Raw genomic sequence first — 46,091 nt, 5'->3', positions numbered from 1 at the left:
CGAGCCGCCCGCCGACCGACATCGAGCGCGCCAAGCTCTATGCCTGGATGAACGCCCGCACCGGGCTGGTGGCCTGGTGATTGCCTCCCTCCACTGATCGAACGAATCGAGGCCGTGTGAAGGGGCGTTGAACCCCGGCTTCAAGGAGCGATCAATAAAAATCGTCTGCTGCAAAAACGGCTGTCATTTACTGCAAGAACCGTTGTCCCGCTACAGCGGAGACGCGCCTTTTGGTGCCTGACTCGACCCCGATGTGTGACAGCCTGTGTGACAGTTTGTGTTACACCCGCCAGACTCTGCCGCGCAGGGTCAATCAGATACTCTCTAAGCCGTTGATTTCGTTCATCTTCGGAAGATTTATGGCTGGGGCGGTAGGATTCGAACCTACGGTACACGGTACCAAAAACCGATGCCTTACCACTTGGCCACGCCCCAACTGTGGGGGGCTGTCTAACCAAGCGCGCGGGGGGCTGCAAGTCGAAAATCCGTCGTCTTGCCGAACAATTGTGCTGCGGTTATGGCCGGCGCATGGATCAGGCGGATGTGGTCATTCTGGGGGCCGGGGCGGCTGGGCTGTTCTGTGCCGGCGAGGCGGTCGGGCGCGGATTGCGCACCGTGGTGATCGAGCATGCGGCGCGGCCGGGCGAGAAGATTCGCATCTCGGGCGGGGGGCGTTGCAACTTCACCAATCTGGCCACGGCGCGGGATCGGTTCCTGTCGCAAAATGCGCGCTTCTGCGCTTCGGCGCTGGCCGGGTTCAGCGCGCAGGAATTTGTCGCCATGGTCGATGCCGCGGGGATCGCCTGGCATGAAAAGACGCTGGGGCAGCTCTTCTGCGACGGCAAGGCCACGCAGATCATCGACATGCTGTTGCATCGGATGCGCGGCGCCGAGCTGCGGCTTCAAACGGCCGTCACCGGGGTCGAGCGGCGGGACGACGGGTTTCTGGTCGCCACCTCGGCGGGGGCCATCGCGGCGCGGCAAGTGGTGGTGGCGACCGGCGGCAAGTCGATTCCCAAGATGGGCGCGACCGGCATCGGCTATGATATCGCCCGGGGCTTCGGGCTGCGGCTGGTCGAGACCCGGCCCGGCCTCGTGCCGCTGACCTTTGCCGAGCAGGATCTGGACCTGTGCCGTCCGCTGGCCGGGGTCTCGGTCGAGGCCGAGATCGCCCATGGCGGCGGGCGCTTCCGCGATGCGCTGCTGTTCACCCATCGCGGGCTGTCGGGGCCGGTCATCCTGCAGATCTCCAGCTTCTGGCAGCCGGGCGAGGCGATCGCCGTCGACCTCGCGCCGGGAATGGACGCGGCGCGGCAGCTGAAAGAGGCGCGCGGGCAGGTCGGGCGGGTGGCGGTGGCGACGGCGCTGTCGCGTCTGCTGCCAGAGCGGCTGTCGCAGGCCATCGCGACCGAGGCGGGGCTGGCCGAGGCGCGGCTGGCCGATCAGCCGAATGCGGTGCTGGACCGGCTGGGGGCGCGGGTCAATCGCTGGGTGCTGCGGCCGGTCGGGTCCGAGGGCTATCGCACCGCCGAGGTGACGCTGGGGGGCGTCGATACGCGCGATCTGGACGCCAAGACCCTGCAGGCGCGCAACGTGCCGGGGCTGTTCTTCATCGGCGAATGCGTCGATGTGACCGGCTGGCTGGGCGGCTATAATTTCCAATGGGCCTGGGCCTCGGCGCGGGCCGCCGGCAAGGCGCTGGGGCAGCTGGCCTGACCTGACCGTTCAGCTGGCAGGCTCGGTCGCAGGGCGTTCCGGTCCGCGGCGCAGCAGATCGCGGCGGTCGCCAGTATTGTTGCGGCTGACCATCTCCTCGAAGGCCTGATCGGGGCGCAGATCGGTTTGCACCGGGATATCCTCGGGCGAGATTTCGGGCTGCGGTTCGGGTGCTGCGGATTTGGCCGGCGGCTCGACCGCGACGCGATAGATCGGTTCGGGCACCGCGAAGCCCGCCGCATCCAGCGTCTGGCGCAGCACCCGGAAGGCCTCGCCGCGGGCCAGCTCGAAATCGGTGCCATCCTGCGACACCCAGGCCGCGACCTTCAGGTCTATGCAAAGCTCGCTCGGGGCCTCGAACCAGGCGATGGGGTCGGGCTGTTTCAGCACGAAATCCAGCCCCGAGACCGTGGCCAGCGCCAGTTCGCGGGCGCGGTGGAAGTCGGCGGTGGGGTCGATGGACAGATCGACGGTAAAGCGGCGCTCGGGGTTGCGGGTGAAATTGGTGACGACCGCCTTATAGACGATCTGGTTCGGGATGCGAATATGGTTGCCGTCCAGCGTCAACAGCGTGGTGCCGCGGCTGGTCATCCGCACCACCCGGCCGCGCTGGTTCTGCACCTCGATCAGGTCATTGTGGCGAAAGGGCTGGCGGATCGACAGCAGCACAGAGGCCACGAAATTCTCGATCGTGTCGCGCATGGCAAAGCTGAGCGACAGGCCGAGGATACCGGCGGCACCCAGCAATGTGCCCAGAAGCGCCGTCGCCTCCATCAGCCCCAGCGCCACGACCAGCGCCACGACCCAGCTGGTCAGCCGGATGAACTGGCCGGCGAAATCCGAGATGAAGGGATTCGGTGCGATATGGCGCAGGAAGGCCCTGCGCCGCGACAGCCAGCCGCCCAGCCACACGATGACGGCACCGACAGCCAGCCCCAGCCCGATGAAGGGCAGCGCCGCCACCACCTGGTTGACGCGGGCCAGGAACCTGTCGCGGACCGAGACCAGCCTGATGCCGATATTGGTGGTCATGCTGACCTGGTTCTCGATGGCGACCACGCCATCGACGCGCGAGATGAGCCGGCTCAGCCGCTCGCGCGAAGCAGGGTCGGTCACCTCGCCGGTCAGGGTGACGATGCCCGAGGAGACCGTGACCTGGATATGGTCGAAATCGGGCACGCCGGCGAGGATGCTTTCGATCCGGTCGCGGATCGGGGCGTCGGTGGTGGTGTTGTTGCCCACGGCGATGGTGCCGCTGGGTTGGCCGGGATTGGGGATGATCTCGGCATCCTGCGCCGCCGCCCGCCCGGTGAAGGCAAGCGTGGAGGCGAGGCACAGCGCCAGCACCAGGGCCAGAGCCCTCGGCCAGTCGCTGGCCCGCCGCCTGCTCATATCCGGATCGGGTCCGCCTTGGCGAGGATGTCGAAGCGCATCAGCGTGCGCACCAGCGCCGGCATCTGGTCCAGACGGATCATGTTCGGCCCGTCCGAGGGGGCGTTGTCGGGGTCCTGGTGGGTCTCGATGAAGACCCCGGCAATCCCCAGCGATACCGCCGCCCGCGCCATGACCGGGGCGAATTCGCGCTGCCCGCCCGAGCTGCCGCCTTGGCCGCCGGGCTGCTGCACCGAATGGGTGGCGTCCATGATCACCGGATAGCCGGTCTTCTCGAGGATCGGCAGCGAGCGCATGTCGGCGACCAGCGTGTTATAGCCGAAACTCGAGCCGCGTTCCGTCAGCAGGATCTTGTCATTGCCGGTCGAGGCGACCTTGTCGGCAACGTTCGGCATGTCCCAAGGGGCGAGGAACTGGCCCTTCTTCACGTTGACCACCGCCCCGGATTCGCCCGCCGCCAGAAGCAAATCGGTTTGGCGGCTGAGAAAGGCCGGGATCTGGATCACGTCGACGGCCTGTCCCGCCGCGCGGGCCTGTTCGGCATCATGGACATCGGTCAGGACGGGGCAGCCGATGCGCTCGCGCACCGTGGCCAGCATGGCCAGCCCCTCGTCCATGCCGATGCCGCGCTTGCCTTTCAGCGAGGTGCGGTTCGCCTTGTCATAACTGGCCTTGAAGACGAAGCCGGCACCGGCTTCCTCGCAGGCCCTGGCCATCGCCTCGGCGATCATCAGGGCGTGGTCCAGCGTTTCCAGCTGGCAGGGGCCGGCGATCACGGTCAGGGGCAGGTCATTGCCGACCTGCAGATTGCCAACGGGGACGGTTTTCATCATGTCGATACCTGCTCGCGTAGGACGGAGGCTGTCAGAGACAGCATGAGATAGATACCCGAGAAGATCAGGAAGGCGACCAGCGTGTTCTGGAAGGCCTTCGGATAGCTCGGCTCGTCGGGTGGAATGGGGGCCACCGACATGGAGAGATAGCGAACCTGCTTGTTGGCTTCAATGCGCGCGGTCTCCAACTGGGCGGCAGAGGCCGCCAGAAGCTCTTGCCGCGTGGCCAGATCGCCCTCGGCGATGCGCAGGCCGCCCGTGATCGAGGCCAGCGACGAACGCGTCTCGTTACCCTCGGTCAACTGCAGCCGCGTATCGGCGATCATCTGCTGCAGCCGGACGATCTCGCCCTTGGTCGATTCGACCCGGCTCTGCTGCGGCCGGGCATTGGCCTCGAGCTGGCCCAGTTCCAGCTGCTTCTCGTTCAGCTGCATCTCGAGCTGGCTGATCTGCTGCATCACCACGCTGCCCTCGGCCACCGGATCGAGCACGCCCAGGTCCTGCTGCAGCTGCTGCACGCGGGTCTGCGCCTCCAGCACCTTGCTCTCGGCATCGGCATAAGAGGCCAGCGCACCCTCCATCTGGTCGTCGCGCAGGCGGGCGGTCATCTGGTCGACCTGACCCTCGGCATATTTGATCAGCGCCAGCGAGAAATCCTGGCTCAGCTGCGGGTCAGGGGCGATAACCTCCATGTTGATCATCCCCTCGGTCGGATCATAGCCGATCTTCACAGAATTCTGGTAAACCTTGTACGCGGCTTCGTTCGTCGCATCGGGGGCCAGTCGCTGGATCGGGTCGATGGCCGGGTCCTGGAAGGCGCGTTTGAAGCCCAGATCCTGGTCCAGCCGCAGCATGGCATCGCGCGAGGTCAGATAGCTTTGCACCGCGACGGAATCGGGGTTGGTCGCCAGTTGGGTGCCCGAGAACAGCCCGCCCAGATCGCCCGAGCTGGCGCTGTTGGCCTGCTGGATCTGGAACTGCGACTTGGTGGCATAAAGCGGCGTGGCGACGCTGAAGTAATACCACGCGGCGATCAGCGTCGGCAGGAAGACGAAGAAGCTGAGCCGCAAGAAGACCATCGCCATGCGGCGGCGGCGGCGGCGGGCGATGTCACGCTGGATGCGATAGATCTCGGCCGCGCGCTTTTCCTCGGTCAGTTCCTCGCGCGAGGGCAGGGGCTTCTTGGGCGCCGTCGCCGGGGGCGTCTCGGGCATCTCGGCCGGCAGGGTCGGGCGCTGCGGCACCACGCTGGGGACATTGGCGGGCGGCGCAGCCTGCGCCCGCGCGCCCTCGGCCGAGAGGATGCGACCGACGGCGCTGCGATGCGAGGGGTCGATGCCGCGTTCGCGCAGGCGCAGCACCGCCTCGTGATCCGAGGCCACCTCGATCTGGTGCAGACCGGCGATGCGTCGGGCGATGCGCAATTGCCGTTCGGTCAGGTTCTCGGCGCGAATGGCGGCCAGCTTTTCCTCCAGCGCCTCGGCGGATTCCCTGTCCTCTGCCGGTGTCGCTCCGGCTGTCGCCTCGGCGGGTTCAGCCGCCCTCCCCCCCAGCGGTTCGGCACCCGGAAAACGCCGGTCGCCAAAGCCGTCATCGGTCGGGCCGGTCTGCATCATCGCCTCGGCCGCGGCCCGGTCGGCATTGCTGTCGTTGTCAGGCTGCGACGGATCCGCCCCCGCCTCGGCATTGCGCCTTACCGTCACGCGGATGCCGGAGGGCGAAAAGGGTGCGGCAGGTGCCTGTGTCGGCTGTTCCTGCTGCCCCTGCGCCTCGGCGCCGGCCGGTCTGGCCGCGCTGCTGTCGGTCGTGGGACCGACGCGATCGATATGGAAGCGGTTGGCCTTAGGCGGTGTAGTCATAATACTGCTTGGCCTCGTCAAGTGTCTCGAACATGTACAGTTTTCCGTCGCGCATGATGGCGGCCGAGCGGCAGAATTTCTCGATCGTGCTGGGCTGGTGCGAGACGACGATGACCGTCGCCTTGCGCAGGCGGTCATAGAGGACCGAACCCGCCTTTCGGTTGAACTCGGCATCCGTCGACTGCGGCATCCCCTCGTCGATCAGGTAGACGTCGAAATCCAGCGCCAGCAGCAGCGAGAAGGTAAATCGCTGCCGCATCCCGGTCGAATAGGTGCCTATGGGCCGGTCGAAATACTCGCCGATATCGGTCAGCCAGCGGCAGAACGCCTCGACATAATCCGGGTCCAGCCCATAGATCCGGGCGATATAGCGGGCGTTTTCATTGGCCGAGTGGCGGTTGACCACCCCGCCCATGAAGCCGAGCGGGAAGGAAATCCGGCACTCGGCACGGATATCGCCCTCGTCGGGTTTTTCCAGCCCGCACATCATGTTGACCAGCGTGGTCTTGCCGGTGCCATTGGGGGCGAGGATGCCAAGGGAATTGCCACGCTCGACCCGGAACGAGGCGCGGTCAAGGATCACCTTGCGCTGCTTGCCGGTCCAGAAGGACTTGGAAACATTGTCGAATTCCAGCATTCGCGGCGGTGTCCGTCATTCCTTGCTTGCCCGTTGCGGGGCCATTGCACCAATTGCCCGGCGGCTGCCAGCTGACCATAGGTCGCGGCCCCCATCCTGTCCAGTTTTGACCTGCCAGCTGCTGAGAAAACGTTACTGCCCGGGCGTTTTCTTGTGGAGAATGCAACCTATCTTGGGGCAATGATCGAAACCTCTGCCCCCGTCCTGTCCGCGCGCATCGCCGCCTGTCGCCTCTGCGCCGCAAGATTCGCGCTGACCGCCACCGCGCATCGCCCGCGCCCGGTGGTCTGGTTCCGGCCGGGCGCACGGCTGTTGATCGTGGGCCAAGCGCCGGGGCTGAGGGTGCATGAAAGCGGCAAGCCCTTCACCGATCCCTCGGGCGACCGGCTGCGTGACTGGATGGGGCTGGACGAAGAAGCCTTCTATGACCGCGACCGGGTGGCGATCGTGCCGATGGCCTTCTGCTTTCCGGGCTATGACGCGAAGGGCGCCGACCTGCCGCCGCCGCCGCTCTGCGCCGAGACATGGCGGGCCGAGGTGATGGCGCACCTGCAGCCGCGGCTGACCCTGCTGGTCGGCGGTTCTGCGCAGCGCTGGCATCTCGGAACGCGGGAAGTCACCGCCACGGTGGCGCGCTGGCGGGACTTCGGGCCGGGGGTCATCCCGCTGCCGCATCCCAGTTGGCGCAACTCGGGCTGGCTGAAGCGCAATCCGTGGTTTGCCAGCGATCTGCTGCCCGATCTGCGAAGCCGGGTCGCCGACTGTCTGGCAGATCAGACCGAGGCCGCTATCCGCCCGGCCAGATCCTGCAGATAGTCCCGATAGCCGGTCCGGGCCGAGGGCTGATCCGGGTCCGAGGTCATGGCGATGGCCAGCGGCGCGGCGCGGCCCTGGCGCGGGAAGACATAGATCATCTGCCCGCCATAGCCCCAGCCATAGCGCAGATCGCGCCCGCCCGCCCGCGACAGGAACCAGCCATAGCCATAGCCCTGACCGCTGAAGATCGAGGCTGTGCGCCGCTGCCAGCTTTGCGCGATCCAGTCCGCCGGAACGACCTGACGGCCCAGAACCTGCCCGCCATCCGCGTACATCGCGCCGAACTGCATCAGCGAGCGGGTGCTCATCGCCATCTGGTTGCCGCCGAGGTAGATCCCCTGCGGGTCGCGCTCCCATCCGGTGATGGCAAAGCCGGGCAGGGGGGCAAGCCAGTCCTGCGCCAGAGCCAGCGTGCTTTGGCCGGTGGCGCGGGTCAGAATGGCCGACACCAAATGCGTCGAGGCGGTGGAATATTGCATCCCGCTGCCGGGGTTCTGGGTGAAGGGCGCGGCCAATGCGGCGCGCACCCAGTTGCGGCTGCTGACCCAGCGGCCGTAATTCGGGCCCGATTGTCGCTCGAGCCCCGCCTGCATCGACAGAAGATTGCCAAGCGTCACCCGAGCCAGCCGGGGATCGGGATCCTGGGGCAAATCGTTTTGCAACAGCGGCGCGATGGGCTGGTCCGGCCCCTGAAGCGCGCCCTTGGCGATGGCGATGCCGGCCAGCGCCGAGACGATGGACTTCGAGGCGGACTTGATGTTGGTCGCGCGGTCGGGCGTCCAGCCGTGATAGCCGCGGGCGGCGATCTCGGTCCCGTTCCGCCAGATGGCGATGGCGCGAAAGCGGTCCTGCGCCTCGATCTCGTCGAGGATCGGCGTCAGCCGATCCTGCGCCAGCGCGGGCGCGGCGAGAAGGGGCGAGAGGGCGGCGGTGGCGATCAGGGTTCTGCGGTGCATATGTCCGTTTTACCCATGCGGCGGCGAGGGCGGAAATCACGCCTGCGTGCGGCTTGCCCTTTGCCCGGTCGCGGTCTAGGCGGGGGCGGACCCTTGCATCCGGACCCCTGCCATGACCGCGTTGGACGATCTTGCCGCCATTCCGTTTCACGATGCCGATGCGCCTGCCCGCGCGCGGATGCTGTCGCGTCTGGCCGACACGCAGCTGATCGTGGCGCTGGCGGCTGATCCCATCGGCGATGATGTCGAGCTGAAGCTGTTCCCGCTGGAAGGCGGTCAGGTGGCCTTGGCCTGCGATACCGAGGATCGGCTGGCGGATTTCTTTGGCACAGCCATGCCCTATGCCGGGATGCCGGGGCGGGTTCTGGCCCGGCTGCTGTCGCAGGCTGGGGCGGGGCTGCTGGTCAATCCGGGCCAGCCCTCGGAAATGCTGCTGGACCAGTCGATGCTGTCCTGGTTGCAGACCGCGCTGGCATCCGCGCCGGTCGAGGGTAGCGCGGCGCTGAAGTTGCGCGCCCCTGCTGCGGAAACGGTGGCCCAACTGGCAGAACCGCTGGCCGAGCGTCTGGCCGACCTGCGCGGGATGATCGCCGGCGCGGCGCTGGTGGGCGCGGGTGGCACGGGCGACAGCCCCGAAAGCCACGTCCTGCTGATCGCCGGCGCGCCGCCGGAGGAACAACCGGCCATCGCCAAGGCGCTTGCGGAAACCCTCGCCTTCCTGCCGCCGCAGCCGGGCGGGGTGGATGTCAGCTTTGCCGAGACCGCGCCCCCGGCATTCGCGCTGCGCTTCGATCTGAGCATCGAGCAGGCAGAAGCCGCGCCCGCGCGCCCGAAAGGCCCGCCGATCCTGCGCTGATCGGTTGCCTCTGATCCTGCAACCTGCGAGAACGGCAGTATGAATCCGCGTCTCAAGGCCCTGTCCGTTCATCTGCTGACCGCCACCGGCGTGCTCTTTTCGATGCTCGCCATGCTGGCGGCGGTCGAGGGCGACTGGTCGGAAATGTTCCTGTGGCTGCTGGTTGCCTTCGTGGTCGATGGCGTCGATGGTCCGCTGGCGCGGCGGTTCGACGTGAAAACCAACTGGCCGGCCTATGACGGGGTGCTGATGGACCTCATCATCGACTACCTGACCTATGTGTTCATTCCTGCCTTCGCGCTGTTCACCTCGGGGTTGCTCTCGGGCTGGACCGGCTGGTTCCTCAGCTTTGTCATCGTTTACGGCAGCGTCGTCTATTTCGCCGATACGCGCATGAAAACGAAGGACAATTCCTTCGCCGGCTTCCCCGCCTGCTGGAACATGGTGGTGCTGGTTCTTTTCGCCATCAAGCCGCATTGGACGGTGATTGCCTTCATCGTCATCACCCTTGCGGCGGCGATGTTCACCAATATCAAGTTCATCCACCCGGTCCGCACCGAACGCTGGCGGGCGATTTCGCTGCCCATGGCGATTGCCTGGATGCTGTTCGCGCTCTGGGCCATTGCGGTCGATTTCCACCCGGCCAGCTGGGCGGTCTGGGGGCTGGTCATCACCTCGGTCTGGCTTCTGGTCGCGGGCGCGGTGCAGCAGCTGTTCCCCGAAAGGGCTTGAACCCCGGTCCTACCCGGCCAATGATCCCTGCCAAACGGATCAAGGGGGCCGCCATGTTTCACAGAATGACATCCTCGGTTGCGGCGCTGGCGCTGATGGCCGGCACCGCATGGGCCGCGCCCGACGCGATCACCCTTGGCATGGTGCTGGAGCCGCCAAACCTTGACCCGACCGCCGGGGCTGCGGCTGCGACCGACGAGGTGGTCTATGCCAATGTCTTCGAGGGGCTGACCCGTTTCGGCAGCGACGGTGCGATCCTGCCCGCGCTGGCGGCAAGCTGGGATGTCGAGGAGGAGGGCAAGGTCTATGTCTTCCACCTGCATCCGGGGGTGAAGTTCCACGACGGCGCCGATTTCACTGCCGAGGATGTGGTCTTCTCTCTGGACCGGGCGCGGGCAGCCGACTCGACCAATGCCCAGAAGGTGCTGTTCGAGGGCATCGAGACCGTCGAGGCGGTGGACCCGCAGACGGTGCGGGTGACGCTGACCGCGCCTGACGGCAATTTCCCCTTCAAGATGGCCTGGGGGGATGCGGTCATGGTCGACGAGGCCAGCGCCGCTGATCTGGCGACGAAACCCGTGGGCACCGGCCCCTTCCAGTTCGGCAACTGGGTGCAGGGCGACCGGATCGTGCTGAATGCCTTTGACGGCTATTGGGGCGAGAAGCCGGCGCTGAAGACCGCGACCTTCCGCATCATCAGTGACCCGACCGCCGCCTTTGCCGCGATGATGGCCGGCGATGTCGATGCCTTCCCGAACTATCCCGCGCCCGAGACGCTGGCCCAGCTTCAGGCCGATCCGCGCTTCAAGGTGCTGGTCGGCACCACCGAGGGCGAAACCATCCTGGCGATGAACAACACCAAGCCACCGCTGGACAATGTGAAGGTCCGCGAGGCCATCGCCCATGCGATCAATCGCGAGGATATCGTGCAGGGCGCGATGTTCGGCTATGGCACGCCCATCGGCAGCCATTTCGCCCCGCATCATCCCGACTATGTCGATGAGACCGGCAAGTCGGCCTATGACCCCGAGGCATCAAAGGCGCTTCTCGCCGAGGCCGGGGTCAGCGACCTGACCCTGCGGCTGGCCCTGCCGCCTCCGCCATATGCCCGGCGCGGCGGCGAGATCATCGCGGCCGAGTTGCGCGAGGTCGGCATCCAGACCGAGATCACCAATATGGAATGGGCACAATGGCTGGAAACGGTGTTCAAGGGCGGTGATTTCGACCTGACCGTCATCAGCCATACCGAGCCGATGGACATCGATATCTATGCCCGTCCGGATTACTATTTCCACTATGCCAAGCCCGAGTTCGTGGCGCTGATGGATCAGCTGAAGGCCACGACCGATCCGGCAGCGCGCAGCGACCTGCTGATACAGGCGCAGGGCATGATTGCCGATGACTACGTCAACGCCTTCCTGTTCCAGCTGGCCAAGACCGGCGTTGCCAATGCCAAGATCGAGGGGCTGTGGGAGAACGCGCCCACCCAGGCCAATGACCTGACCAAGGTGCATTGGGTCGACTAGGGCGCACAGGGCGGGGTGTCAGGCTCCGCCGCTCATCGCCAGCGCCGGACGGCGGCGCGGGGCGGTCAGCACGGCGAGGCAGCCGATGATCAGCGCGATGCCGGTCCAGCCGATCGGCGTCAGACGCTCGCCGACGATCAGGATTGCAAGGATCGCCGCCACCACCGGCTCGGTCAGCGTGAGCGTGGTGGCGGTGCTGGCCGGGATGCGTGCGAGGCCAAGGCCGAAGGCGAGATAGCCCAGAAACATCGGCACCACGGCCATGTAGATCCCGACCGAGGCATTCTGCCACGACTGCAGGAACGGCCCTCCGGTGGCGATCAGCACCGGCAGTAGCAGCAGCCCGCCGATGCCGAAGGTCGCCCCCATCGCCACGTCCGAACGGATGCCGCCCAGCATCACCCGGCGCGCGGTCCAGGAATAAAGCGCATAGGTCAGCCCGCCGATCAGTCCCAAGAGGATACCCAGCAGCGCCTGATCGCCGCCCACAGCGCCGCTGCCATGGCTTCCACCCTTGTCCAGACACAGCAAAGCCATGCCCGAGAGGCCGATCAGCGCCGCCGTGACCCAGCGGGCCGTGAGGCGGGTGCGGTCAAAGACAAACTCGATCAGCGCCGTCAGGATCGGGGCCGAGCCGATGGTCACGACCGTGCCGATGGTGACGCCGGCCATCCGCATCGAGGCATAGAAGGCCAGCGGATAGATCGCCACCGCCAGCCCGCCCAGAAGCAGCATCGCCTTGTGATCCCCTAGCGCCGGCAGGCTGGCGCGGATGCTGCGCCCGGCATAGAGCGCCTGCATCAGCCCGCCGAGGCCCATGGCCGCTGCGCCGATGGCGGCGGCGCTGACCTCGGGCGCGAAGGTCGCCGCCGTGCCGGTCGTACCCCAGATGACCGAGGCAAACAGCACCGCACCGACGCCAAGCGCGTAGTCGCTGCCAAAGCGGCTCACAGCGTTACCAGCAGGTCGGCGGCCATCGCGCGTGCCTCGAGCAATTGGTCGCTGGACCCTTCCAGCCCCGCCCGCGCCATCGCGCCTTCCAGAAGGAACGAGAGCTGTCGCGCCAGCCGCCCGGCCCGCGCCGGGTCATCCGGCAGCAGTTCAGAGAGGGGCGCCAGCAGCAGCGCCTCGACCTCTTCTTTGTGGCGGCGCACCACCTGCCGACCGGGATCATCGGCGGTCAGTTCCGCCGCCGCGTTCAACAGCCCGCAGCCACGAAAGCCGCGCTCATAGGCGAATTCGGCGTGATCGCGGTAGGCGTCGAAGACGGCGAGAATACGCTCCCGCGGGGTCTGTGCACCCTCTTGCCGGGCATCGTTCAGCGCCAGCCATTCGGCATGACGGGCCTCGAGATACTGGCTGACCAGATCGGCCTTGGAGGTGAAATTGTTGTAGAGGCTCTTCTTTGCGACGCCCGCGCGCTGCACCACGGCATCGATGCCGGTGCCGCCGATGCCGTTGTCATAGAAGAGCGCGGCGGCGGCGCGCAGCAGCTTGTCATGGGCGCTGGTGGTCTTCTGGGGTGATTCCATGGTGGTCTCTCGGAGTAGGTAGGTCTGTATACCTATATCTTGGGAGAGATGGCAAGTATCCTCGGAAACCCAAGCCGCAAAGAAAAAGGCCGGGCAGATGCCCGGCCTCGTCCTCAGGACCGATTGTCCTCGCTGGCGCGGCTCAGCGCGCGTTCAGCGCCGCGATTTCATGCGGCAATTGACCCATCCACCAGCTGCGGCGGGTCTTGCGGCTGCGCAGCATGTCCGAGAAGCGACCGCTGTAGAGTGCAACAAAGCCAAGCATCGGTTTCTCCTTCCTGTGCTGTGGTTTCTGACAGGACCAAGGTCGATGCTGCGGCGCAGAAAATCAAGCGCCGGCGGTGGGAACCCGCCTTGCGCCGGGTGCAAGGGACATCACGTGCGGCTCACATGCTCGCGATTTGCCGAGCGCAGATCGAACAGCCCGAAGCCTGCGACGACCAGGAAACACAGCCCTGGCACGATATAGGAGAAGGCCGCCCCATAGGCATCCATCACCGCGCCATGAACCAGCGGTATCAGCGCGCCGCCGAGGATCGCCATGACGAGGCCAGCCGCGCCGAACTTGGTATCCTCGCCCAGACCATGCAGCGCGATACCATAGATGGTCGGGAACATCAGCGACAGGCAGGCCGAGATCATCACGATGGCCCAGATACCCGACATGCCGGGATTGAACGCGGCATAGAGGCACAGTGCCGTCCCGCCAAGCGCCATCATCGTCAGAAGCCCGGCGGGCCGGACAAAGCCCATCAGCCAGACCATGACGAAGCGCGAGATCAGGAAGACGATCAGGCTGGCCTGCAGATACCAGCCCGCCTGCGCCTCGTCGCCGCCAATGGCCTCGATCACGTACTGGATGGTGAAGGTCCAGACGCAGGTCTGCGCCGCTACGTTGAAGAACTGGGCGATGACGCCGAAGCTGTAATGCCGGTTCCCCAGCAGCCGCCCCAGCGTGGCGGTGAAATGCACCTCGCGCGGGCCTTCGGCGCGGGCCTCGCGCTCGGTCGGCATCCGGGTCAGGACGATGGCGATCCAGATCGCCACCAGCACGAAGGCAAAGCCGACATAGGGCGTCATCACCGCCTGCAGCTCGTCGGTCTGGATCGCGTGCAGCGCCTCGGGCGCCATCGCGGCGCGTTCCTCGGGCGTGGCGGGGTTCAGCCGCGGCAGGATCAGCGTCGCGGCGAGGAACACCCCGATATTGGTGCCGACCGGGTTGAAGGCCTGGGCAAAGTTCAGCCGCCGCGTGGCATTGCCCTCGGGTCCCATGGCGATGACGAAGGGATTGGCCGAGGTCTCGAGGATCGACAGCCCGCCGGCCAGCGTGAACAGCGCCAGCAGGAAGAAGCCAAAGGTCATCGCCTGCGCCGCCGGATAGAACAGGAAGGCCCCGGCAATGGCCATGCCCAGCCCGACCAGCACCCCGGTCTTGTAGCTGTAGCGGCGATTGATGAAGGCGGCCGGCAGGGCAAGGCAGAAATAGGCGCCGTAATAGGCAAACTGCACGAAGGACGCCTGAAGCGTGCTCATCGAGAAGATCTTGGAAAACACCTTGACCAGGGGGTCGGTCATGTTCGCGGCGATCCCCCAGGCCGCAAAGCAGGTCACGATCAGGATGAAGGGAAAGCGCATGTCGTCATAGACGAATTTGCGTTCTGTGCTCATGGCATCGATCCACGGTTGAAAAAGGCCACTGTGGGTCAACCTTGGCACGGATCGGGGAGCGGTGCTTGCTTTTTCTGCAAGTTTTTTGGGGGGGGGCAGGTCGGCAGCTTGTGAGGGCGTTCATTGAGCAAGGACCTGCGGATGCAGTGCGCTACGCGAACATTGCCTTCTCTTGCTACGACTTGTGGGACAAAATTGGAAGTGAGAACGTCGATTATTTCTACTTGGTACGCATTAGAAACTGCGCCAGCCGTTGGTATCCATCAGATTTCCGTTCAGACGCGCTTTCTATCGCCTGATTTAGTACTTGGTTCAACTCGTCCTCTTCAAGTCTCGCAAGCGCGGACATCAGATTGCCAATATTGTCTTTTCTAGAGGTTCGAGACTTAAAATCCTTACTCACCCGTTCGCCAAAACGCCTCACTGCGTCATTTGTTTCTAGAACACGTCCTTGACGAAGTAAGGTATCAAACTCAAGTAAGATTAAGTATTTATTTGGGTCGACTTTCTCCAAGTCGCGCACGGCCTTTGAGGTCACCTGATCAAGGGGCTTTGACCTACTGCTTGCTTCTGAGCCCTTTCTGCGGTCGGCAGAGGGAGCAGGCATTGCTGCCGTAGCCAGATAGGTCAGGAGTTCAGAAGTTGTTCCACATCCTCTTAGTATGGAGACGGCTTCGTTGATCTCCTTGGCGCTATGTTCCTCAAGTATTTGTGCAATGTGTAGAGCTAGAGCATTTGCATTCTTCTTCATCTCGCTCCAACTGCCTCCAAAAACTTCTTGGCCACCTTGTTGAACTCGCCTTTCACATAATCCCTGGCGTAGTTGGTCATGAAGATGGGGTCGCTTTGGCGCGATCCTGCGGGATAGGAGTCGGAATGATGCGCAACTTCCGAAAACACCGGCCAACCATTTTTGGCTGCGAGGGATGATACATCAGCAATGGACTGCTCTTGTTCTGGAGGAGTATTGGTTCGCCGCAACCCGTTGAATACAATGCCAGCCATATCTAGGTCTTGATCTTGATGCATCATTTTGAACTCTGCCAGTGAGCGAGCCAACAGCGGAAGTCCGATTGTTGCGAGGAATTCTGGTTTCACCGGAACGGCTACGTATCGACTTGAGCGATATGCTGCGGTAGTCAAAATTGACTCGGTGGGCGCGCAATCTATTAAAATAAGATCGTAGTTGCTTGATACTTTCGATAGAAATTGTGGAAGTAGTTGGGATTTCTCTGTTGGATTCTTAAGCGTCCAGGCAAGTTCCAGCCGGGCTGGAACAAGATGTAGCAAGCTGTTGTCGTCCCAATTGTGGAGCTCATGAATAACATCGCTCGGATTCAGTGGGGCGGGCGAACCTCTTCCGGACTTGGCTGAAGAAAATTGCTCGAAAACTTCAACGACCGTCGATTTCCCAGCTGCGAGATACTCTAGGTATTTCTGTGCGCCCATAAAGTATTGGCTGAGGTTGGACTGCGGATCTAGATCGACTGCGAGTACGCGAAGATTGGCTTTCCAAGCGGCATACCAAGCTAGGTTGAAAGCCAAGGTGGTTTTCCCCACGCCACCTTTCATGTTGATCAGGGATACGGTTACCGACACTGAATGCTCCTCGCCTAGCGGCACGTGTCACTGAACCATCACACAAAGCGTTCATTGGCGCAATCGCCGCAAAAGCCTCGCCTGAGGTCATCGTCGCCCACCCCAACCAAAAAACCGGCCACCTCTCAGCAGCCGGGTCCTTTGCTCCAGTCCATCCCGGCCCTCAAGCCGGATCAAACCCTCACTGGAACTTCTTGATCTCGCCCGACTTCAGCCGCGAGAGATAGCTGTGCATCTCGCGCTTCACGATCGGCATCAGCAGATAAAGCGCGATGATGTTCACCACCGCCATGGCAAAGATCGCCGCGTCCGAGAAGTCGATGACGGGGCCGAGGTTGGCGGCGGCGCCGATGACCACGAAGGTGCAGAACATGATCTTGTAGGCCAGTTCCTTGGTGCGGCCCTCGCCGAAGAGGAAGGTCCAGGCTTTCAGCCCGTAATAGCTCCACGAGATCATGGTCGAGAAGGCGAAGAGGATCACCGCGATGGCCAGGACATAGCGGAACCAGTCAAAGGCACTGCTGAAGGCCGCCGAGGTCAGGCCGACGCCGCCGCTGCCATCCACGGTCTTGATCGCGGTGCCGGCTTCGTTCAGCACGAAGAGGCCCGTGGCGGGATCAGTGACCAGCTGGCCGGTGATGATGATGACCACCGCCGTCATGGTGCAGATGACCACCGTGTCGATGAAGGGTTCCAGAAGGGAGACGAACCCCTCGGTGATCGGCTCCTTGGTGCGCACCGCCGAATGGGCGATGGCGGCCGAACCGACGCCGGCCTCGTTCGAGAAGGCGGCGCGGCGGAAGCCCTGAATCAGCGCGCCGATGGCCCCGCCGACAGCGCCGTCCCAGGTGAAGGCGCCCATCCAGATCTGCCGGAAGGCGGTGCCGATCATGTCGTAGTTCATGAAGATGATGATCAGCGCCGTGCCGACATAAAGCACGCCCATGAAGGGCACGATCTTCTCGGTCACATTGGCGATCGACTTGATGCCGCCGACGATGACCGCAAAGACCACGCCGGCAAAGACGAGTCCGGTGATCCAGCCCGGGAACTCGCCAAAGACATTGACCAGCTGGGCATGGGCCTGGTTCGACTGGAACATGTTGCCGCCGCCAAGCGAGCCGAGGATACAGAAGATCGCAAACAGCACGGCAAGGATCTTGCCGCCGGGCAGGCCGCGTTCGGCAAAGCCCTTGGTCATGTAATACATCGGACCGCCCGAGACGGTGCCGTCCGCATATTCGTTGCGATATTTCACGCCGAGCGTGCATTCGGTGAACTTGGACGCCATGCCCAGAAGACCCGCGAGGATCATCCAGAAGGTCGCGCCCGGTCCGCCGACGCCCACGGCCACGGCGACCCCGGCGATATTGCCAAGGCCGACCGTCCCGGACAGCGCCGTTGCCAGCGCCTGGAAATGGCTGACCTCTCCGGCGTCGTTGGGGTCGGAATAGTCACCCTTCACCAGCGCGATGGCATGGCCGAAGGCCCGGAACTGGATGAAGCCGAAATAGACGGTAAAGATGGTTGCGGCGACGACCAGCCAGCCGACGATCCAGGGGAAGGTCGTGCCCGGGAAGTTCGAGAAGATCAGGTTCACGAACCAGCCGGTCGAATTGGCGAAGACGTGGTTGACGCGCTCGTCCAGGGTCATGGCCGCAGTCTCGGCAGCGGCTTCCTGGGCGAAGGCGGGGGCAGCGGCAAGGGCGGACGCCAGCAGCGCGGCGCCGGCAAAGCCGGTCTGTCGGATGAAATGAGTGGTCATTCTCTGTCCTTTCGCTCTGCTCATGGCACGATGGTCACGGGGGCGGGCGCGATCTGCGCCAGCGATCCGGCGACCGATCCGAACAGGCGCGAGGCCATGTTGGAATGACCGGTCCGGCCGATCACCACCTGCGAGGCCTGATGCTCGCTGGCGATCTTGCACAGGGTTTCGGCGATATGGCCGTATTTCAGCTCGGTCTCGATCGAGAGGCCGCTGCCGGCCAGATCCTTGACCACCGGGGCGATCAGGGCGCTCTCGGCCCGGGCCAGCTCGTCCGAGCGGCGCTTGTGCCGCTCTTCCAGCTCGGTGGGGGTCAGGAACGAATAGGGCGACCATTCCAGCACGTGGGCGATCACCAGTGTTGCGCCGATGGCGCGGGCTCGATCAGCCGCGAAAGTCAGCGCGCGATGCGAACTTTCGCTGCCGTCGTAGCCGACGACAATCTTCTCAGCCATGCAGTTTCCTCCCTTGAATTGCATGTTGATCGGCGGCGTATGCAGGTCCTTTCCCCATGCGCCAAGACAAAAATCACGCGTCTGTGAACGTGAACAAAACCGGGCCGATATGCGCAACTATCTGACCCAAACTAACAGATTTTTTACTCTTTTCATCCCCGCAGCTTGGCGGCATAGTCTTGCCCATGACTCGGACGCGACACATCGCCTCGGCCCAACACGCGCAAAACAGCGCGCCTTTGGCCGTGCACCTCCGCGGTCTGCTGCTTCTTACGCTGCGCTGAGCGGGTCCTGCCGGGCCGCCGCTCAGACAAGCGCAGCGCCCGGCGACCCCTGACAGCCTGAAGGAAGCACGACCCATGACCGATCCCGATTACGTCCGTATCTTCGACACCACCCTGCGCGACGGCGAGCAGTCGCCCGGTGCCACCATGTCCCATTCCGAGAAGCTCGAGATCGCCTCGATGCTGGACGAGATGGGCGTGGACATCATCGAAGCCGGGTTTCCCATCGCCTCGGAGGGCGATTTCGCCGCCGTCAGCGAGATCGCCAAACGCTCGCAGAACAGCGTGATCTGCGGGCTGGCCCGCGCGCAGATCCCCGATATCGACCGCTGCTGGGAGGCGGTGAAACACGCCCGCCAACCGCGCATCCACACCTTCATCGGCACCTCGCCGCTGCACCGGGCGATCCCCAACCTGGACATGGACCAGATGGCCGAACGCATCGAGCAGACCGTGACCCATGCCCGCAATCTCTGCGCGGATGTGCAATGGTCGCCGATGGACGCCACGCGGACCGAACATGACTATCTGTGCCGGGTCGTGGAAATCGCCATCAAATGCGGCGCCACCACCATCAACATCCCCGATACCGTCGGCTATACCGCGCCGCTGGAATCGGCTGACCTGATCCGCATGTTGCTGAACCGGGTGCCGGGCGCGGACAGCGTGATCTTCTCGACCCATTGCCACAACGATCTGGGCATGGCGACCGCCAATAGTCTGGCCGCCGTGGCAGGCGGTGCCCGGCAAATCGAATGCACCATCAACGGGTTGGGCGAGCGTGCCGGCAATACCGCGTTGGAAGAGGTCGTCATGGCGATGCGGGTCAGGAATGACATCATGCCCTATGCGACCCGCATCGACACGACGAAGATCATGGGCCTGTCGCGGCGCGTGTCGCAGGTTTCGGGCTTCGTGGTTCAGCCGAACAAGGCCATCGTCGGCAAGAACGCCTTCCTGCACGAATCCGGTATCCACCAGGACGGCGTGCTGAAGAACGTCGAGACCTTCGAGATCATGAAGCCCGCCGATATCGGTCTGAACGAGGCCAATATCGCCATGGGCAAGCATTCCGGCCGCGCCGCGCTGCGCGCCAAGCTGAGCGAACTGGGCTATGAGGTCGGCGACAACCAGCTGAAGGACATCTTCGTCCGCTTCAAGTCGCTGGCCGACCGCAAGAAAGAGGTCTTCGACGAGGATCTGGTCGCGCTGATGCAGGACAGCGCCGCCAACACGGCCGAGGATCATCTGCAGGTCAAGCATCTGCGCGTGGTCTGCGGCAGCGATGGGCAGTCAGCCGATCTGACCATGCTGGTCGATGGCGAGGAAAAGACCGTCCACGCCAGTGGCGACGGCCCGGTCGATGCCTGCTTCAACGCGGTGAAGCAGATCTTCCCGCATCAGGCGCGGCTGCAACTCTACCAGGTTCATGCCGTGACCGAGGGCACCGATGCGCAGGCCACCGTCTCCGTCCGCATGGAAGAGGACGGCCGCATCGTCAACGGCCAGGCGGCGGATACCGACACGATCCTCGCCTCGGTCAAGGCCTATGTCGGCGCGCTGAACCACCTGATCGTCCGGCGCGAGCAGCTGGGCAAGGACGGCGATTCCAAGCAGATCAGCATGTATTCGCACTGATCCGCCAACCGGCGGGTCAGGCAGCCGGGGGCGCCCTTCGGTTCTCGCCATTGCGAGGCCGATCGGCGCCCCCGCGTGTTCCCGGCCCCAGCAGCTCCAGCGGCGCGAGATAGGGGAATTCATTGCGCAACGCCCGGCGCAGCTCCTGTTCGCCCGCCTCGCGTTCGGCCTTGCGGTCGATGCCCGGTCCCTTGTCGGTGTCGCTGCCGGTCCAGCGCTGGTGGAAGAAATTCACCTCGCGCGGGTCCTGCAGCGAGGGCAGGTTGCGCGACAGGCCGACATGGCTGAAATGAAAGATCGACAAGCCGCGCGGCATCCGCGCCGCCGTGCCGATGCCGACAAAGGGCAGATGCGTCATCCTGAGTGCGCGCGGCGCGCCATCCCAGTTGTGCAGCGTCAGACCCCGGCATTGCGAGATGGCATAGGTCTTGAAGCCGGCCATCTTGCGGGCATTCTCGCGCAGCCGTGCGATGAAATTCACCGAGATCCCGTCATCATCATCCAGCCGCAACTGCACGAGGTGATCGGTCGTGTCGTTGAAGGCGTCCAGCGGCTCGAGCAGGGCCTCCTCGACCGAAGGCGCGTCCGAGACCAACAGCGTGGCGCCGGCCAGCGGCGCGATCAGCGACGCCAGCCGCTCCTGATGGTGCCGGGGCATCTCGGGCGAGGTCAGCAGGACGGTCAGGAACTCCTTGTCGGTCTGGTTCATGAGCGAGGGCAGGGTGATGTGTTCGAAGGACCAGAAACGCCGCGCCATCCGTTCTTCGGTGTAAAGCGCCGCCGCCACCGTTTCGGGATCGGTGCCGCCATGGCCCTTCTTGCGCCAGCGCATCCAGTCGCTGTGACCGATGAAGGAAAAGCGGATGAAGATCACGAAAACCGGGTTTGCTGCCACTGTCCTAGCCGCCGATGCCAAATCGGTCGCCAGCTTCACCAAGCACGGCGCCGATTGCAACAAGCCAATGTGATCGCCGGTTGCCGCCGTGATCCTACGTCGGGTTCTTCCGGTCGGGAATGAGGGCTTTCGCCTTGGGTCCCGTGCTTTTATATGAGGCCAGTCTTGTGCCGGGGCCGATTCCCCCGGCCTGATGGCGATTCAGACGGGGCAGAGGCCGGGTCAACCGGCACGAAAGGAATACGGGCATGGCATTCGGCGGGTTGTTTTCGACCGACATCGCGATTGATCTGGGGACGGCGAACACGCTGATCTATGTCAAGGGCAAGGGCATCATCCTGAACGAGCCCTCGGTCGTCGCCTATCACGTCAAGGACGGCAAGAAGCAGGTTCTGGCGGTGGGTGAGGATGCCAAGCTGATGCTGGGCCGGACCCCGGGCAGCATCGAGGCCATCCGCCCGATGCGCGAGGGCGTCATCGCCGATTTCGACAGCGCCGAGGAAATGATCAAGCATTTCATCAAGAAGGTGTTCAAGCGCACGACCTTCTCGAAGCCCAAGATCATCGTCTGCGTGCCGCACGGCGCCACCCCGGTCGAGAAACGCGCCATCCGCCAGTCGGTCCTCAGCGCCGGTGCCCGCAAGGCCGGGCTGATCGCCGAACCAATCGCCGCAGCGATCGGTGCCGGGATGCCGATCACCGAGCCGACGGGCTCGATGGTCGTGGATATCGGCGGTGGCACCACCGAGGTTGCCGTGTTGTCGCTGGGTGATGTGGTCTATGCCCGCTCGGTCCGCATCGGCGGCGACCGCATGGACGAGGCGATCATCAACCACTTGCGCCGCAACCAGAACCTGCTGATCGGTGACTCGACCGCCGAGCGCATCAAGACCTCGATCGGCACCGCCCGGATGCCCGACGATGGCCGTGGCGCGACGCTGATGGTGCGCGGCCGCGACCTGTTGAACGGCATCCCCAAGGAAATCGAGATCAGCCAGGCGATGGTCGCCGAGGCGCTGACCGAGCCGGTGCAGGCGATCTGCGAGGCCGTGATGGTTGCGCTGGAGGCCACCCCCCCGGATCTGGCCGCCGATATCGTCGATCGCGGCGTGATCCTGACCGGTGGCGGCGCCATGCTGGGCGAGCTGGACCTGGCGCTGCGCGAACAGACCGGCCTGTCGATCAGCCTTGCCGACCAGCCGATGAGCTGCGTGGCGCTTGGCACCGGCAAGGCGCTGGAATTCGAGAAACAGCTGCGCCACGTGATAGATTACGACAGCTGATCCAGCCCGTGCGGAGGCGCTGAATGGCGCGCAAGGGATATGATTTCGCCACACCGGTCCGGCGCGTGCTGATCGCGCTGCTGGCGCTGGTACTGATTGCGCTGTTCCTCTTCTGGCGCATCGACAGCCCACGGGCCGAGCGGATGCGCACGCAGATGATCGACCGCTTCGTGCCCGGCTTCGAATGGGCGCTGGTGCCGGTGACGCAGCTCTCCGAGATGGTGTCGGGCTTTCAAAGCTATGCGCGCCTTTACGAGCAGAATCAGGAGCTTCGCCGCGAGCTTCAGAAGATGTCCGCGTGGAAGGAAGCTGCCGTCCAGCTGGAACAGGAAAACGCCAAGCTTCTGGCGCAGAACAATGTCCGCATCGACCCGGCGCTGACCTCGGTCTCGGGCATGGTGCTGACCGACAGCGGCACGGCCTTCCGGCAATCGGTGCTGCTCAACGTGGGCCAGCGCGACGGCATCGTCGATGGCTGGGCGACGATGGACGGGCTGGGGCTGGTCGGCCGCATCTCGGGCGTTGGACGCCAGACGAGCCGGGTGGTGCTCTTGACCGATCCCTCGTCGAGGGTGCCGGTGACGATCCAGCCCTCGGGCCGGCGGGCGCTCTTGACCGGCGACAACACGCCGCTGCCCGTACTGGATTTCCTCGAGGGGATCGAGAATGTGCGGCCCGGCGATCGAGTGGTGACTTCGGGCGATGGCGGGGTCTTTCCCTCGGGTCTGCTGGCGGGGCAGGTGGTGCAGGCCAGCGACGGGCGTCTGCGCCTGCGCATGGCAGCCGATTATGACCGGCTGGAATTTCTGCGGGTCCTGCGCTCGCACCCGGCCGAGCTACTGGACGATGCCGGGGCGCTGATCCCGCCGGGTGATGGCGGTTTCATCGGACCGATGATGCCCGCGAACCCCGCTGCCGAGGATGCCACGGTCGGCAGCATCGGGGCCGGCGCCGATGGGTGAGGCGCCGCTGCGCGAGGTGTTGGGCGGGGCCGCGCTCTATCTGCTCTGCTGTCTGGCGCTGTTGTTCCTGCGGCTTCTGCCGCTGAATGCCGGGCTGGCGGGCTGGCCCGGTCCTGATCTGGCGCTGTGCCTGACCTTTGCCTGGGTGCTCAGGCGGCCCGAGCGCCTGCCGGCGCTGGTGATCGCGCTGGTCTTTCTGATCGAGGACATTCTGCTCATGCGCCCCATCGGCCTTGGCGCCGCCATCGTGCTGATCGCCACCGAGGCCGCACGTCTGCGCGAGGTCCGTTGGCGCGACCAGCCTTTCATGGTTGAATGGCTGCGCGTCGGGCTGCTGCTTGGGGCGATGTTGTTGGGCTACCGTATCGTGCAGGTCATGTTCCTCTTGCCGGTGCCTGCGCTTGGACAGGTGATCCTGCAATTCATCGCCACGCTGGCCGCCTATCCGCTGGTGGTGGTCGCGGCGCAAGGGCTGTTCGGACTGCGCCGGGTCAGCCCGGCGGAAGCCGATCTGATACGTTATCGCTAGGAAGCAGGACCCCGCAGAATGCGCAAATCGCCCGCCGAAATCTTGGAAAGCACCCGCCTGATCGGCCGGCGCGGACTGATGCTGGGTGGCATCCAGCTGGGCGTGGTCTCGGCGCTGGGGCTGAAGATGCGCTCGATGCAGCTCGACCATGCCGATGAATACCGGATGCTGTCCGACGGCAACTCGATCAAGCTCAGGCTGATCCCGCCGGCGCGCGGGCTGATCCATGACCGCAACGGCATCGTCGTCGCCGGCAATGAACAGAACTACCGCGTCACGCTGACCCGCGAGGATGCCGGCGGCGATGTCCGCACCGTGCTGGACCGGCTAACCCGGCTGATCCCGATCACGCCCGAGCGGATGGACGAGCTTCTGGCCGAGTTCCGCAAGCGCAGCGCCATCACCCCCATCGCCGTGGCCGACCGGCTGAACTGGGAGCAGTTCTCCTCGATCGCCGTCAATGCCCCCTCGCTGCCCGGCGTGACGTTGGAGGCCGGGCTGTCGCGGGTCTATCCGCGCGGTGGTGATCTGGCCCATGCCATGGGCTATGTCGGCCCGGTTTCGGATTACGACCTGTCGAAGATCGAGGATCCCGATCCGGTGCTGATGCTGCCCGAGTTCCAGCTGGGCAAGGTCGGTATCGAGGCGAAGCTGGAAGAGGTGCTGCGCGGCCATGCCGGCGCGCGCCGGGTCGAGGTGAACAGCGCCGGGCGCGAGATGCGCGAACTCAGTCGGCAGGAGGGCCAGCAGGGCGCAACGGTGCAGCTGACCATCGATGCGCGGCTGCAGAACTATGCGGCGCAGCGGCTGGGGCAGGAAAGCGCGGCGGCCGTGGTCATGGATGTGCAGACCGGCGATATTCTGGCGATCTCCTCCTCGCCGGTTTTCGATCCGAACCTCTTCGTTCGCGGCATCTCCGGCCCCGACTACCGGGCACTGATGGAGCATGACCACCGTCCGCTCGCCGACAAGACGGTGCAGGGTGCCTATCCCCCCGGCTCGACCTTCAAGATGGTCACGCTGCTGGCCGGTCTCGATTCCGGCGTGATCAATGGCGGCGCGGGTTATTACTGCCCCGGCTATCTCGAGCTCGGGACGCGGAAATTCCACTGCTGGCGAAACAGTGGGCATGGCCATGTCGGCATTGTCGCCAGCCTCGAACAAAGCTGCGACGTGTTCTATTACGAGCTGGCGCAGCGCGTCGGCATCGACCGCATCGCCGCCATGGCCCGCAAGCTGGGCATCGGCGTGCGCCATGACCTGCCCATGTCCGCCGTCACCGAGGGCATCGCCCCGGACCGCGAATGGAAGAAGGCCCGCTATGACCAGGAATGGCGGATCGGCGACAGCCTCAACGCCTCGATCGGGCAAGGCTATGTGCTGGCCTCGCCTCTGCAACTCGCGGTGATGACCGCGCGCGTCGCAACCGGCAAGAACGTCCAGCCCCGGCTGATCCGCGCCATCGACGGCGTCCCGCAGCCAATGGCCGAGGCCGAGGATCTGGGGCTGAACCCGGCGCATCTGGACCTTGCGCGCAAGGGTATGGATGCGGTGATGAATTCCAATCGCGGCACTGCGCAGCGTTCGCGCATCATCGCTCCGGAATGGCGCATGGCCGGCAAGACCGGCACCAGCCAGGTGCGCAACATCACCACCGCCGAGCGCGCCCGTGGCGTCACCAAGAACGAGCAATTGCCCTGGAACCGCCGCGACCACGCGCTGTTCGTCTGCTATGCGCCCTATGACAACCCGCGCTACGCGGTGTCGCTGGTGGTGGAACATGGCGGCGGCGGCTCGGCCGTGGCCGCGCCCGTCGCCCGTGACATCATGCTGTTCGCCCTGGCCGGTGGCCTGCCGCCGCTCTCGGCCGTGCCCGATGGCGAGCGCGCGGGGATGGAAGAGCGCCACAAGCTGATGACCCTGATTGCCCCCGACGACCAGCCCGCCTCGGGCAGCAGCCGGGCCTGAGAGACGCGCCATGTCCTATCTCGACTACAAGGTCACTCAGACCCCGACCGGCATCCGCAAGATCCTGTATCTGAACTGGCCGCTGGTCTTCCTGCTGACCGCCGTCTCCTCGGTCGGTTTCCTGATGCTCTATTCGGTCGCCGGCGGCGATATCGACCGATGGGCCCGCCCGCAGATGGAGCGGTTCGCCGTCGGCATGGTGGTGATGATGGCCCTGGCCTTCGTGCCGATCTGGTTCTGGCGCGGCATTTCGGTCGCGGCCTATATCGGCTGCCTGCTGCTGCTGATTGCGGTCGATCTTTTCGGCGCCATCGGCATGGGGGCGCAGCGCTGGATCGATCTTGGCCCGATCCGGATTCAGCCCTCGGAGCTGATGAAGATCGCCATGGTGCTGGTGCTGGCCGCCTATTACGACTGGCTGGATATCAGCCGGGTTTCGCGCCCGCTCTGGGTGCTCTTGCCGGTGGTGCTGATCATGCTGCCGGTAGGGCTGGTGCTGGCGCAGCCCGACCTCGGCACCTCGGTCATGCTGATCGCCGGGGGCGGGATCGTGATGTTCGCCGCCGGGGTGTCGCTGTGGTATTTTGGCGCGGTCATCGCCATGGTCGTGGGGCTGGTCACGACGGTGATGAAGAGCCGAGGCACCGACTGGCAATTGCTGCACGACTACCAGTTCCGCCGCATCGATACCTTCCTTGACCCGACCTCGGACCCGCTCGGGGCGGGCTACAACATCATGCAAAGCCAGATCGCCCTCGGCTCGGGCGGCTGGTCGGGCCGGGGCTTCATGCAGGGCACGCAGTCGCGGCTGAACTTCCTGCCCGAAAAGCATACCGACTTCATCTTCACCGTGCTGGCCGAGGAGTTCGGCTTCATCGGGGCCATGTCGCTGCTGGCGCTTTACGTGCTGATCCTCGGCTTCTGCCTGCATTCGGCCCTGACCAACCGCGACCGCTTCGCCAGCCTGTTGACCATCGGCATCGCCGGCACCTTCTTCCTCTATTTCGCCATCAACATGGCCACCGTGATGGGGATGCTGCCGGCCAAGGGTTCGCCCCTGCCGCTGGTCAGCTATGGCGGCACGGCGATGATCATCTTGCTCCTCGGCTTCGGCATGGTGCAGTCTGCGCATGTCCATCGGCCAAGGTAAGTTCATGAAAGTCCTGTTCGCCGCCCCGGAAAAGCTGTGGTCCGACTGGTCGGATGCCATCGGCAATGCCTGTCCCGAGGCCGATCTGCAGCGCGGCGGCGATCCCGCCAGCTTTGACGCCATCATCTATGCCCCCGGCGGCGAGATCGAGGATCTGTCGCCCTACGCAAATGCCCGGCTGGTGCAGAGCCTCTGGGCCGGGGTCGAGCGGATCGTCAGGAATCCAACACTGACCCAACCGCTCGCCCGCATGGTTGATCCGGGGCTGACGGAAAGCATGGCGGAATATTGCACGGGCTGGGCGATGCGTGCCCATCTTGGCATGGATCGCTATCTGCAGGACGGCAGCTGGCGCAATGGCGTCGTCCCGCCGCTGGCGCGCGACCGGCGGATCACTGTCCTTGGCATGGGGGTTCTCGGCGGGGCGGTGGCACAGATGCTGAAGGGGATCGGCTTTCGCGTCGCGGGTTACAGCCCCTCGGGCCGCGGCCGCGAGGGCATCCCGGTCCTGACCGATCTGAGGCAGGCGCTGGCGCGGGCCGAGATCCTGATCACGCTATTGCCCGATACGCCGGGCACCCGTGACCTGCTGAATGTCGACACCCTCGCCAAGCTGCCGAAGGGCGCATGGATCATCAACCCGGGGCGCGGCACGCTGATCGATGACACGGCCCTGATCGCGGCGCTGGATGCTGGCCAGCTCGGCCATGCCGTGCTCGACGTGTTCCGGACCGAGCCGCTGCCGCTCGACCACCCCTTCTGGTCGCACGAAAAAGTCACCGTGACCCCGCATATCGCCGCCGAGACCCGCCCCGGCACCGCCGCCACGCTGGTTGCGGAAAACCTGCGCCGGGCGATGGCGGATCAGCCGATCCTGCATCTGGTCGATCGCCAGAAAGGCTATTGAGCCTTAACCCTCGCGCGAGCCATCCAGCCCTGCCGCCGGTGGGACAGGCGCCCCCGGTCGCGCTTCGGCCTGCGCCGCCTGAATGGTCTTCAGCCGGGCAATCCGCTCTTCCATCTTCTTGGCGCGGCGCTTGTGATAGGCGCGGATGATCGGCACGGTCAGGTAGTGGCAAAGGGCGCCGAAGATCGTGCCCCAGATCACGCCGCCGATCATGTAGGGCCAGAAGATCTGGTCAAAGAAATTCGCCAGATTGTCCCAATGGGCAACGCGCGGGCCGAAGGGGGCGAGGACGTTGTTCCACAACTCCTCGCTGGCGCGGGCGAACTCGCCAAAGATCATCTGCGGCCCCAGGTCGCCATGCTGACCCAGAAGGAAGCGGCCGGTGGTCAGGGCGAGGACGGCGACGAAGGGTACCGTCACCGGGTTGATGGCGAATGTCGCCAGCAGAGCCGCCAGCACATTGCCGCCGATAAGCCAGCCGACCGCGCCGGCCGAGACGAAATGGAAGCCGAAGAGCGGCGTGAACGACACCCCGATCCCCGCCGCCACGCCCCGCGCGATGCGATGGGGCTGGTCGGGCAGGCGGCGCAGCCGGTGCCAGACATAGGTCCCCGCCCGACGCCAGCCGCCGCGCGGATAGATCATGTCACTGGCAAGCTGCCCGTAACTGCGAGGATCTCTGCGTTTGAACACGTCTTATTCTCTTTGACTGCTGCCGGGCCAACGCAGGCCGCAGGTCTAGGGTTTCAACGCGGGGTCACGCATTCGGTGAACCTGCGCCACGTCGCTTTCCGCCTCGAGCGCGGTCAGCAGGTTGTGCAGATGCTCGCGGTCGCGCAACTCGACCTCTACCCTCAATCTGTAAAAATCCGGTTTCCGGTCGATGAATTCCAGGTCCGAGATATTTGCCCCCTGGGTGCCGATCAAGGTGCAGATCCGTCCGAGAACCCCGGCGTCATGGCGGATGGTCAGCGACAGGAAGGTCGAATAGGCCGCCGGATGGCGCCCCTCGTGCCATTGCAGGTCGACCCAACGCTGCGGGCTGTCCTCGAACTCGGCCAGAACCGGGCAGTCGATCGCGTGGATGACCACGCCCTTGCCGCGATAGGTGATGCCGACGATGCGCTCGCCTGGCAGCGGGTTGCAGCAGGGCGCGCGGGTGAAGGACGCATCCGCATCCAGCCCGGCGATGGGGCGGGTGGCGTCGATGCTGTCCTGCTTGTCGGCAAGCTCCGGGTAAAGCGCCGCCAGCACCTCATGGGCAGAAACCTCGGCGCTGCCGATCCGCGCGAGCAATTCCTCGGCCGAGGTCAGGCCCATCTGCTTGGCGGCGGTGCGCAGCGCCTTGTCGGTGACGCGCCGCCCGACATGTTCGAAGGCCACGCGCGCCAGTTCACGCCCCAGCCGCACGAAGCGGTCGCGGTCCTCGTCCCTCAGCGACTTGCGGATTGCGGCCTTGGCCCGACCGGTGACAACGATGTCGAGCCACGTCGCCTGCGGCCGCTGACCCGAGGCCGAGATGATGTCGACCGATTGCCCGTTCTTCAGCCGCGTCCACAGCGGCACGCGGATGCCATCGACCTTGGCGCCGACGCAACTATTCCCAAGACGGGTATGAATTGCATAGGCAAAATCGATCGGCGTGGCCCCGCGCGGCAGCTGGATCACGTCGCCCTTGGGCGAGAAGCAGAAGACCTGATCCTGATACATCTCGAGCTTCACATGCTCGAGGAATTCGTCGTGATCCTCTTCGCCGAAGCGGTCGGTCAGCGCCTCGATCCATTGCCCCGGATCGACGGCGAAGGGGTTCTTGGTGCGCACCCCGTCCCGATAGGCCCAATGCGCCGCCACCCCGGCCTCGGCCACCTCGTGCATCTGCCGCGTGCGGATCTGCACCTCGACCCGCTTGCCGTCGCGCCCCGAAACCGTGGTGTGGATCGAGCGATAGCCGTTCGATTTCGGCTGGCTGATATAATCCTTGAACCGCCCCGGCACCGCCCGCCAGCGATGGTGGATCACCCCCAGCGCGCGATAGCAGTCCATCTCGCTGCGGGTGATGATGCGGAAGCCGTAGATATCCGACAGCCGCGAGAAGGCGAGCTGCTTTTCCTGCATCTTGCGCCAGACGCTGAAAGGGCGCTTGGCGCGGCCAAAGACATCGGCCTCGATCCCCTCCTTTTCCAGCACGGCGCGGATATCGGCGGTGATCCGGCTGATCACATCGCCCGATTCCTTCTGCAGGCTGACGAAGCGGCGGATGATCGAGTTGCGGGCCTCGGGATTGATCACCTTGAAGGCCAGGTCCTCCAGCTCCTCGCGCATCCATTGCATCCCCATGCGCCCGGCCAGCGGGGCGAAGATGTCCATGGTTTCGCGCGCCTTCTGCACCTGCTTGTCGGGGCGCATCGACTTGATCGTGCGCATGTTGTGCAGACGGTCGGCCAACTTGACCAGGATCACCCGAAGATCGCGCGACATGGCCATGAACAGCTTGCGGAAGTTCTCGGCCTGCTTCGACTGCGCGCCCGACAGCTGCAGATTGGTCAGCTTGGTGACGCCATCGACCAGATCGGCGACTTCCTTGCCGAAAAGCTGGCTGACTTCGCTGTAGGAGGCGCGGGTATCCTCGATCGTGTCATGCAGCAGCGCCGTCACGATGGTCGCATCGTCCAGCCGCATCTCGGTCAGGATGGCGGCGACGGCAACGGGATGGGTGAAATAGGGTTCGCCGGAATGGCGGAACTGCCCCTCATGCATCCGCATGCCATATTCATAGGCGTCGCGGATCAGCGTGGAGTTGCTGCGGGGGTTATAGTTGCGGACAAGCGCGATAAGGTCTTCGACGTCGATCATCTGATGCCGAAGACCCCGCTATTCCCTGTCAGCCGCGCTCGTTGGCTTCCAGCATCATGCGCAACATGCGCTCTTCGCTTTCGTCGTCAACGGGCTTCGGCCGGTCGATCTCGGCACCCAGAAGCAGCGCCATCGCGTCTTCCTCGGGCTCGTCGACCTCGATCTGGGTCTGGGTCGACTCGATCATCCGCTCGCGCAGATCATCGACGGGCTGGGTCTCGTCCGCGATCTCGCGCAGCGCGACGACCGGGTTCTTGTCATTGTCGCGGTCGATGGTGGGGGCGCTGCCGGCAGCGATCTCGCGCGCACGATGGGACGCCAGCATCACCAGGTCAAAACGGTTGGGAACCTTGTCGACGCAGTCTTCGACGGTCACGCGGGCCATATCTTACCCCTTTGGCTTGCGAATCGGATATCCAGTGCGAAACCGGATAAGTGATGGCGGATCGGCGGAATGTCAAGTTTTGTTGCGCAGATCGCCCAGCATTTCCGCCACCGTCCGCCCGATCAGCGGGTGGCGCCAGCCCGGGGCGATCTCGGCCAGCGGCACCAGCACGAAATCGCGGTCCTGCATCCGGGGATGGGGCAGGATCAGCTGTTCGGGCGCGCGGCGGGCCTGATCCTCCGGTGCAAGCCTGCGCCAGTCCTGTTGCACGCCTTCGTCGGGCAACACCCGATCCCCTGCCGCGATCAGGTCCAGATCGACCGGCCTTGCCTGCCAGCGCCCGCCGCCCTCGCGCCGCCGGCCCAGTTCGGCCTCGACCTCGTGCAGCCGCGCCAGCAGGACCTCGGGCACAAGCGCAGATTGCAGCGTCAGGGCGGCATTCACGAAGTCCGGTCCTGATCCCGGCGGAAAGGCCGAAGTCCTGTGAAACCGGCTCAAGGCGGTGATTGTAATATCCTGATAAGAGTGCAAGATTGATGCTGCTGCCCGCAGCGTTTCTGCAGGGCCGCCAAGGGCAGAGGGCAAGTTGCCGCCAAGAGCAACACTGTAGTCGATCACCTGTGTCATCCGTCTTCTCCTCCGCCCCGGTCTGACTGCCCATCCGCCGAGGGTGCCCTCACGCCTGACCCGGATGTCTATTCAATGGCTTCATTTCGGAAGGCTATACAGATGTTCTACAAGGATGACAGGTTGGCCCTGTTCATTGACGGTGCCAATCTGCATGCAGCGGCGAGGTCGCTGGAGTTCGACATAGACTACAAGCTGCTGCGGCAAGAGTTTCAGCGCCGCGGCAAGCTGGTTCGTGCCTACTATTACACTGCACTGCTGGAGAGCGAGGAATACTCGCCCATCCGGCCGCTGATCGACTGGCTGAACTACAACGGCTACGCCCTGGTGACCAAGCCCGCCAAGGAATATACCGACACGATGGGCCGCCGGAAGATCAAGGGCAACATGGATATCGAGCTGTGTGTCGATGCCATGGAGCTGGCCCCGCGCCTGGATCATATCGTCCTGTTCTCGGGCGATGGCGATTTCCGGCCGCTGGTCGAGGCCCTGCAACGGATGGGGGTTCGCGTCACCGTGGTCTCGACCATGCGCAGCCACCCGCCGATGATCGCCGACGATCTGCGCCGTCAGGCCGACAATTACATCGAGCTTGACGATCTGCGCGAGGTGATCGGCCGTCCTCCGCGCGAACCGGCCCAGGTCAGCGCCTGATCGCCGCCGCTTGCGGTGAGTGCGACGGGCTTGCCGGACATATCCGCCCGGCAAGCCGATCCCTGAACGGGGCAGGCGGTGTCCTGCCGCGTTCCACATGAGACAGCCCTTCGTCCGGCGCAGCCGCCCGAAGCTGGATGGTGTCAACCATGTCCACCGGGCGCTGCTGGCTGAATTTTGTAAGGCGAGGCCGCGATGGACGTTCTTCGCCCGATTTCGCCCGGCCCCTTCGGTCATCGGCAAACCCGGTGCACTCTCTCCCCGCCCTGGACAGTAAAAATTGCAGCAAATGCTTGCACTTTTGCCTCTGTCCTTCACCACCGTTGCACCATCACCGAACGTTGCACGATCTGGACTGTCGGCGCACTTCGCGCTAGGGGCTAGGCCATGGATCAGATACCCAAACCGCCGCTTACCCTCTATCTCGCCGCGCCGCGCGGTTTCTGCGCCGGTGTGGACCGCGCCATCAAGATCGTCGAGATGGCGATCCAGAAATGGGGCGCCCCGGTCTATGTCCGGCACGAAATCGTTCACAACAAGTATGTGGTTGATTCCTTGCGGGAAAAGGGCGCGATCTTCGTCGAGGAACTGGACGAATGCCCGGATGACCGGCCGGTGATCTTTTCGGCCCATGGCGTGCCGAAAGCCGTGCCCGCCGAGGCCCGCCGGCGCGAGATGGTATTTCTGGATGCCACCTGTCCGCTGGTCTCCAAGGTCCATGTCGAGGCCGAGCGGCATCATCAGAACGGGTTGCAGATGGTCATGATCGGCCATCAGGGCCATCCGGAAGTCCTTGGAACCATGGGACAATTGCCAGAGGGCGAGGTGATCCTTGTCGAAACCGTCGAGGATGTCGCGACGATCACCCCGCGCGATCCCGAACGGCTGGCCTTCATCACCCAGACCACGCTGTCGGTCGATGACACGGCGGCGATCGTCACGGCGCTGCAAACGCGCTTTCCGGCGATCATCGGCCCGGCCAAGGAAGACATCTGTTATGCCACCACCAACCGTCAGGCGGCGGTGAAGGTGGTGGCGCCCAAGATCGATGCGCTGCTGGTGATCGGGGCCGAAAACTCCAGCAACTCCAAGCGTCTGGTCGAGGTCGGCCGGGCCGCCGGCTGCGCCTATTCGCAGCTGGTCATGCGCGCCGACCAGATCGACTGGCGGGCGATTTCCGGTGCCCGCGCCGTCGGCGTGACCGCCGGAGCCAGCGCCCCCGAGGTGCTGGTGAACGAGGTGATCGAGGCCTTCCGCACCCGCTACGACCTGACCGTCGAGGTGGTCGAGACGGCGCAGGAAAACGTGGAATTCAAGGTGCCGCGCATCCTGCGCGAACCGGCCTGAACCGGGCAAGCTGCGCCCCGGATTTCGGGATCTCGACCAATACAGAGGTGATGAACGTGCGTCTCTATTCCATGCCCTCCTCGGGAAACAGCTACAAGATCAGACTGTTGCTGGCCCTGACCGGGCGGCGGGTCGAGGTGATCGATTGCGAATACGGCTCGGCCGCGCTGGCCGAGGCCAAGCTTGCGGGCGCGCTGCCCTATGGCAAGGTGCCGGTCCTGTCGCTGCGCGATGGCACCCAGCTGGCCGAGTCGAACGCGATCCTGTGGTATCTGGGCGAAGGCTCGAACTTCATGCCCGACAGCCCGGTGGTCCGGGCGCAGATGCTGGGCTGGATGTTCTGGGAACAGTACAATCACGAGCCGGTCATCGCCGTGCGGCAGGCGCTGCTCAACTATCCGCATCGCGCCGCCGATGCGACCCCGGCGCGGCTGGCCGAACTGCTGGACCGTGGCCACGCCGTGCTCGAGGTGATGGAGCGGCAGCTGGCAGTTTCGGACTGGCTGGCGGGGGGCGATGTCAGCCTCGCCGACATCTGCCTCTATGCCTATACCCACACCGCCGGAACGCGCGGCGGCTATGCCATGGACCGCTTCCCCGGGATCAGCGCATGGGCCGACCGCATGACATCCATGCCGGGCTACAAGGGGCTGCACGGATGATCGCGGGCACTTTCAAGGCTGGCGCGGGCGCATGAGCGATCTCTTTGCGTGGACCGACGGGGCCTGCAGCGGCAATCCCGGCCCCGGAGGCTGGGGCGTGCTGATGCGCGCCATGAAGGGCGACGAGGTGGTCAAGGAACGCGAGCTGAAGGGCGGCGAGGCCGACACCACCAACAACCGCATGGAGCTGATGGCGGCCATCGCCGCGCTCGAGGCGCTGACCCGGCCCAGCCAGATCACCATCACCACCGACAGCGCCTATGTGAAGAACGGCGTCACCGGCTGGATCCATGGCTGGAAGAAGAACGGCTGGCGCACGGCGGCGCGCAAGCCGGTGAAGAACGAGGATCTCTGGCGCCGGCTCGACGAGGCGCAGGCGCGCCACCAGGTGCGGTGGGAATGGATCAAGGGCCATGCCGGCCATGCCGAGAACGAGCATGCCGACGAGCTGGCGCGGGCCGGGATGGAGCCCTTCAAGTGAATTTCGCTGCCAACCTGTCAACGCTCGTCTGGGTGCTGGATTACGCTTCGGTGCTGATCTTCGCGCTGACCGGGGCGCTGGTGGCCAGCCGGCAGCAGCTTGATCCGGTCGGCTTCATCTTCATGGCAACAATGACCGCCGTCGGCGGCGGCACGCTGCGCGACCTGCTGCTGAACCGCGAAGCGGTCTTCTGGGTAGCCCGGCCGAGCTTTGTCATCCTGACCGCGACGGCGGCGATGGTGGTTTTCTGGACCGCGCATCTGATGGAAAGCCGTTACCGCGTGCTGTTGTGGCTCGATGCTCTTGCGCTCTCCGTGGCTGTGCCCGCAGGCGTCGGCGTCGCAATGGCCGCGGGGGTGCATCCCATCGTCATCATCATCATGGGCGTCATCACCGGCACCTTCGGCGGGCTGATGCGCGATGTGGTGGGCAACGAGGTCCCCCTGGGGTTGAAGCAGGGCGAACTCTATCTGACCGCCGCCTTTGGCGGTGCCAGCGTGGCCGTCGGGCTGGTCTGGCTCGGCCTTGGCAAGGCCGAATGCCTGTGGATCTGCGGAGTCGTCACCTTCATCCTGCGCGCCGGCAGTATGCTCTGGGGCTGGATGCTGCCGGTTTATCGCCCGCGTCCGCCGCGCAATCGCGGCTAGCGCAGGCTGGGAATACTGCTGGCCGGTCGGGCCAGATCCTCGACGCCTAGGCGCAGCCCGCGACCGATGCGATGGGCGAGCGCCGACCATTGCGCGGCCGGCTCGGGCGCCAATGTTCGGCGCAGCGTCTCGTCGAACAGCGCCAGCCAGATGGCGAAATGCTCGGGCCGCACATCGCCCGCCGCCATATGCACCTGCATTGGATTGCCGTCATAGCCCGACTGGTAAAGGATTGCCTTCTTCCAGAAGCTGGCGATCTTGGCCTCGTGGCTTGGCCAGTCCTTCACATGTCCGCCAAAGACCGGGCCCAGAACCTCGTGCCGGCGGATCGCGGCATAGAAGACCGCGACCACGCGGTCGATCTGCTCGGCAGTGATGTCGAAACGGGACAGCATGGCGGCAATCTGGGTGCAATCATCCGGCCCCGCAAGGGGCAGGGTGCCGCAGGCAGGAGCCGTTACCGGAACACCGAGGGCAGCCACAGCGAGAGCGCGGGTATATACGTGACGAGCATCAGCGCCACGAAGGCGGCGCCATAGAAGGGCCAGATCGTCCGCATCGCCTGCCAGATGCTGATCCGCCCGACGGCGCAGCCGACGAACAGCACCGCCCCCACCGGCGGGGTGCAGAGACCGATCCCGAGGTTCAGGATCAGGATCACCCCGAAATGCACCGGATCGACGCCGAAGGCCTGGGCCACCGGCAGGAAGATCGGGGTGGCGATGACGATCAGCGGCGACATGTCCATGAATGTGCCGAGGATCAGCAGGATCACGTTCATCAGAAGCAGGATCACCAGCGGGTTGTCCGACACGCTTTCCAGAAGTGCGACCAGCTGCGCCGGCACCTTGAGATAGGCCAGAAGCCAGCCGAAGCAGGCGGCGCAGCCGATCACCAGAAGCACCATGGATGTCGTGCGCACCGCGCCCTTGGTGGCCTCGACGAACTCGGCCCAGGGCAGGCTGCGATAGACCAGCGCCGTGACCAGCAGCGCATAGACCACGGCGATGTTCGAGCTTTCCGAGGCGGTGAACACGCCCGAACGCACGCCGCCGAAGATGATGGCGATCAGGATCAGCCCGGGCAGGGCCGAGACGAACAGATGCCCCATCATGGCGAGGCCGGGAAAGGGGTCGGTCGGATAGCCGCGCTTGCGGGCAACATACCATGCGGCGACCATCAGCAGGGCGGCCAGCAGCAGCCCGGGCAGGATGCCGGCGGTGAAGAGGTCGGCGATCGACAGCCGGCCACCGGCGGCAATGGAATAGATGATCATGTTATGGCTGGGCGGGATCATCAGCGCGATGATCGAACTGACCACGGTGATGTTGACTGCGTAATCGACATCATAGCCGCGCTTCTTCATCTGCGGCACCATCAACCCGCCAACCGCCGAGGCATCTGCCGCCGCTGAGCCCGAGACGCCGCCGAACATCAGCGAGGCCATGATATTGACCTGCCCCAGCCCGCCCCTCAGATGCCCGACCAGCGCCCCGGCAAGCGCCACCAGCCGCCGGGCAATGTCGCCGCGCACCATCAGGTCGCCGGAATAGATGAAGAAGGGAATGGCCATCAGCGCAAAGACCGAGATGCCCGAATTCAACCGCTGGAACACCACTACCGGCGGCAGCCCCAGGTAGAGCACGGTAAAGAAGCTCGCGGCGCCAAGGCAGAAGGCGACCGGCGTGCCGATGAGCAAAAGGAATGAGAAGCTGCCGAAGAGGATCCAGTATTCCATCGCCCTAACCCTTGTCGTGATGCGTGTTCAGCATGTCCCTGGCCTCCGGGCCTTGGGCATGGGCGTCGATCAATCCGTCAGCGGCATCGTCCAGTTCGCCGAAGCGCACGGTCTTCAGACCGGCGGCGCGGCGCAGGATGCGCTCGGCCGAGAAGAGGATCAGCAGCACGCCGCCGCCGATCACCGGGGCAAAATCCCAGATGCGCGAGATGCCGAGGCCGGGGATGACGCCGCTTGCCGCCTTGGCTGCCAGTTGCCAGCCATACCAGCTCATGCCGAAGCCGAAGGCGGCGACGACGAGGTCCGAGAGGCTGTGGAACCAGGGCCGCCAGCTGTCGGGCACCAGCATCAGCCCCACGTCGAACGAGAGGTGATAGCCCTCTTTCACCCCCACCGCCGCGCCGATGAAGATGAACCAGCCCATCAGCATGACGCTGGCCGGCTCGGCCCAGAACAGGCTGGAGCCGATCACATAGCGATAGAAGACCTGGGCAAAGACGAAGGCGGTCATCAGGACCAGCCCGATCCCCGCGACCCACAAGCCGGCGCGGGCGATCCACCCGGTCAGCTCGGCCAGTTTCAGCATTCCGTCGCGCATCGGGCGACCTCCCCTGCAGGATGTGACCGCCCGCCGGAGGGGCGGGCGGTCGGGTCGTTTACTCGGTCGCCTGGATCCGCTCGACCAGGTCCTTGGCTTCGGGCGTGGTCACGTATTTGTCGTAGACCGGCACCATCGCCTCGATGAACGGGGTCTTGTCGATCTCCTTGATGATCTCGGCACCGGCGGCCACGACCTTCTCCTCGGACGCCTTTTCCTGATCGGCCCACAATTGCCGCTGCACGGTCGCCGAATTGCGCGCGGCCTCGCGCAGGATGGCCTGGTCTTCGGGCGAAAGCTTTTCCCAGCTTGCCTTCGAGATCGCCACCAGTTCCGGCACCATAAGATGCTGGTCCAGCGTGTAATACTTGGCAACCTCGGCATGACCCGAGCTGTCGTAGCTGGGATAGTTGTTTTCGGCCCCGTCGATGACCCCGGTCTGGATCGCCGAATAGACCTCGCCATAGGGCATCGGCGTCGCGTTGGCGCCAAGCGCGGCCATCATGTCGACGAAGACATCGTTCTGCATGACGCGGAACTTCATGCCCTTCAGATCCTCGATCGAGGCGATGGGCTTCTGCGAATTGTAGAAGCTGCGGGCGCCGCCGTCGTAATAGGCCAGCGCCACCAGGTCGCGCTCCTCGAAGGACTTGCCGATCTCCTCGCCGATCGGGCCGTCCATGACCTTGTGCAGGTGGTCTTCCGAACGGAACAGATAGGGCAGGGACAGCAGCTGCGTCACCGGCACGATATCGTTGAACGAGCCGAACGAGGCGCGGACCATGTCGATGACGCCGAACTGGGTCTGCTCGATCGTGTCCTTTTCCTCGCCCAGCTGCGACGAGGGGAAAACCTCGATGCAGATGCGGCCCTCGGTCTTGGTCTTGACCTCTTCGGCCATGGCCTTGACCCCCTCGACGGTCGGGTAGCCGTCGGGATGGGTGTCCGATGACCGCAGCGTCACCTCGCACTCCGCCGCGGCGGCGGCCGAGAAAAGTGCGGCCGAGGCCAAGAGCCCCGCCAGAGTCGATGTAATATACTTCATGTATTCCTCCCTTGGTGATCTTGAAGCCGCTGGTTCCCTGCGGGTTGGCATCCGGCACAGTCCCGGCGCTGGTCGAACCTCCGTCGTCAGCGCCATCGATCCTCCCGATTCGACTTGCGGTCATTCTAATCATCTAATATGCTAGTTGCAATGCAGGGTCAACCGGGAGGGTTTCACGATGCCGCAATCCGACAGCAGCACCCTGACGGCCCTGCCGGCGCTGGACGAGGTCCGCCAGCCGACGGTGACCGAACAGGTCTATGACGCGCTTTACGACCGGATTGTCGATCTGACCCTGCCGCCCGGCGCCCGCCTGTCCGAGGCCGAGGTGGCGGCGCAGATGGGGGTGTCGCGCCAGCCGGTGCGCGATGCGTTCTACCGGCTCTCGCAACTGGGCTTCATCCTGATCCGGCCGCAGCGCGCCACCGTCGTCACGCAGATCTCGGAAGAGGCGATCCGACAGGCGAAGTTCATCCGGCTGTCACTGGAGCTGTCCTGTATCCGCGAGGCCGCACAGCGCCTTAGCGAGGCGCAGCTTGACCGGCTCGAGGCGGTGCTCGACGGTCAACAAGCGGCGATCGATGCGGGTCGGCGGGACGAGTTCCATCAGCTTGACGAGCAATTCCACCATGACATCGCCGCCTTTTCAGGGCTGGAATTCGTCTGGACCCTGGTCAAGGACAAGAAGGGCCATATGGACCGGGCGCGCTATCAGTCGCTGCCCTATAATGCCGAAAACGCGCTGGCCGAGCACCGGCAAATCCTCGCCGCCCTGCGTGAACGCGACGCGGAAGCGGCGGCAGCGGCGCTGACGGCGCATCTGTCGCGCATCGACGAGTTGCTGGCACGGCTGCGCAGCGAGCGTCCGGAGGTTCTGGGCGCCTGACCGCAGGTCGACGGCAGCCGGGGTCTTAGCCCTGAACTGCCAGAGCGCGGCCTTCCTGCGCTGCGGATGCCTCGGCGCGGTCCAGCAGCACCTGCAGGGCGGCGCCCCGGGCAAAATCGGGCTCGGCCGGGCCCTGGCCCCTGATCGCATCGATGAAGCGGGCATAGATCGGCGGCACCGGCGGGCAATCGACCTCGTGCCAGCGGGCAACCTCGAGATCCGGCGACAGGCAGGCGCGCAACCGGCTGACCGCGTTCTCGAAACTCACCTCCAGCCCGCCCTTGTCGCCATAGATCCGCAGCCGCAGGTCGTTCAGATGGCCGCTGGCAAAGCGGGTCGCGGCCACGGTGCCAAGCGCGCCATTGGCCAGCCGCAGCTGCATGGTCGCGCTGTCATTGGCGTCCAGCACATAATCGCCGATCCGCCCGCCCGGCGCCTTGTCGAAGGTCGCCAGCCGGCAGGAGATATCGGCAACGTCCTGACCGGCGATGAAGGTGGCGAAGTCGAGAATATGGATGCCGACATCGCCCAGAACCCCCTTGGAGCCATGCGCGGAGGACAGCCGCCACAGCCATTGGTCCTCGGTCTTCCAGTCACCCCAGGCGGGCTGGGTCAGCCAGCTTTGCAGGTAGGAGGCCTCGAAATGGCGGACCGTGCCGATCTGCCCATCCTGAACCATCCGCGCCGCCTGCTGCAGCGCGGGGACATTGCGATAGGTCAGGTTGACCATGTTCACCACGCCGGCCTCGGCGGCAGCGCGGGCCATCACCTCGGCATCGCGCGCATTGGTCGCCAGCGGCTTTTCACACAGCATATGTTTCCCCGCCGCCAGAAGCGGCAGGGTGGTGGCGAAATGGGCCGCGTCGGGGGTGACATTGGTGGCGGCGTCGAACTGGCCCCAGGCCAGCGCCTCGTCCAGCGAGGCAAAGCCGTTGGCGATGCCATGGGTGGCGCAGAAGTCGCGCAGCTGGTCGGGCCGGGTATCGACACCCGCCACGATCTCGACCCCGGCGATTTTGGCAAAGCCCTCGGCATGGTTCCTGGCCATGCCGCCGGTGCCAAGGATCAGAAGCCGGACATTCTGCATCAGCGATACCCCGCCTCGCCATCCTGATGCAGTCGCGGGCCGCGTTCCTCGATCGGCTCCAGCGCCTCGGTCACTGGAACATTCGGCGCCGCATTGGGGTCGGCCAGACGTGCCGCCGGGTTGTAGGCCCAATGCGCGGCGTTCCGCAGGACAGTCTGCACATTGGCATCGTGATAGGTCGGATAGGTTTCGTGTCCCGGGCGGAAATAGAAGACATTGCCGGCACCGCGCTTGTAGGTCAGGCCCGAGCGGAACACCTCGCCCCCGGCGAACCAGCTGATGAAGACGGTCTCCAGCGGTTCGGGCACGCCGAAGGGCTCGCCATACATTTCCTCGTTCTCGAGCTCGAAATGGTTGGGCAGGCCGGCGGCAATCGGGTGGTTGGGCGAGGTCAGCCACAGCCGTTCGCGTTCGCCCGCCTCGCGCCAGGTCAGGTTGCAGGGCGCGCCCATCAGCCGCTTGAATGGCTTCGAGAAATGCGCCGAATGCAGGAAGACCATACCCATGCCGGACCAGACCGCGTCACAGACCCGCTCGACAACGGCATCCTCGACTTCGCCATGCGCGGCATGGCCCCACCAGACCAGCACATCGGTCTGGGCCAGCGTCTCGGCGGTCAGCCCGTGTTCGGGCTGTTGCAGCGTGACGGTGCTGGCCTCGAGACCGGGATCGGTGTTCAGCGCTTTGGCAATCGCCTGGTGCATCCCCTCGGGATAGATCGAGGCGACGACCCGGTTTTTCTGTTCATGGACGTTCTCGCCGAAAACGGTGACGCGGATACTCATTATACCCTCCTTGCTGATCGCGGCCCTGCCGGGTCTGGCTGATCCTTCGCGGATATAGCCTGCAGCTTTGGAATTCCATCGTGATCGCGTGGCGGGCGGACAGTCGCGAGCGTTCCATGAAGAACGGCAGGCGATGCGCTGCATCATCAACCCCGCTCTCTTGCCACGGCCATTGGCGGGCAGAAAGCGGGGCGTTCTCGGTCAGGGTTTGCGCGCAGCCTCAGCCCTCGGATCGGGCCGGCTGATCGGGATAGCTGACGGCGCGGCGATAGAGGTGCCAGGTCGCGTGACCGAGGATCGGCAGGACGATGATCAACCCGGCAAAGAACGGGATCATGCCGAGCAACAGCGCCACAGCCACGACCAGCCCCCATAGCGCCGTCGTGCCCGGGTTCTCGCGCGCCACCGCCAGCGAGGTCGCCAGCGCAACTGGCACGCCCACGGGACGGTCGATCAGCATCGGGAAGGACACGAGACTGATGCAAAGCACCACCGCCGCGAAGACGAAGCCGACGGCCATGCCGATGACGATCATCGCCCAGCCCGCACTGGTGCTGAACGTGTCCTGCAGGAAGGCACGCAGGCCCACCGAGGGTTCGGGGCCAAGTGTAGCGGCCCAGATCGCATGGGCGGCGAAGAGCCAGAGAACGAAGATCGCCATCAGCAGCATCGCCAGCATCAGCACCGGCCCGAGGACCCGGCCCCTCAGCGTGGACAGGGCCGCGCGCCAGTCGGTCTCGTTGCCCTCTTCGCGCCGCCGGCTCATCTCGTAAAGCCCGATGGCCGCGACCGGCCCGATCAGCGGAAAGCCTGCCGCCAGCGGGAAGAGCAGGTGCACCTGCCCGGCATTGAAGGTCCAGACCGCAAGGATAAAGCCGATCACCGGGTAAAGCACCATCGCCGCGATCACGTCCGAGCGCAGCGCGACGAAGTCGCTGGCCCCTGCGCGCAGCGCCGCGCGCAGGTCCGCCGGGCCGATCCGGTTGATTGTCGGCCGGGTCATGGTGTGGCTGCCGATTCCATCGACCGCCTCGCCGAGGCCGCGACCGATACCGGCCAGGCTCTGCGCGCTCCAACTCAGCGGGTTTCCAATTGTCTGTCGGGTCATGGCTGCATCCTCCCTCTCTGGAGGGCCCGAGGCGGGTCGAGGCATCAGCCGGAGAACCCGGCATCCGCCCGCAGAACCGCCGGGCCGAACCGTCCTCTGGTGTGAGGATAGCAGATGTGGGCTGACGTTGCACCTTCGGAGTAGGGGAGGCAGGGTCGAGGAACCGGCTGGATTTCCCGATCAGGCTCGTCCAGGTTCGGGCAGGCGCTGCCCCGTCATTGTTCCGGGCCCGACCTTCACGCTCGTTCCCTGACCGATCGCAGGATTGCCCCGATGACTGTCGACATGTCGGACCTGATCGCAACGCTTGCCCTCATCGAGGCCGAGGACCGGCTGACAGCGCTCGACATGGCGCGTTTCCCGCAGACCGGCGTGCTGCGCTGGCTGTTCGGTCTGCAGGCCGGCTTCTATTTTGACAATGACCGGCGCGATGATCGGCGCGCGGCCATGATCGATCTTGCCGAGCATTATTACGATCGCACCGACGGGCGCTGCAATTTCATGGATCTGAACGACCGGGCGTTCAGGCTCTCCGAACGGCAGGATATTCGCGAGCGTCTGACAGAAGGGAGCATGGCTGAAGCCTATCGCGATACCCGGCAGGATTTCGGTCTTGTCATCGAGCACATGAACAAGTCGGTCATGCAGGCCATGGACCCCCGGCATGACCAATTCTCGGCCCTGTTGCCGGGTGCGATATCGGGAGCCGGGTTGTTGACCTATTCCGCGCGCCTGTCCACGCTTCGGGATGATCCAGACGGGCAGGTCCGGGCGTTTGTCGAGGCCTGCGAACGGCTGCAGGTGTTCTACGCCGTCGCCGGCTTCAGCATCATTCCCCGCACCATGTCCTCCCGAACGCAGGGCGATCTTTACCCGGTGCTCCGCCGCTTTCCCGGCATTCTCCACGAGGACGGTGTAGGCTTCTCGTTGGAGATCGAGGCCCGCACCGATGTCATTCACGACGTGAACTGGCTGACAGCGATCGATGACGCGATGCTCTCCCGCCTCGGCGGGCTCGAGCGCGTCCGAGGCAGCTTGTCAGGCGCGGTGGAACTGCATTCCTATGCCGGCGGGATCGTGTTTCAGGCGGGACCCGCGCCCCGGATCGGTGACGTCGAAGGCTGCGGGATCCCCGAGAGCTACCAAGAGGTCAACGACCTGCTGCGGTCGCTACGCTTCACCGAGTGGGGAATGCCCTATCTGTGGACACCCGACGGCGTGGATCGGATGGACGCCACCGAGGAATGGGTGCGGCGCTTCGATTGAGGACTGTTGCGGTGCTCCGGTGGCGGGCAATGAACGGTTCGCTGCACAAAACCCGACCTGTCACTGTCGATAGGTCGGCTCGGCGACCGGGGCTAGATCTGGCGATCTGCGGTCAAACTGATCAATCCTGCCTTTCCCGTCTTTGCCTATCCCGCCATGCTTTCGACCGTATTCCCTGCGCCTGTTGCCCAGTTTTCCCGGAGGCCCGGCTTTGAACGCCCCCTTCAAGCAGACCGAGCGTCTTGGCCGCCTGACGACCGCGATTGGTGCCGATACGCTGAGCCTGCTGCGCTTTGATGGATCGTTTCTGCGCTTCACCAGTCGCGGTGCAACCGGCGAATCGCCATGGCATCAAGTTCTGCCGAGATCGATTTTCCCGGGATCGCTGAGGTGCGGGGATCGATGTCCACTGGTGTCTCGACTCCGCGACCGTGACCGCCGCGCAGATCGACGTCATGAATAGAGACAGGAAAAACCCGGCCACGGTTGCGTCGTGGAATTCGATGCATACGACCTGGGACGCGCGTGACGACTTTCTGCGTCGCAACCATGATGTTATACCGACCGTCGCACCCGGTAGACCCGCCAGTTCGACGCCCTGATGACATTTCGGAGACTGACCGCGCAATGCCCAAAGCATATCGTAGAGGTGATCTTGACACCGGCCATGACGGCCGCCCGGCAACCCCCGCCACCGAGGCGAGCGACGACGTCTGGGTAAATGGGGCCAGGCTTGTCCGACAAGGTGACGCACTTGCCGAGCATGGTTGCGCGACAGGCGAATCCAAGGGGCGTGTCGTCGCGGCAGGCTCGGGAACCGTTTTCGTCAATTCACGCGCGGCCGCGCGATCGGGGGATCCGATTTCCTGCGGCGGTTTCGCGGACGAGGGCTCCGACGATGTTTCGATCGGCGACTGAGCTTATGTGATTCGGCAGGTCACAGGCCGGGAGGCGACGGTCTTGGGTCCGAAGACCCGTGATATCCATGGCGATTGACCGGGCTTCGACTGGGGCGCAAAATCAAACGCTGTCGGTGGCATCAGCGAGCCGATCAAGGGTGGGCTTCCAAAGCCAGAAATCGAATAGGTAAATTCGAGCTTCCCCTTGGCGGCCATTCGCTCCATAGTTCAAGCTGCATTGTATTCGTCTGGTATTCAGTTTTCCGGAGGCCCCTTTTGAACGCCCCCTTCAAGCAGACCGAGCGCCTTGGCCGCCTGACCACCGCGCTTGGTGCCGATACGCTGAGCCTGCTGCGCTTTGATGGCTCGGACCACCTGAACGACCTGTTCGACTACCGCGTCGAGGCGTTGGCCACCCGCGATGACCTGGATTTCGATGCGCTGATCGGCACCCACGCGAGCGTCGAGATCGAGGCCCATGACCAGATGCGGCCCTTCGACGGCATCGTCACCAGCGCCCGGTGGGCGGGCGTCGGCGAGAACGGGCATCGCTATGACCTGACGCTGCGGCCGTGGTTCTGGCTGGCCGGCCGCCGCCGCAACCAGCGGATTTTCCACGACAAGACCGTGGTCCAGATCCTGCAGGAGCTTCTGGGAGACTATGCCGCCTTGGGCGATCCGGCGCTGGAGATGAGGCTGACCCGCGACTATCCGGTGCTGGAATATACCGTCCAATACCGCGAATCCGACCTCGACTTCGCCCGCCGGCAGATGGAGCGCGCCGGGATCAGCTTCCATTTTCGCCATGCCGTCGGCAGCCATACCCTGGTCCTGACCGATGATGCGCTGAGCCACGCAACCATCGGCTCGCGCCCGTTCAAACGCTACGATGGCCACCATCACTATGAGCAGGAGCATTTCTGGGACTGGGCGCCCGAACGCAACCTGACCACCGGGGCGATCCGGCTGACCGATTACAATTTCAAGACGCCGACCGCGGCGATGGAGACCGACCGCACCGGCGATGCTGCCCACAGCCAGGGCCAGATCGAAAGCTTCGACTAT

46 protein-coding genes and 1 tRNA gene are annotated in these 46,091 nt (G+C 64.8%); 21 read left to right on the top strand and 26 right to left on the bottom strand.

Going from position 1 to position 46,091, the window contains the following annotated elements:
• Positions 1 to 360: 360 nt before the first annotated feature.
• Positions 361 to 435, bottom strand: a tRNA-Gln gene (locus Q1A36_RS18400).
• A 93-nt stretch (positions 436 to 528) separates the two neighbouring features.
• On the opposite strand from Q1A36_RS18400, the gene Q1A36_RS18395 reads away from it, so the two are divergent.
• Complete coding sequence (locus Q1A36_RS18395; protein WP_299847147.1) at positions 529 to 1,716, top strand: NAD(P)/FAD-dependent oxidoreductase; 1,188 nt, start codon at positions 529 to 531, stop codon at positions 1,714 to 1,716.
• Between the two features lie 9 nt (positions 1,717 to 1,725).
• On the opposite strand, the gene Q1A36_RS18390 is transcribed toward Q1A36_RS18395, so the two are convergent.
• Genes Q1A36_RS18390 through Q1A36_RS18375 form a run of 4 tightly spaced genes read right to left on the bottom strand, consistent with a single transcriptional unit; the run spans position 1,726 to position 6,437 of the window.
• Positions 1,726 to 3,108 carry a mechanosensitive ion channel family protein gene (locus tag Q1A36_RS18390; protein ID WP_299847145.1) on the bottom strand — a complete coding sequence of 461 codons (1,383 nt, stop codon included), beginning with the start codon at positions 3,106 to 3,108 and terminating at the stop codon, positions 1,726 to 1,728.
• Positions 3,105 to 3,938, bottom strand: a complete 834-nt coding sequence (kdsA, locus tag Q1A36_RS18385; protein WP_299847143.1) for a 3-deoxy-8-phosphooctulonate synthase — start codon at positions 3,936 to 3,938, stop codon at positions 3,105 to 3,107. Before kdsA ends, Q1A36_RS18390 begins: the two co-directional genes overlap by 4 nt.
• Positions 3,938 to 5,800, bottom strand: a complete 1,863-nt coding sequence (locus tag Q1A36_RS18380) for a capsule biosynthesis protein (RefSeq protein WP_299847141.1) — start codon at positions 5,798 to 5,800, stop codon at positions 3,938 to 3,940. Before Q1A36_RS18380 ends, kdsA begins: the two co-directional genes overlap by 1 nt.
• Entirely contained in the window at positions 5,784 to 6,437 is a 654-nt protein-coding gene (locus tag Q1A36_RS18375; RefSeq protein ID WP_101752179.1) for an ATP-binding cassette domain-containing protein, read from the bottom strand. Before Q1A36_RS18375 ends, Q1A36_RS18380 begins: the two co-directional genes overlap by 17 nt.
• A 180-nt stretch (positions 6,438 to 6,617) precedes the next feature.
• Here Q1A36_RS18375 and Q1A36_RS18370 point away from each other — a divergent pair, with 180 nt between their 5' ends.
• The gene (locus tag Q1A36_RS18370) at positions 6,618 to 7,253 is read left to right on the top strand and encodes a uracil-DNA glycosylase family protein (protein WP_299847138.1); all 636 of its coding nucleotides are present in this window, start codon (positions 6,618 to 6,620) and stop codon (positions 7,251 to 7,253) included.
• On the opposite strand, the gene Q1A36_RS18365 is transcribed toward Q1A36_RS18370, so the two are convergent.
• On the bottom strand, positions 7,211 to 8,209 hold the full coding sequence (locus Q1A36_RS18365; protein WP_299847136.1) for a serine hydrolase: 999 nt from the start codon (positions 8,207 to 8,209) through the stop codon (positions 7,211 to 7,213). The genes Q1A36_RS18370 and Q1A36_RS18365 overlap by 43 nt on opposite strands.
• Before the next feature lie 112 nt (positions 8,210 to 8,321).
• Between Q1A36_RS18365 and Q1A36_RS18360 the strand changes: the two genes are divergently transcribed.
• The 3 genes from Q1A36_RS18360 to Q1A36_RS18350 are packed head-to-tail and all read left to right on the top strand — an operon-like array spanning position 8,322 to position 11,323.
• Entirely contained in the window at positions 8,322 to 9,065 is a 744-nt protein-coding gene (locus tag Q1A36_RS18360; RefSeq protein WP_299847134.1) for an SseB family protein, read from the top strand.
• 39 nt (positions 9,066 to 9,104) lie between these two features.
• Complete coding sequence (locus tag Q1A36_RS18355; RefSeq protein WP_299847132.1) at positions 9,105 to 9,797, top strand: CDP-alcohol phosphatidyltransferase family protein; 693 nt, start codon at positions 9,105 to 9,107, stop codon at positions 9,795 to 9,797.
• A 53-nt stretch (positions 9,798 to 9,850) separates the two neighbouring features.
• Complete coding sequence (locus tag Q1A36_RS18350) at positions 9,851 to 11,323, top strand: ABC transporter substrate-binding protein (RefSeq protein WP_299847130.1); 1,473 nt, start codon at positions 9,851 to 9,853, stop codon at positions 11,321 to 11,323.
• Between the two features lie 18 nt (positions 11,324 to 11,341).
• Here Q1A36_RS18350 and Q1A36_RS18345 read toward each other — a convergent pair whose 3' ends face one another.
• From Q1A36_RS18345 to Q1A36_RS18310, 8 genes are all read right to left on the bottom strand, one after another.
• On the bottom strand, positions 11,342 to 12,274 hold the full coding sequence (locus Q1A36_RS18345; protein ID WP_299847128.1) for an EamA family transporter: 933 nt from the start codon (positions 12,272 to 12,274) through the stop codon (positions 11,342 to 11,344).
• Positions 12,271 to 12,855, bottom strand: coding sequence for a TetR/AcrR family transcriptional regulator (locus Q1A36_RS18340; protein WP_299847126.1), 585 nt, complete (start codon positions 12,853 to 12,855; stop codon positions 12,271 to 12,273). The genes Q1A36_RS18345 and Q1A36_RS18340 overlap by 4 nt, the downstream gene beginning before the upstream one ends.
• 142 nt (positions 12,856 to 12,997) lie before the next feature.
• Complete coding sequence (locus Q1A36_RS18335; RefSeq protein ID WP_299847124.1) at positions 12,998 to 13,120, bottom strand: hypothetical protein; 123 nt, start codon at positions 13,118 to 13,120, stop codon at positions 12,998 to 13,000.
• Between the two features lie 110 nt (positions 13,121 to 13,230).
• Positions 13,231 to 14,523, bottom strand: coding sequence for an L-fucose:H+ symporter permease (gene fucP / locus Q1A36_RS18330; protein ID WP_299847122.1), 1,293 nt, complete (start codon positions 14,521 to 14,523; stop codon positions 13,231 to 13,233).
• A 220-nt stretch (positions 14,524 to 14,743) separates the two neighbouring features.
• Complete coding sequence (locus Q1A36_RS18325; RefSeq protein ID WP_299847120.1) at positions 14,744 to 15,274, bottom strand: hypothetical protein; 531 nt, start codon at positions 15,272 to 15,274, stop codon at positions 14,744 to 14,746.
• A complete protein-coding gene (locus Q1A36_RS18320) occupies positions 15,271 to 16,122 on the bottom strand; it encodes a ParA family protein (protein ID WP_299847118.1) in 852 nt (283 codons plus the stop codon). The genes Q1A36_RS18325 and Q1A36_RS18320 overlap by 4 nt, the downstream gene beginning before the upstream one ends.
• A gap of 181 nt (positions 16,123 to 16,303) precedes the next feature.
• Positions 16,304 to 17,887, bottom strand: coding sequence for an alanine/glycine:cation symporter family protein (locus Q1A36_RS18315; protein ID WP_299847116.1), 1,584 nt, complete (start codon positions 17,885 to 17,887; stop codon positions 16,304 to 16,306).
• 20 nt (positions 17,888 to 17,907) lie between these two features.
• Positions 17,908 to 18,342 (bottom strand): universal stress protein, encoded by a 435-nt coding sequence (locus Q1A36_RS18310; RefSeq protein ID WP_299847114.1) that lies wholly within the window; start codon positions 18,340 to 18,342, stop codon positions 17,908 to 17,910.
• Positions 18,343 to 18,701: 359 nt separating this feature from the next.
• Here Q1A36_RS18310 and Q1A36_RS18305 point away from each other — a divergent pair, with 359 nt between their 5' ends.
• Complete coding sequence (locus Q1A36_RS18305; RefSeq protein WP_299847112.1) at positions 18,702 to 20,264, top strand: 2-isopropylmalate synthase; 1,563 nt, start codon at positions 18,702 to 18,704, stop codon at positions 20,262 to 20,264.
• Positions 20,265 to 20,280: 16 nt separating this feature from the next.
• Here Q1A36_RS18305 and Q1A36_RS18300 read toward each other — a convergent pair whose 3' ends face one another.
• Positions 20,281 to 21,138: a glycosyltransferase gene (locus tag Q1A36_RS18300; protein ID WP_299847110.1), complete on the bottom strand. Its 858-nt coding sequence runs from the start codon at positions 21,136 to 21,138 to the stop codon at positions 20,281 to 20,283.
• A 269-nt stretch (positions 21,139 to 21,407) separates the two neighbouring features.
• Here Q1A36_RS18300 and Q1A36_RS18295 point away from each other — a divergent pair, with 269 nt between their 5' ends.
• Genes Q1A36_RS18295 through Q1A36_RS18270 form a run of 6 tightly spaced genes read left to right on the top strand, consistent with a single transcriptional unit; the run spans position 21,408 to position 27,958 of the window.
• Entirely contained in the window at positions 21,408 to 22,442 is a 1,035-nt protein-coding gene (locus Q1A36_RS18295; protein WP_299847108.1) for a rod shape-determining protein, read from the top strand.
• A 23-nt stretch (positions 22,443 to 22,465) separates the two neighbouring features.
• Positions 22,466 to 23,404: a rod shape-determining protein MreC gene (gene mreC / locus Q1A36_RS18290; RefSeq protein WP_299847106.1), complete on the top strand. Its 939-nt coding sequence runs from the start codon at positions 22,466 to 22,468 to the stop codon at positions 23,402 to 23,404.
• Positions 23,397 to 23,933 carry a rod shape-determining protein MreD gene (locus tag Q1A36_RS18285; protein WP_299847104.1) on the top strand — a complete coding sequence of 179 codons (537 nt, stop codon included), beginning with the start codon at positions 23,397 to 23,399 and terminating at the stop codon, positions 23,931 to 23,933. The genes mreC and Q1A36_RS18285 overlap by 8 nt, the downstream gene beginning before the upstream one ends.
• 18 nt (positions 23,934 to 23,951) lie before the next feature.
• Entirely contained in the window at positions 23,952 to 25,901 is a 1,950-nt protein-coding gene (gene mrdA / locus Q1A36_RS18280) for a penicillin-binding protein 2 (protein WP_299847102.1), read from the top strand.
• Positions 25,902 to 25,911: 10 nt separating this feature from the next.
• The gene (gene rodA, locus Q1A36_RS18275; RefSeq protein WP_299847100.1) at positions 25,912 to 27,051 is read left to right on the top strand and encodes a rod shape-determining protein RodA; all 1,140 of its coding nucleotides are present in this window, start codon (positions 25,912 to 25,914) and stop codon (positions 27,049 to 27,051) included.
• A gap of 4 nt (positions 27,052 to 27,055) precedes the next feature.
• A complete protein-coding gene (locus tag Q1A36_RS18270) occupies positions 27,056 to 27,958 on the top strand; it encodes a glyoxylate/hydroxypyruvate reductase A (RefSeq protein ID WP_299847097.1) in 903 nt (300 codons plus the stop codon).
• A gap of 3 nt (positions 27,959 to 27,961) precedes the next feature.
• On the opposite strand, the gene Q1A36_RS18265 is transcribed toward Q1A36_RS18270, so the two are convergent.
• The 4 genes from Q1A36_RS18265 to folK form a co-directional block, all read right to left on the bottom strand.
• Positions 27,962 to 28,603: a DUF2062 domain-containing protein gene (locus Q1A36_RS18265; RefSeq protein ID WP_299847095.1), complete on the bottom strand. Its 642-nt coding sequence runs from the start codon at positions 28,601 to 28,603 to the stop codon at positions 27,962 to 27,964.
• A gap of 93 nt (positions 28,604 to 28,696) precedes the next feature.
• On the bottom strand, positions 28,697 to 30,811 hold the full coding sequence (locus Q1A36_RS18260; RefSeq protein ID WP_299847093.1) for a bifunctional (p)ppGpp synthetase/guanosine-3',5'-bis(diphosphate) 3'-pyrophosphohydrolase: 2,115 nt from the start codon (positions 30,809 to 30,811) through the stop codon (positions 28,697 to 28,699).
• Positions 30,812 to 30,839: 28 nt separating this feature from the next.
• Positions 30,840 to 31,196 carry a DNA-directed RNA polymerase subunit omega gene (rpoZ, locus tag Q1A36_RS18255; protein ID WP_101752159.1) on the bottom strand — a complete coding sequence of 119 codons (357 nt, stop codon included), beginning with the start codon at positions 31,194 to 31,196 and terminating at the stop codon, positions 30,840 to 30,842.
• 72 nt (positions 31,197 to 31,268) lie between these two features.
• On the bottom strand, positions 31,269 to 31,823 hold the full coding sequence (folK, locus tag Q1A36_RS18250; protein ID WP_299847090.1) for a 2-amino-4-hydroxy-6-hydroxymethyldihydropteridine diphosphokinase: 555 nt from the start codon (positions 31,821 to 31,823) through the stop codon (positions 31,269 to 31,271).
• A gap of 102 nt (positions 31,824 to 31,925) precedes the next feature.
• Here folK and Q1A36_RS18245 point away from each other — a divergent pair, with 102 nt between their 5' ends.
• From Q1A36_RS18245 to Q1A36_RS18225, 5 genes are all read left to right on the top strand, one after another.
• Complete coding sequence (locus Q1A36_RS18245; protein ID WP_101752157.1) at positions 31,926 to 32,477, top strand: NYN domain-containing protein; 552 nt, start codon at positions 31,926 to 31,928, stop codon at positions 32,475 to 32,477.
• 387 nt (positions 32,478 to 32,864) lie between these two features.
• A complete protein-coding gene (gene ispH, locus Q1A36_RS18240; RefSeq protein WP_299847087.1) occupies positions 32,865 to 33,824 on the top strand; it encodes a 4-hydroxy-3-methylbut-2-enyl diphosphate reductase in 960 nt (319 codons plus the stop codon).
• A 50-nt stretch (positions 33,825 to 33,874) separates the two neighbouring features.
• Positions 33,875 to 34,486 carry a glutathione S-transferase family protein gene (locus Q1A36_RS18235; protein WP_299847085.1) on the top strand — a complete coding sequence of 204 codons (612 nt, stop codon included), beginning with the start codon at positions 33,875 to 33,877 and terminating at the stop codon, positions 34,484 to 34,486.
• 31 nt (positions 34,487 to 34,517) lie between these two features.
• Entirely contained in the window at positions 34,518 to 34,967 is a 450-nt protein-coding gene (gene rnhA / locus Q1A36_RS18230) for a ribonuclease HI (protein WP_101752154.1), read from the top strand.
• Positions 34,964 to 35,614 (top strand): trimeric intracellular cation channel family protein, encoded by a 651-nt coding sequence (locus tag Q1A36_RS18225; protein WP_299847081.1) that lies wholly within the window; start codon positions 34,964 to 34,966, stop codon positions 35,612 to 35,614. The genes rnhA and Q1A36_RS18225 overlap by 4 nt, the downstream gene beginning before the upstream one ends.
• On the opposite strand, the gene Q1A36_RS18220 is transcribed toward Q1A36_RS18225, so the two are convergent.
• From Q1A36_RS18220 to Q1A36_RS18205, 4 genes are all read right to left on the bottom strand, one after another.
• A complete protein-coding gene (locus Q1A36_RS18220) occupies positions 35,611 to 36,009 on the bottom strand; it encodes a group III truncated hemoglobin (protein ID WP_299847079.1) in 399 nt (132 codons plus the stop codon). The two genes, Q1A36_RS18225 and Q1A36_RS18220, sit on opposite strands and share 4 nt — an antisense overlap.
• 62 nt (positions 36,010 to 36,071) lie before the next feature.
• Positions 36,072 to 37,352: a TRAP transporter large permease gene (locus Q1A36_RS18215; RefSeq protein WP_299847077.1), complete on the bottom strand. Its 1,281-nt coding sequence runs from the start codon at positions 37,350 to 37,352 to the stop codon at positions 36,072 to 36,074.
• 4 nt (positions 37,353 to 37,356) lie between these two features.
• On the bottom strand, positions 37,357 to 37,950 hold the full coding sequence (locus Q1A36_RS18210; RefSeq protein ID WP_299847075.1) for a TRAP transporter small permease: 594 nt from the start codon (positions 37,948 to 37,950) through the stop codon (positions 37,357 to 37,359).
• A gap of 58 nt (positions 37,951 to 38,008) precedes the next feature.
• A complete protein-coding gene (locus tag Q1A36_RS18205; RefSeq protein WP_299847073.1) occupies positions 38,009 to 38,995 on the bottom strand; it encodes a TRAP transporter substrate-binding protein in 987 nt (328 codons plus the stop codon).
• A 178-nt stretch (positions 38,996 to 39,173) separates the two neighbouring features.
• Here Q1A36_RS18205 and Q1A36_RS18200 point away from each other — a divergent pair, with 178 nt between their 5' ends.
• Complete coding sequence (locus Q1A36_RS18200) at positions 39,174 to 39,881, top strand: GntR family transcriptional regulator (RefSeq protein WP_299847071.1); 708 nt, start codon at positions 39,174 to 39,176, stop codon at positions 39,879 to 39,881.
• Between the two features lie 25 nt (positions 39,882 to 39,906).
• Here the strand turns inward: Q1A36_RS18200 and Q1A36_RS18195 are convergent, their stop codons facing one another.
• From Q1A36_RS18195 to Q1A36_RS18185, 3 genes are all read right to left on the bottom strand, one after another.
• Positions 39,907 to 40,968, bottom strand: coding sequence for a Gfo/Idh/MocA family oxidoreductase (locus Q1A36_RS18195; protein ID WP_299847069.1), 1,062 nt, complete (start codon positions 40,966 to 40,968; stop codon positions 39,907 to 39,909).
• Positions 40,968 to 41,753 (bottom strand): ThuA domain-containing protein, encoded by a 786-nt coding sequence (locus Q1A36_RS18190; protein ID WP_299847067.1) that lies wholly within the window; start codon positions 41,751 to 41,753, stop codon positions 40,968 to 40,970. Before Q1A36_RS18190 ends, Q1A36_RS18195 begins: the two co-directional genes overlap by 1 nt.
• A gap of 220 nt (positions 41,754 to 41,973) precedes the next feature.
• Positions 41,974 to 42,861 (bottom strand): DUF2189 domain-containing protein, encoded by an 888-nt coding sequence (locus tag Q1A36_RS18185; protein WP_299847065.1) that lies wholly within the window; start codon positions 42,859 to 42,861, stop codon positions 41,974 to 41,976.
• Between the two features lie 273 nt (positions 42,862 to 43,134).
• On the opposite strand from Q1A36_RS18185, the gene Q1A36_RS18180 reads away from it, so the two are divergent.
• The 3 genes from Q1A36_RS18180 to tssI form a co-directional block, all read left to right on the top strand.
• Complete coding sequence (locus Q1A36_RS18180; RefSeq protein ID WP_299847063.1) at positions 43,135 to 44,127, top strand: type VI immunity family protein; 993 nt, start codon at positions 43,135 to 43,137, stop codon at positions 44,125 to 44,127.
• Positions 44,128 to 44,676: 549 nt separating this feature from the next.
• Positions 44,677 to 45,045, top strand: coding sequence for a PAAR domain-containing protein (locus tag Q1A36_RS18175; protein ID WP_366141608.1), 369 nt, complete (start codon positions 44,677 to 44,679; stop codon positions 45,043 to 45,045).
• A 257-nt stretch (positions 45,046 to 45,302) separates the two neighbouring features.
• Positions 45,303 to 46,091 (top strand): type VI secretion system tip protein TssI/VgrG (tssI, locus tag Q1A36_RS18170; RefSeq protein WP_299847059.1); only part of this gene is annotated, 789 nt, incomplete at its 3' end.

The sequence above is a fragment of the uncultured Paracoccus sp. genome (assembly GCF_947487305.1).
Lineage (GTDB): Bacteria > Pseudomonadota > Alphaproteobacteria > Rhodobacterales > Rhodobacteraceae > Paracoccus.
This window is presented reverse-complemented; position numbering and strand designations above follow the sequence as displayed.

Bases quoted from the DNA above. Each gene is read 5' to 3' on its own strand.
- Q1A36_RS18395 (WP_299847147.1), top strand. From the start codon at position 529: ATGGATCAGGCGGATGTGGTCATTCTGGGGGCCGGGGCGGCTGGGCTG.
- Q1A36_RS18390 (WP_299847145.1), bottom strand. From the start codon at position 3,108: ATGAGCAGGCGGCGGGCCAGCGACTGGCCGAGGGCTCTGGCCCTGGTG.
- kdsA (WP_299847143.1), bottom strand. From the start codon at position 3,938: ATGAAAACCGTCCCCGTTGGCAATCTGCAGGTCGGCAATGACCTGCCC.
- Q1A36_RS18380 (WP_299847141.1), bottom strand. From the start codon at position 5,800: ATGACTACACCGCCTAAGGCCAACCGCTTCCATATCGATCGCGTCGGT.
- Q1A36_RS18375 (WP_101752179.1), bottom strand. From the start codon at position 6,437: ATGCTGGAATTCGACAATGTTTCCAAGTCCTTCTGGACCGGCAAGCAG.
- Q1A36_RS18370 (WP_299847138.1), top strand. From the start codon at position 6,618: ATGATCGAAACCTCTGCCCCCGTCCTGTCCGCGCGCATCGCCGCCTGT.
- Q1A36_RS18365 (WP_299847136.1), bottom strand. From the start codon at position 8,209: ATGCACCGCAGAACCCTGATCGCCACCGCCGCCCTCTCGCCCCTTCTC.
- Q1A36_RS18360 (WP_299847134.1), top strand. From the start codon at position 8,322: ATGACCGCGTTGGACGATCTTGCCGCCATTCCGTTTCACGATGCCGAT.
- Q1A36_RS18355 (WP_299847132.1), top strand. From the start codon at position 9,105: ATGAATCCGCGTCTCAAGGCCCTGTCCGTTCATCTGCTGACCGCCACC.
- Q1A36_RS18350 (WP_299847130.1), top strand. From the start codon at position 9,851: ATGTTTCACAGAATGACATCCTCGGTTGCGGCGCTGGCGCTGATGGCC.
- Q1A36_RS18340 (WP_299847126.1), bottom strand. From the start codon at position 12,855: ATGGAATCACCCCAGAAGACCACCAGCGCCCATGACAAGCTGCTGCGC.
- Q1A36_RS18335 (WP_299847124.1), bottom strand. From the start codon at position 13,120: ATGCTTGGCTTTGTTGCACTCTACAGCGGTCGCTTCTCGGACATGCTG.
- fucP (WP_299847122.1), bottom strand. From the start codon at position 14,523: ATGAGCACAGAACGCAAATTCGTCTATGACGACATGCGCTTTCCCTTC.
- Q1A36_RS18325 (WP_299847120.1), bottom strand. From the start codon at position 15,274: ATGAAGAAGAATGCAAATGCTCTAGCTCTACACATTGCACAAATACTT.
- Q1A36_RS18315 (WP_299847116.1), bottom strand. From the start codon at position 17,887: ATGACCACTCATTTCATCCGACAGACCGGCTTTGCCGGCGCCGCGCTG.
- Q1A36_RS18310 (WP_299847114.1), bottom strand. From the start codon at position 18,342: ATGGCTGAGAAGATTGTCGTCGGCTACGACGGCAGCGAAAGTTCGCAT.
- Q1A36_RS18305 (WP_299847112.1), top strand. From the start codon at position 18,702: ATGACCGATCCCGATTACGTCCGTATCTTCGACACCACCCTGCGCGAC.
- Q1A36_RS18295 (WP_299847108.1), top strand. From the start codon at position 21,408: ATGGCATTCGGCGGGTTGTTTTCGACCGACATCGCGATTGATCTGGGG.
- mreC (WP_299847106.1), top strand. From the start codon at position 22,466: ATGGCGCGCAAGGGATATGATTTCGCCACACCGGTCCGGCGCGTGCTG.
- Q1A36_RS18285 (WP_299847104.1), top strand. From the start codon at position 23,397: ATGGGTGAGGCGCCGCTGCGCGAGGTGTTGGGCGGGGCCGCGCTCTAT.
- mrdA (WP_299847102.1), top strand. From the start codon at position 23,952: ATGCGCAAATCGCCCGCCGAAATCTTGGAAAGCACCCGCCTGATCGGC.
- rodA (WP_299847100.1), top strand. From the start codon at position 25,912: ATGTCCTATCTCGACTACAAGGTCACTCAGACCCCGACCGGCATCCGC.
- Q1A36_RS18270 (WP_299847097.1), top strand. From the start codon at position 27,056: ATGAAAGTCCTGTTCGCCGCCCCGGAAAAGCTGTGGTCCGACTGGTCG.
- Q1A36_RS18265 (WP_299847095.1), bottom strand. From the start codon at position 28,603: ATGATCTATCCGCGCGGCGGCTGGCGTCGGGCGGGGACCTATGTCTGG.
- Q1A36_RS18260 (WP_299847093.1), bottom strand. From the start codon at position 30,811: ATGATCGACGTCGAAGACCTTATCGCGCTTGTCCGCAACTATAACCCC.
- rpoZ (WP_101752159.1), bottom strand. From the start codon at position 31,196: ATGGCCCGCGTGACCGTCGAAGACTGCGTCGACAAGGTTCCCAACCGT.
- folK (WP_299847090.1), bottom strand. From the start codon at position 31,823: ATGACACAGGTGATCGACTACAGTGTTGCTCTTGGCGGCAACTTGCCC.
- Q1A36_RS18245 (WP_101752157.1), top strand. From the start codon at position 31,926: ATGTTCTACAAGGATGACAGGTTGGCCCTGTTCATTGACGGTGCCAAT.
- ispH (WP_299847087.1), top strand. From the start codon at position 32,865: ATGGATCAGATACCCAAACCGCCGCTTACCCTCTATCTCGCCGCGCCG.
- Q1A36_RS18235 (WP_299847085.1), top strand. From the start codon at position 33,875: ATGAACGTGCGTCTCTATTCCATGCCCTCCTCGGGAAACAGCTACAAG.
- rnhA (WP_101752154.1), top strand. From the start codon at position 34,518: ATGAGCGATCTCTTTGCGTGGACCGACGGGGCCTGCAGCGGCAATCCC.
- Q1A36_RS18220 (WP_299847079.1), bottom strand. From the start codon at position 36,009: ATGCTGTCCCGTTTCGACATCACTGCCGAGCAGATCGACCGCGTGGTC.
- Q1A36_RS18215 (WP_299847077.1), bottom strand. From the start codon at position 37,352: ATGGAATACTGGATCCTCTTCGGCAGCTTCTCATTCCTTTTGCTCATC.
- Q1A36_RS18210 (WP_299847075.1), bottom strand. From the start codon at position 37,950: ATGCGCGACGGAATGCTGAAACTGGCCGAGCTGACCGGGTGGATCGCC.
- Q1A36_RS18205 (WP_299847073.1), bottom strand. From the start codon at position 38,995: ATGAAGTATATTACATCGACTCTGGCGGGGCTCTTGGCCTCGGCCGCA.
- Q1A36_RS18200 (WP_299847071.1), top strand. From the start codon at position 39,174: ATGCCGCAATCCGACAGCAGCACCCTGACGGCCCTGCCGGCGCTGGAC.
- Q1A36_RS18195 (WP_299847069.1), bottom strand. From the start codon at position 40,968: ATGCAGAATGTCCGGCTTCTGATCCTTGGCACCGGCGGCATGGCCAGG.
- Q1A36_RS18190 (WP_299847067.1), bottom strand. From the start codon at position 41,753: ATGAGTATCCGCGTCACCGTTTTCGGCGAGAACGTCCATGAACAGAAA.
- Q1A36_RS18185 (WP_299847065.1), bottom strand. From the start codon at position 42,861: ATGACCCGACAGACAATTGGAAACCCGCTGAGTTGGAGCGCGCAGAGC.
- Q1A36_RS18180 (WP_299847063.1), top strand. From the start codon at position 43,135: ATGACTGTCGACATGTCGGACCTGATCGCAACGCTTGCCCTCATCGAG.
- Q1A36_RS18175 (WP_366141608.1), top strand. From the start codon at position 44,677: ATGATGTTATACCGACCGTCGCACCCGGTAGACCCGCCAGTTCGACGC.